Origin of the sequence: Flavobacterium sp. JLP (assembly GCF_015350755.1) — a bacterium.
Taxonomy (GTDB): domain Bacteria; phylum Bacteroidota; class Bacteroidia; order Flavobacteriales; family Flavobacteriaceae; genus Flavobacterium.
Window position 1 is genome coordinate 115,343 of record NZ_JADKPS010000009.1, and the last position, 46,557, is coordinate 161,899.

At 33.7% G+C, this 46,557-nt stretch carries 21 protein-coding genes (1 of these 21 running past the window's edge); 1 reads left to right on the top strand and 20 read right to left on the bottom strand.

The window, feature by feature from the left end:
* Together IRZ83_RS18545 and IRZ83_RS18550 are read right to left on the bottom strand one after the other, a co-directional pair.
* Positions 1-431, bottom strand: partial view of a glycoside hydrolase 43 family protein gene (locus IRZ83_RS18545; RefSeq protein WP_194570648.1) — the 5' portion only. 1,120 nt of this gene lie to the left of the window's left edge; 431 of the gene's 1,551 nt are visible here — the first part of the coding sequence; its start codon is at positions 429-431; its stop codon lies beyond the left edge, outside the window.
* A gap of 631 nt (positions 432-1,062) precedes the next feature.
* Positions 1,063-3,180: a thioredoxin domain-containing protein gene (locus IRZ83_RS18550; RefSeq protein ID WP_194570649.1), complete on the bottom strand. Its 2,118-nt coding sequence runs from the start codon at positions 3,178-3,180 to the stop codon at positions 1,063-1,065.
* A 254-nt stretch (positions 3,181-3,434) separates the two neighbouring features.
* Between IRZ83_RS18550 and IRZ83_RS18555 the strand changes: the two genes are divergently transcribed.
* Positions 3,435-4,937: an MFS transporter gene (locus IRZ83_RS18555; protein ID WP_194570650.1), complete on the top strand. Its 1,503-nt coding sequence runs from the start codon at positions 3,435-3,437 to the stop codon at positions 4,935-4,937.
* A gap of 124 nt (positions 4,938-5,061) precedes the next feature.
* Here IRZ83_RS18555 and IRZ83_RS18560 read toward each other — a convergent pair whose 3' ends face one another.
* The 18 genes from IRZ83_RS18560 to IRZ83_RS18645 form a co-directional block, all read right to left on the bottom strand.
* Positions 5,062-7,227: a beta-glucosidase family protein gene (locus tag IRZ83_RS18560; RefSeq protein ID WP_194570651.1), complete on the bottom strand. Its 2,166-nt coding sequence runs from the start codon at positions 7,225-7,227 to the stop codon at positions 5,062-5,064.
* Between the two features lie 253 nt (positions 7,228-7,480).
* Entirely contained in the window at positions 7,481-9,037 is a 1,557-nt protein-coding gene (locus IRZ83_RS18565; RefSeq protein WP_194570652.1) for a phosphatase PAP2 family protein, read from the bottom strand.
* Between the two features lies 1 nt (position 9,038).
* On the bottom strand, positions 9,039-9,950 hold the full coding sequence (locus IRZ83_RS18570; RefSeq protein WP_194570653.1) for a hypothetical protein: 912 nt from the start codon (positions 9,948-9,950) through the stop codon (positions 9,039-9,041).
* 138 nt (positions 9,951-10,088) lie between these two features.
* Positions 10,089-13,382 carry a VCBS repeat-containing protein gene (locus IRZ83_RS18575; RefSeq protein ID WP_194570654.1) on the bottom strand — a complete coding sequence of 1,098 codons (3,294 nt, stop codon included), beginning with the start codon at positions 13,380-13,382 and terminating at the stop codon, positions 10,089-10,091.
* 27 nt (positions 13,383-13,409) lie between these two features.
* Entirely contained in the window at positions 13,410-15,617 is a 2,208-nt protein-coding gene (locus IRZ83_RS18580) for an FG-GAP-like repeat-containing protein (protein WP_194570655.1), read from the bottom strand.
* Positions 15,618-15,668: 51 nt separating this feature from the next.
* A complete protein-coding gene (locus tag IRZ83_RS18585; protein WP_194570656.1) occupies positions 15,669-17,159 on the bottom strand; it encodes a vanadium-dependent haloperoxidase in 1,491 nt (496 codons plus the stop codon).
* Positions 17,160-17,302: 143 nt separating this feature from the next.
* Positions 17,303-17,845 carry a hypothetical protein gene (locus IRZ83_RS18590; protein ID WP_194570657.1) on the bottom strand — a complete coding sequence of 181 codons (543 nt, stop codon included), beginning with the start codon at positions 17,843-17,845 and terminating at the stop codon, positions 17,303-17,305.
* Between the two features lie 229 nt (positions 17,846-18,074).
* Positions 18,075-19,562: a RagB/SusD family nutrient uptake outer membrane protein gene (locus tag IRZ83_RS18595; RefSeq protein ID WP_228520732.1), complete on the bottom strand. Its 1,488-nt coding sequence runs from the start codon at positions 19,560-19,562 to the stop codon at positions 18,075-18,077.
* 11 nt (positions 19,563-19,573) lie between these two features.
* Positions 19,574-22,582 carry a SusC/RagA family TonB-linked outer membrane protein gene (locus tag IRZ83_RS18600; protein ID WP_029273703.1) on the bottom strand — a complete coding sequence of 1,003 codons (3,009 nt, stop codon included), beginning with the start codon at positions 22,580-22,582 and terminating at the stop codon, positions 19,574-19,576.
* Positions 22,583-23,228: 646 nt separating this feature from the next.
* Positions 23,229-27,350, bottom strand: a complete 4,122-nt coding sequence (locus IRZ83_RS18605) for a two-component regulator propeller domain-containing protein (protein ID WP_194570658.1) — start codon at positions 27,348-27,350, stop codon at positions 23,229-23,231.
* A 207-nt stretch (positions 27,351-27,557) separates the two neighbouring features.
* On the bottom strand, positions 27,558-29,501 hold the full coding sequence (locus tag IRZ83_RS18610) for a glycoside hydrolase family 97 protein (protein WP_194570659.1): 1,944 nt from the start codon (positions 29,499-29,501) through the stop codon (positions 27,558-27,560).
* A gap of 33 nt (positions 29,502-29,534) precedes the next feature.
* On the bottom strand, positions 29,535-32,129 hold the full coding sequence (gene xyl3A / locus IRZ83_RS18615; RefSeq protein WP_194570660.1) for a xylan 1,4-beta-xylosidase: 2,595 nt from the start codon (positions 32,127-32,129) through the stop codon (positions 29,535-29,537).
* A 41-nt stretch (positions 32,130-32,170) separates the two neighbouring features.
* Positions 32,171-34,888, bottom strand: a complete 2,718-nt coding sequence (locus IRZ83_RS18620; protein WP_194570661.1) for an alpha/beta hydrolase-fold protein — start codon at positions 34,886-34,888, stop codon at positions 32,171-32,173.
* A 28-nt stretch (positions 34,889-34,916) separates the two neighbouring features.
* Entirely contained in the window at positions 34,917-36,635 is a 1,719-nt protein-coding gene (locus IRZ83_RS18625; protein WP_194570662.1) for a glycoside hydrolase family 43 protein, read from the bottom strand.
* A gap of 568 nt (positions 36,636-37,203) precedes the next feature.
* Positions 37,204-37,845: a porin family protein gene (locus IRZ83_RS18630; RefSeq protein WP_194570663.1), complete on the bottom strand. Its 642-nt coding sequence runs from the start codon at positions 37,843-37,845 to the stop codon at positions 37,204-37,206.
* 64 nt (positions 37,846-37,909) lie between these two features.
* The gene (locus IRZ83_RS18635; protein WP_194570664.1) at positions 37,910-44,053 is read right to left on the bottom strand and encodes a M4 family metallopeptidase; all 6,144 of its coding nucleotides are present in this window, start codon (positions 44,051-44,053) and stop codon (positions 37,910-37,912) included.
* A gap of 97 nt (positions 44,054-44,150) precedes the next feature.
* A complete protein-coding gene (locus IRZ83_RS18640) occupies positions 44,151-44,288 on the bottom strand; it encodes a hypothetical protein (protein WP_157848508.1) in 138 nt (45 codons plus the stop codon).
* Between the two features lie 192 nt (positions 44,289-44,480).
* Positions 44,481-46,091 (bottom strand): tetratricopeptide repeat protein, encoded by a 1,611-nt coding sequence (locus IRZ83_RS18645; RefSeq protein ID WP_194570665.1) that lies wholly within the window; start codon positions 46,089-46,091, stop codon positions 44,481-44,483.
* Positions 46,092-46,557 lie beyond the last annotated feature (466 nt).

Genomic DNA, 46,557 nt, shown 5'->3' on the forward strand with positions numbered 1-46,557 from the left:
TAATCCGGTTTAAAAGAAACTCTTTGCCAGTTCCCTTTTTCTATATCTTTCGTTTTAAAAATGTAGGTCTCACCTGTAGTTTGTGCAAAAGTAGTCACATAATAAATTCCGTTATGAAAACGCAGACTACTTGCCCAGGAACCTCTACCATACGTGCTTTTTCCTTCTGTTAAATTTAATTCCGGCATATCTGCCAAAGTATCATAGGCATAATTGATGATTTTCCAATTGACAAGATCTGTCGATTTCATAATAGGCAAACCCGGACTCATGTGCATTGTAGTACTGCTCATATAATAATTTTCACCTACTCTGATTATGGACATATCAGGCACATCAGTAAAAAGTATTGGATTCTGGGCTTGCGCCAAAGTAACAGCATGAATAAGCAAAACAAAAAAGACGAAAATGAACTTAATACCTTTTTTCATGGCGTAAAGATTAAATTAAAAGAAACCTTTATCGAATTACATATCGTATAATTCCAGCGTAACGAAAAAGCCGAAAGTGTTTAAGCTTCCGGCTTTTAATTTAAAAACTAACTCTTAAACTTAGTTATAAACCAATTTGTAAAATAACACTTATAACCAACATTAATTTTTAAACCTAAAATCATAATCTTCAATTTTATAACAATTACATTATACTAAATTTAATAAGTGTATTTATCAAAAATATAAATAAAAACAATTAATACACAACCGGTTGCTTAAATATTTACAGTTAGAATCATTAAAAAAAACTATATAAAAAACATTATAAATATTTTTTATGTAAAAAAAATACACAATATCAGTTTAGATGATTATTTTAATTAAGAAGTTTGACAAATTAAAGGACTTACTGCATTTTCTATGAATAACTCGCAAAAGTTAAATCAAGAAACTTATTATCAATTAGTTGCAAATAATTACAATAAAAAATCTTACGCAATTACCATACAAAATGATTAAAACAATGAGGTGCCGTATAGAATAAAAAGATAATTTCGAATGATAATCGAAAAAAAAAGATTCTGCTAAAATTAAATTTATAAAAGACTTTTTAGTTTTAGGCATTCGTTCACTGCAAACCATTCTTTATTTTAGCCACTACCACATTTATGTCTTTTTCAGGCATTTTGCAGGCTTTGTTCACGCAGACATAAATGTAAGTTTGATTCTCGACAAAACGATTTTCTAAAATAGCAAGTTGACTTTCTTTAGTTGCTCCGGCAATAAGAATATTGGGCAAATAATAGCTTTGAAGTTGACTCGTTTTAATTAGAGCGTCTTTTCCGGAAATGGCAACTTCAAAATAATTGTCGGTATAATTCAGCATTAAATTTAGCCAATTATAATATTCGGTCGGTGCTTGTAAGGCATCTGCTTTAATATTATTCAGCATCTGTTTTGCAGTTTTGCTATAAGTATCATTAGAATAATAATGTCCTAATAAAAATAGATTATTCGCCAGAATCGAATTAGAACCTGAAATTACATTATCCTGAATTTCCATTTTTTTGGTTATTAAATCTGCTGAAGCGTTAGATGTAAAATAAAACAGGCTCGACTTTTTATCCAAAAAATGAGTTATCGTATAATCCGTTAATTGTTTCGCTTTATTGAGCCATTTTTCATCAAGTGTAATTTGATACACCTCAATAAAGGCATCTATCACCGTTGCATAATCTTCTGAAAAACCAGCGATACTGCTTTTACCTTCTTTATAACTATGGTATAAACTTCCGTCTTTCTGGAGTTGATTATTCAAAATAAAATTGGCATTTTTTAAGGCAACTTCTTTATAATGCGGATTTTTAAATGCACAATAAGCATTAACATAAGCCTTTATCATTAAAGCATTCCATGAGGTTAAGGTTTTATCGTCTAAATGAGGTTTTGCTCTTTTGTTTCTGGCTGTTAAAAGTATTTGCTTCCAATTTTTTACTTTAGAATCCAGTTCTGTAACCGTCATTTTGTTTTTGATTGCAAAGTCTTTATCAGATTGTGTTCTAAATAAAACATAATTGCCATTTTCCCATAAACCCTTTTCATTTATGTTGAAATATTCCTGAAAAAGTAGAAAATCAGATTTTAAAAGTGCCTGCAACTCCTCTTTTTTCCAAACATAATAAGCGCCTTCTTCTAGTTTATTTGATTTGTTTTTACTGTCTGCATCTAAAGACGAATAAAAAGCACCATTGGAAGCCATCAGTTCTTTTTCTATAAAATTCAATGTTTCAATCACTGTTTTTTTATACAAATCATCTTTTGTTATCAAATACGCATCAGTATACAAACTCACTAATTGTGCATTGTCGTAAAGCATTTTTTCAAAATGAGGAATATGCCATTTTGAATCTACCGAATATCTGCAAAAACCTCCTCCAATTGGATCGTAAATTCCGCCATTAGCCATTTTTACAAGTGTTGTATTTACATAGGCTTGCGTTGCTTTGTCATTATTTTGAATACTGTAACGAAGGAGGAAACTCAATGATCCTGGCATTGGAAATTTGGTATCGCTAACTAAGCCGCCTTCTTTATAGTCTAATTCTTTTTGCCATAATTTGACGGCTTCAGAAAGTTCTGAATTTTTAAAATCAGGCTGACTATTATTAGCTGTGATTAATTGTGATTTCTGAATACCTGCCACTAATTTATCTGCATATTCACTGGCTTTCTCTGGATTTTTTTTATACAAATCAGAAAGTTCTGTTAAGGCTTTTGTCCATTCTTCTTTGGTAAAATAAGTCCCTCCAAAAATAGGGCGTCCATCAGGAAGTGCAATACAATTTAGCGGCCATCCGCCTTTACCTGTCATTAGCTGAACGGCATTCATATAAATTTGGTCAATATCGGGACGCTCTTCCCTATCCACTTTTATACTGATAAAATTGTCATTCATCAATTTAGCTACTGCATCATTTTCAAAACTTTCTTCTTCCATAACATGACACCAGTGACAAGCAGAATATCCTACAGAAATAATAATAAGTTTATTCTCTGCTTTTGCTTTGTCCAATGTTTCCTGATTCCATGCTTTCCAATCAACAGGATTGTGCGCATGCTGCAAAAGATACGGACTTGTTTCATTAATTAAATCATTGGTATATTTGTGATATTCTTCAATATTCTGTTTTTTATTGCAACCAATAAAAAAGCAGGAAACGATCAATAAAAGATATAGAATACGCATATATGAAATGAAAAAAGTATGAATAATGATGTTGATTTTCAGTTGTTTTTAAAATCAAAAGCTAAAATAGCAATTTAAATTTAATAGATTTGCTATAACCAAAGAATGCTTCAAATCTGCTATTAAAGGCTTCAAAATTGACAATCTTATTTCAACTTTCAAGCTATTTTTACATTTAACATTTTATAAAAATGAAATGAAAACGAAGTACTATTTCAATGATATATCGCTCTAAAATATTTTTTAATCAACACATGGGGATAAGCAGAAAAAAGTCAACCACTACATTCATAAGCAATACATCGCAAAAGCTTTCTGTACTGGAAAAAATAGGTTACGGTTTAGGAGATTTTGCGGCGAACTTGATTTTTCAGACCTTACTTACCTTTTTAGCTTTCTTTTATACTGATGTCTATAAAATTCCTGCCGGAACCGCCAGTATTATTATTTTTATTGGAGGCTTTGTCGGCGCTTTTTTTAATATTATTATGGGCATTATAGCTGACCGTACCCACACGCGCTGGGGAAAATTCAGGCCTTGGATATTATGGACTGCTGTACCTTTTGGAATTGGTGCTGTTCTTTCTTTTTTGACTCCTAATTTTGGTGAAAACGGTAAGATAATTTACACCTTGCTGACTTATTTTTTTCTTGTTATAATCTATTCAGCAAATAATTTACCCTATGTTGCTTTAAGTGGTGTTTTAACAGGAGATATGAAAGAAAGAAATAGTCTTTCATCCTATCGTTTTGTTGCTGTAATGATTGCGCAATTTATAATTCAGTCGCTCCTATTGCCATTAGTTTTAATTTTTGGACATGGTGATAAAGCCGTTGGTTTTAAAAATACCATGATTCTATTTGCAGTTATAGGAATTATTTGTTTTCTAATTACTTTTTTTACCACCAAAGAAAGGATTATACCTGCAAGGCATCAAAAATCGTCAGTCAAACAGGATTTTGTCGATCTCACTAAAAATCGCCCGTGGCTGGTGATGTTACTGGTTACTATTTTGGTATTCATAACGTTGTCTTTAAAAGGTGGGATGTATGTTTTCTATTTCAAATATTATTTAGACCCTGTTGCGCAAACCGTATTTTTAAAAGATATTGGTTTTACGGCGTTTATTCATGATCTTAATAATTCATTAATAGCAATGGGATTAGTAGATTTTCAGTGGCCTGGAGATGTTCCTACATCTGCATTTAGTCTTTTTAATGCTGGCGGAATTCTTTTTATGATTTTAGGAATTTTATTTTCAAAATCGCTAGCAGACGCATTTGGCAAAAGAAATATTTACATTACTTTCATTTTTTTGTCCGCTGTAAGCTTATTGCTTTTTAATTTTTATAGCAGAACTGCTATTGCAATGGTTTTTCTGACGCAATTAGTTCATGGTTTTATTTACGGAGTAACAATTCCGTTATTATGGGCTATGATTGCTGATGTAGCCGATTACAGTGAATGGAAGAACAATCGAAGAGCGACTGCAACTGTTTTTTCAGCCATGCTTGTTGGATTGAAAATAGGAATCAGTATTGGCGGAGCGTTGGGTGCAGCATTTTTATCTAAATACGGATATGTAGCAGAAGAAGTCAATCAGGTTCCGGCAGCTGTAGAAGGAATTAAATTGTGCGTAAGCATCTATCCTGGATTTATATTCATTATAAGCGCCGTTATGTTGTGCTTTTACGTTATAGATAGAAATATGGAAATTGCCATTGAAAAAGAACTAAAGGAAAGAAGAGAAAACTAAACTACCATCTTCTAAAATGAGTCATTAGGAATAATAAAAAAACAGTAATATAGAGCTCCCCACAAACTATATTACTGCCAAAAAAATATCTAAAAACTTTTTTTGAGTGTTTAATAAAAAATATTTATTGCACCATAATAGCTAAACTATTCACAATATTTTCGGATGATGTACCCGTATAAAGTACAAATTCGCCGGGTTCAACTTTCCAGTCGTTACTTTTCTCGTCGTAGAAAGCCAAATCTTTTACTTTCATTTTTAAAGCAACTGTTTTTTCTTCTCCTGGTTTAAGGAAAATTTTATCGAATGCTTTTAATTCTTTTTTAGGCCTTAAAACTGATGCCATAGTTTGACCAGCGTACAATTGAACTACTTCTGCACCATTCGTTTTTCCAGTATTTTTGATAGTAAACTTCACTATTATTTCATCATTCACACCGTATACTTTTTTGTCAGAAGCAACATTAGAGATATCAAAGGTTGTATAAGACAGACCGTAACCAAAAGGATGTTGAGGTTTAATACCTTTGGTATCAAACCAGCGATATCCTACCAGAATATCTTCCTCGTAATTTACTTTCAAATCATGTCCCGGATAAGCCCCTAAAGCATGCGCCGGCGATTGGCTTAAAGTAACTGGTATCGTAAATGGTAATTTTCCTGAAGGAAATTCTTTGCCGCTCAACACATCAACAACTGCGTTACCCGCTTCCATTCCACCATACCAGCCCCAAACTACTGCAGGTACGCGAGATTCAATACCTGCCAGTTCAAGTGGAGAACCTGCAATGATCACCACAATCGTTTTAGGATTGGCTTTCGCTACTTCCTGAATTAAAGTTTCTTGTCCATAAGGCAAACGCATATGCAATCTGTCAAATGATTCTGAATCAAAATCATGGTTCAAACCTGCAAAAATAATTGCTACATCTGATTTTTTGGCCTGAGCTACTGCTTCTTCAATTAATTTCCAATCTACCTTGTCGGTGTTTAATTGACCATCACTGCTTCTCTCCACAACATGAGATTGTTTCTCGTAACCTTGTGCAAAATTAATTTGAATAGACTTTCCGAATTTAGCAGTCATAGCCTGAAATGGTGTTATTTCATATAAAGCTTTTATTTCTGAACTAAATCCGCCGCCGCAATGTGTACGGGTTGCATTATCACCTATAATCGCTACAGATTTTATAGCATTCATATTCAATGGCAAAATTTGCTTTTCGTTTTTCAGTAAAACAACTGCTTCTACTGCCGAGCGATAAGCCGCTTGTTGGTGTTCTTTTGTATTTATAGAACCTGTAATTCGTGTTTTTGGATCTAAAACTTTCGTTTTAATCATCACTCTCAGAATATTAGCCACTTTTTCATCTACTAGGCTTTCTTTTATTCGTCCTTCTTGTACTGCGTTAATCAAAGGATCTGCGAAATACCAGTCGTTATAATTTTCCTTTTCGGTTCCCATTTCTAAATCCAAACCTGCCAGTGCTGCTTTTTCGGTACTGTGAACAGCATCCCAGTCCGACATATAAACTCCTCTAAATTTAAATTCATCCCGCAAAAGCGTTCGTCCCAAATAATCATTTTCAGTACAATAAGACCCTCTGAATTTATTATAGGCTCCCATAAATCCCAACACTCCGGCATCAACAACAGAAGATTTGAAACCCGGCAAATAAATTTCGCGTAAAGCCCGTTCACTCATGGTGACATCGACAACAAAACGATTTTGCTCCTGATTATTAGCTACAAAATGCTTTACACAAGCCGCAACATCCTGCGTTTGCAAAGCTTTAATATAATTAATAGAAAGCTGTGAAATAAGAAACGGATCTTCGCTCAAATATTCAAAATTTCGTCCGCAAAGTGGAGAGCGAATAATGTTGATTCCAGGACCAAGCAAAACATCTTTTTTGCGAAAACGTGCTTCTTCGCCTAAAACTATACCACGCTGTTTAGCTAGTTCTAAATTCCAGCTTGCAGCCATAGCGGTACCAGGAGGAAAACAGGTCGAAGCATCATCAGTTTGCCCTGCATATTGCCAATTATGACGATTCATTTCTGCTCTGACTCCATGCGGACCGTCAGACAAAGCCCATTCCGGAATTCCGAGATGCTTTACTTCTTCAGTATAAAATTTAGAATTGCCATGCAGCATACCGACTTTTTCCTTTAAAGTCATTTTTTTAATTAACTTTTGAATTCTTTTTTCTGTCGTAGCATTTGTTTGCGAAAAAGAACTTTGAAAAAATACGGAAAACAAAGCCGCAGCTATAAATTTTAATTTCATTTTATCTTTTTTAGAGAACCTTTTGGGTTCATTAAATAATTTAGATTGAATGTTAAATGGAAAATTCGCCTAATTAACAAGCTCCCAAAAATAGCCGAATACAAAATATACGAATCCTACAAATCGAGCATTTTATATAAGAAATGAAGCAGAATTGCATGAAAAAATACATGAGCATATTATCTCTACAAAAAATTATAGTAAACATATAATCAGACCTGAAAATTCCATTCATTGAAACTATTGCCAGCTATTAGTCAGCACCGTCTGTTGTTGCCCTAGCAACTGCAAAAGCTGCCACTTTTTTACCTAAATCTAATCCTTTTTCACAATCACTTCTATAATGAATAGCTCCGTACATTCTTGAGTTTGATGCTTCTAAAGCCATTGCCTCATATTCCGTTTTTTTAGATGGAATAAAATGTGATAAAACAGTACAAGCAGCTGCACTAAAAGTAGAATGACCAGAAACATATGCTGGAAAATTAGGAACTCCTGTGGTTGTTTTAATCGAAGGATCCATTTGACACGGACGTGGATTGAAATAAGTGTACTTTGCATCCCAGCAGCTAATTGCAGCATCCATCATTGCGACATTTAATAAGGCTAAATTTCTTGCCCATCGAATTTCGCTGTACGATTGTTCTACAAAAGCTTCACAGGCAATGGCGTTCCAATGTCCGGGAGGTGTGTAAGTATTTACTCCGTCAGCCCAAAAACTGACAATTTCTAAGTGCTCACGAGAATTGTCCTGGCTGTATCTTTTAATCTCGGCTAATTCTTTTGCAAATACTTCAGATTTTGTTGAAGGAGGTGCAGGCGGGCGATTGGCTACCACATCTGCTTCTGTCATCAAAAATGATTTTACTTTTCCAAATAATGGTAACATCGGCGGTCTGGCTGGTATCTCTAATGATTTCCAAGGAACTTCGCCTGTTGCTGCGGTTTGAGATTCTAATGCAGCCCAGATCGCCGGTGTTCCACCAGCAACTCCAGCCCCATCATTCGAAGCCCGAGTTATAAATTTTGCAGCAATTTTTCTGCCCAAACTAATTCCGGCATCAACATCTGAGCGAACATTAGCGCCGCTGATAATACGGTATAATTTTTCTTCCTCAGCTTTTTCATTTATGTAAGCAATTTCAGTTGGAAATAATAATTTTAAAAGCTCAACAGTAACCCCCGTCACGACTGCATCTTCTGATGGATATGACGGCAAAGTATTTTTAGGAATTAATACTTGGAGACTGGGATCAATAATATATGGTGCTGATCTGTTGTACTGCTTTTTATAATGCCAAGCAGCAATCAGCGCGTCGTATTGAGCGGCACTCACATAAGCATAAGCCCTCGCTGCATAAGGAGGATTGGAAAATGGAAATTGAGGATACGCAAATGGATTTGCCGCCGAAGGAGCCGGATAAGTTCCATCCTCATTTTGATAAGGCGGACGATTATGCCTTGCTACCAATGTTCGCATAATTTCATTCCAGCGCAGTACGCAGCCAGCGCTCCAAAATTCTATTATGCTTTTTTGTTGATTGGTAATATTGACCTGAAAACTTTTAATTTCGTTAATTTCTCTCGTGTAAGCAGGTGTATTTGTGGCAACAGGTACATCTATTGAAAATTCATCCGGTGCAGTTAAAAGATAAGGCTTCCAGGTATCAGCTTCTAGGTCTGTATTTTTAGGGTTCAATTGTGGAAACTGTTCATTTCGTTGCGCAATATCATCATCACAGGAATACATTAATAAAACTATTAGAAGTATAAAGCCTTTAAAGACGATTTTTTGAATATTATTTTTCATCTCACTTGTTTTTATTTTTAAAATTTATCAGGTAAAAAACTCCTCCATATAATGAGCTTGCTTCTCCTACATTTCTGCCTTCCGTTACTACATTATAACCACCTACAATAGCTAATTCAGGAAGTTTTTTTAAAGTATATTTTCCATTCAAGCCCAATTTAAAAGCATTCATTGTATTACTTGGGAAAGGCATGTTATTTTTTGTAATGTCAAAACCACCAGATTGTGTAACCGAATTGTCAATAATAGCCTCGGCAATTAATCTTGATGAGCGATATCCTAATCTTAAATTAATGTTTATAGCATCTGGCATATTTACTTTATTGGTGTAATGAATTTCATCTGCCAAATAAGAATTTCGATCAATTGTAATATTCGCTTTTTTAATATAAGCAGCAGATAAAGTAGTAAAGAAACGATGATACTGCACATCCCCCATTAATCGTAAAGTTCCTGTTTTGCTGCCAAGGCCAATGCTTAATGGTAAATAATCTGCCACATAATCTGAGGCAGGCATTGAATAGCTTCCTAATGCAAATAAGGAATAAGTAAGAGCTCCAAAAGTTTTTTTAATTGGCATGTATTTCAATGTCAAGGATAAATCCTGAATTCCTTTCTGTCCTTTCATAGTTCCCGCCGTAGCCTTAGTTTCAAGATAAGGAACAGTAAATAAAAAATTTAGCTTATCAAATATGCCATAATTACACATAAGTGCGGGACCTTGAGCAGATACTGTTCCTAAATTAAGATTCTCTCTTTTAAAAGTACCTTCCCAGTACTCATTCCAACTGCTATATTCGTATACCGCTCCAAAGCAAAAATTATTTTTGTTCATCATAAGGGCATCGATTTCGGTTTGTGCGTTGATCAAAAGAGGAATTAAGAAGAGACAACACAAGTATAATTTCCTCATTATTTATTTTTTTTGGTTAATTAGAACTATATAAGTCAATAAATTAGCTCAAAACCAGAACAAGTTAATGTCCTGATTTTAGCAATTAAGTTCAACACGTTTTATTTTTGAAGAGGTAAAACAATTCAAAACAAAAGCTTAATTTATTTTAACACTTTGCAAAAAAGAGTTATTCTTAGTAACCAAGAGGTACGTTTTTCCTTTTACCTTAATTTTTTCCATGTTTTTAACATCGCCGGGAGTAAAAAATCCGCTGTCAATTGCTGACACTGATCTGAATTTTCCGTGACCATCTCCTTTTAAAAATAATCCGTGACCGGCATCGTTTCGAGGCGTTTCAACTTCTGAATTATACATGTTACCCGTTACTAAAACATCAAGTTTACCATCTTTATCGTAATCGTCAACCATTATTTGATTGATGCAGGTAAGCTGTGCTTCAACTGGCAGTTCGTGAAGGATGAACTTCCCATTTTTATTTTCTAAATAAACACTGGCAAATGATTTTACTTTATAATGCAGCGCTTCTTTAAGTGATTTTTCAGTATAAACATCAACCAAAGTGGCTTCTGAAAAACTTTCGTAATCTTTGAATTTCTTTTTGATATTTGGAATTTGCTGAGACGAACAACCGCGACCGCGCACCGGATATTGTTTACCATCATTGTAGTAACTCAACACAATGTCTTTGTGTTTATTATTGTCGAAATCTTTTACATAAATATCAAAGGTTTCACTAGGAGTTGCTTTGTATTTGTAGTTTAAACCATTGTTTCCAACAATATAATCCATATCGCCATCATGATCAAAATCGCCTTGCTGAATGCTCCACCACCAACCTGTTGTATCATCATTAAGTCCCATGTTTTTGGTAACTTCTTTGAAACCCGATACAGTATTTTGAAAAATACGGATTGGCATCCATTCGCCAACAATAATAATATCAGCTAATTTGTCATTATTAAAATCGGTAATTACAGCACTTGTCGCCATTCCTAAATTGGTAAATTCTCTAGGTGATTTTTTAGAAACTTCAAATTTTGGCTGTGTTGGTGAACTTATATTGTGCAATAAATAAGTTGTTGCAGGAGAAGGATATTGCCCCGGAACCTGTCTTCCTAATACTAAAAGATCTTGTTTTCCATCTTTATCATAATCAATAGGATATACTTTTGAACCACTTGTCAGCATCGTTGGCAATACACTTTTTGGAGCTTTTGTAAAATCGCCTTTTCCGTTATTAAGATATAGTCTGTCTTGTAATTTTGGGTCGTTAACCAAAAATTCGTAACCACCGCTCACTACATACAAATCATTATCTCCATCATTATCAGCATCGAAAATAATGGCTCCTGTATCTTCACTGGCTTTATCGTCTTCAAGAGCCTGACTGTTTTTTTCTACAAAACCATTTTTAGTCTGCATAAATAATTTTCCTGAATAGGTTGCAGATCCTCCAATAAAATAGTCATCCAAACCATCTTTATTTAAATCACCCACAGCAATAGCAGGACCAAAAGTCGACATTTTATGAGGCAATAAAACTTGATCTTTAAAATCATCGTACTTATTTTCTTCGTGTTTATAAACAGGAAAAACGTTGTTTCCAGTCGCGAATAAATGCGTTTTTGGAGTTGCTTTTACAGCTGGTTCTTCTTTGGCATCTTGCTCCTTAAAGCTTAAAGTCTGATTTACTTTTACATTTGCTAATTTTTGCACTTTGCCGTTTGACCAGACTACTTTAACCTCATCGATCGTTTTGTCTTTCCCAACACCAAAATGCAATTCAGGCGCTACAGAAGATTGAAACCCTCTGGTTAGCGTTAGCTCCTGCATCTGGGTTCCTTTTTTCGTTTTTACATAAACACGGTTTCCTAAGCCAAAAGTGTTTTTAGTATTTCCTTTGAAGTTTACTTTGATGTAATTATTGCGTTTAGAACTTGAATTTTCAAAAACAGAAGCGTAATCGTCTATATTATTGACAACCAAATCTAAATCACCATCGTTATCTAAATCGACATAAGCAACGCCATTTGAAAAACCTTTATACTCAATTCCCCATTTTTTATTGGCTTGCTCAAAATTTAAATTTCCTTTGTTTTGAAACATAAAATTGTCAATTTTCTCAGAAGGAATTTCCTGAGATTTCTTAAGTAAATCTTTTGGTTTTAGATTAAGCGCTTCTAAACTATGAAAGAAATCATTGTTATTAATTTCTCTTCTTGTTCCGTTCGTTACAAACAAATCCTTATTTCCGTCATTATCAAAATCGGCAAATAAAGGTCCCCAGCTCCAATCTGTAGACGAAGTTCCGGTAATACGGGATACATTGCCAAAATGTGGAATACCGTTTTCATTAACTCCTGTATTTAACTGCATGCAATTGTGCATATATTGGTAGTTAAAACCAGCATCAACTACATCCCAAAAAAGTTTCGGATTCATGCTGGACATGTTTGCTTTCTTACGACGATTATCCTTAGCGTCCATATCAACCTGAAAAACATCTAAATTTCCATCGTTATTAAAGTCTGAAATATCCACACCCATTCCATAAAAAGAATTATGCGCCATTGCCTCTTTTACTACTTCCTTAAAAGTACCATCCTGATTGTTGATGTACATAAAATCTGGAGAGTTGAAATCATTAGACACATAGATATCAGGCCAGCTGTCATTATTTAAATCGCCAATTGTGGCGCTTAATGATAAACCATAGTTTTTTACACCGGCTTGTTCGGTAACATTGGCAAAATGATTTCCGTCATTTCTATATAAATGTCCCGATTCATTATCCTTTACATGAAGCATCATTTGTACATAATCGCCTGTTGCCGAATTGAATTTTGTTGGCGGATAATTCGCTACAAATAGATCTAAATCGCCATCTTTATCATAATCAAAAAAAGTTCCCTGAACACTGTTTCCTATATCATCAATGCCATATTCTTTGGCTTTTTCTGTAAAAGTCCCGTTATGATTATTTATATATAGTTCATTGTTTTTAGGTCCGAATTTCCCTCCTACACTACAATAAATATCCAAAAAACCATCACCGTTTACATCGGCCATTGTAACTCCGGTATACCAACGGCTATCACCGCCAACACCTGCTTTTTTTGTAATATCCTCAAATTTTAGTTTTCCTTTGTTCAGGTACAATTTATTGGATACCTGATTTCCTGTAAAGAAAATATCTACCAGTCCATCATTGTTAATGTCGCCGGTAGCAACTCCTCCACCCAAATAAATATAATTGTAGGTGAAGTAATTCAGGGAATCATTTTCTTTCAGATTATTGCTAAAATCAATTCCGGTGTCTGAACGGTCTAAAGTGGTAAAGATTTTCTCATCTGATTCTTTTGAACAACCAGCAAGCAATACCAAACCTACAAGGCTAAAAGAAATTACTATTGTTTTTATATTTTTCATATTATGGATTCTAATAAATTTATTTTTTTAAATACAAATCGGAGAATGTGCTTCGACGGTTGAAAAAAGGATTCTTTTAATATTTATTTTGGAGAAATTATCTTCGCCTTCAATAATTTTAATGTATTGATTTGGTTTTACATTTTTAAAGACTTTTTTCTTTTGGTCTTTCGGCCAGGTAATTTCGATTTGGTCTATCGTTGTTGCTTTTCCAATTCCGATTTCCATTCTTAAAGCCGACGCTCCAAAGCTGCCACCTGAGTTTAAGATCCTGTAAACAGATCGGGAAACTCCATTTTCTTTGAAAGTGACTTTTACTTTTGTTCCAATAGCAGAACGATTACTTTCTGTTCCTTCTAACTTCAATTTTATCCAACGGTTGTTGTTTTGACCCGAATTTAGGTATAAAGAATTACTGAAAGAATCCCCTAAATAAGCACCTCCGACTTCTATAAAAATATCGTTGTCTCCATCATTATCCAGATCATTAATAGCTACACCATGCCCTTTTTGCAAATTTCCTACTCTGCTGGAAACAGTGACGTCAGCAAATTTTCCATTGCCCATATTTCTAAATAATCTATTTGGTGCCAGTGATCTATAGTCGGGATTTCCTGTTCCGAGGTACATATCCAGAAAACCATCATTATCAATATCTCCGAAATTTGAACCCATAGCAAAGACAGTTTTGCTTAATCCAGATATTTCAGAAACATCAGAGAAAGTGCCATCATGATTGTTATGGTACAAATACATTTTACTGCTTTCATTTGGAATATTTAGGGCTTCCATTGCAATTTCTCCAGCAATAGAGCCATTATACTGATAACCACAAACAAATATATCCTGCCATCCATCGTTATCATAATCCCAAAACCAGGTTGGAAAAGTCATTACATTAATGCCCGCCAAGCCTGCCTGATCTGTAACATCTTTAAATTGCGGAATACCCTTTTTGAGTCCAGTATTTTTTAATAATGTTTTTCTTTTATTCATTCCGGAGAGGAACAAATCAATATCGCCATCATTATCATAATCAGCTGACGTTACACCTTTTATATAAGCAATAACATCACATTTTGCTGCTTTGGCAACATTGGTAAAGGTTCCGTCCTGATTATTTAAGTACAATTCTGAAGGATAGGATTCATTATCTGATGATTCATTTCCAATAAACAAATCGAGATAACCGTCATTATTAAAATCATTCCACGTACCGGCTTGGGTAGGGAATTCAGAATATAAACCACTCTTTAGGGTTACATCAGTAAAAGTTCCGTCTCCGTTGTTGCGTAACAGCGAGTTTGGTTGTCTTCCGTATTTACGCATCCACGCACCTCTCAAAACAAAAATATCAATATCGCCGTCATTGTCATAATCAGCTTGTATCATGTTTAATCCTCCTTTGAAACGGCCTATTTCTGAAACTTTAGAATAATCGAGATATTTTCCTTTTTTATCATTTTCATAATAATGCATCACGCCATCCAGACTCCAGTCAGAAGTTACAATATCCAGATAGTTATCGTTATTAAAATCATCAACAATAACTCCACCTGACATATTTCTGCCTATTATGCCTGCGTTTGCGGCTACATCCAGAAAAGGTTTTATGCTGTATCCTGAATCTTTATTCAGGTTAGGTATGAGCCATTGTTTGGGAACTTCTAAAGGGTAACCGCCGAGCGTCATATAAGCAATATTGAGAAGCCATCTTGATTCATAATCATTAGGGTCAATCGATAATAATTTCTTATAAATTTCAATTGCTTTTTGAGACCCCTGTCGTATCGTATGAATTCCATTTTTTTGGATAGGCATAGTACAGGATTCGGGATTATGATAATTCACACAATTTTGTTTTTCGCCTAATCTCATGTACGCAATGGCTAAAAATTTTAACGATTGAATATCTTCTTTTCCGTCTATTTTCTTCTTTCTATTTATGGCATTTTCTATAGTTGCTACAGACTCTGCCTCTTTTCCAAGTTTTAATAATGCATTTCCTTTATTTATTTCATTAAATAATTTAAAAAAACCTTCATCTGAACTTTTAATAATAGAGTCGTAATATGCTACTTCTGCTTTTGCTGCAAAAGGATTGTCTTTCACGTTATACATCTTATTTCTTGCTTCCAAAATCTTAACCATCTTGTCATTTGGATTCGAAAAATAATCACAGGACTGGGTTAAAATAAATAGGCTAAATAGCGATACTAACTGTTTGATTTTCATAATTAAGGCATTTGTAGATTAGACCAGTTTCTTTGATATTATGAAATGCACTCAATTCTCCGCTATCGTTTCGGGAGTTTTATTTCCGATATGGATATTATAAAACTTCCATTCCTGATGTGCTACATTTCTGCCCAGCTTTAGTCCTTCAACATTATCAGACTGAATATGGTAACCGCCCATTACTCTTGAGATTCCGGCCATATTTGCCGTTTCGGTTAAAGTGTTGAACTTCAAAACAACTTTCTTTCCTAAATTATCCGGTTCTGTCATAGCTCCTGATACCAATTCTGCAGATTGACCAAATGCATCGCTGCCTGTCCATAATCTTAAAGCTTCTGCACAACCACCACTTATCGTACTGTGACCTGAAACATAACTCGGAAAAGGCGGACATACAAAGGTGTCTGGAGAATAAGGTCTCCATTCTTCTCCCTGCATGGTAATCATTCCCTTTCCTGGACCTCCCCAAGCAGTAATCGTTTTACCGCCGTAATAGAAATGTACTAAGGCATTTGGTCTGGATGAATCATAAAACATTTTGGTATCCCAACAGGCAATAAAACAGTCCATCGCTGTTATCTGATTTAAAAAATACATTTTAACGTCCTGATCTAAAGTGTGATTGTCTCTTCTTGAAATATCCTGCGCAAATCTTAACCAGTGTCCGGCTTGCTGAACAGATTTTGGTCCGTCTCGCATAAATTCAACCAGTGCTTTGTCTTCATCCGTTAATTTGGCCTGTAAAGCAATAACTTCATCCACTTCATTTTTAAGTTTTTCTGAACCAAATAATGGTGGCGCAACAGCACGGAATTGGTCTCCTGATTTCAATCCGACTGGTTTTACTCTATTCCAAAAAGGAGTTAAACAAGCGGGGGCAAATTTTCCACCTTTTCCATCAGAAAAATATTTAGGCTGCCAGTGATTAATATCATTTAGTTGATCAACTGTATTTACGGGCGAATATTTAGTGTAATCAAAAAATGGTTTTCCGTTAGAACCTTCTTCTTCCGCATATTGATTCGAACCGTCTCCTCTTCTTGCCTCGATTACCGCTTTGGCCGCCAGATTACCAATTCCTTCTGGCGTTTTTGGATCTAAGGAAGTATTTGTTGGATCATAGCCTAATTCTTTCATGTAAGAAGCAAATAACGCTTTATCACTATAATAATATTCGCATAGTGCTCCATACGCTGCGTAACTTATCGCAATTTCTTTATTTTTTAAATTTTGCTCTTTTTTAGGTCTTCTTTTAATATCCGTTAGATATACCGGAATTGCTTTTTCGTCATAACGGCTCCATGCATCAAAAATAGCTACGAAAGTCAATCCCAAAAAGCGGGAAGTTACAGTGGGTCTTGGTCTAAATCTGTCTGTATCATTTGCAGTCGCTTGAACTGCCATTTCTCCCCATTTATAGGCTAAATTATTTTTTCCTGTTGGTTCGGCAATTTGATTTTTGTCTTTAACTTGTGCAAACGTATTTACGCTTAAAGCACTAAAAAGTAGCACTTTAAACAAAAATTTATAAATTTTCATTTTTGGTTGGTTTATATGGTTGTTAAATAGCTTTCTTTTCAATTAGAATTAATTGAAGTTGTATGTTAAATTGTAAAATAAAGCGATTAACCCTCAGTAAAACTAAAGATAAACGTATCTACAATTTAGCATTCAATGAAATGCTATACCATATCTGGAGGTGGATAATTTGTAGTAAAATATCCTGAAAGAAGATTTTTTTGTGGAGAATATGAATTTAAGGCAACAGTTGAAACTAATTTTACAGAAGTACTTATTAATAATACTGTGTTACTTTGAATGTAGTCCTGAAGGAAGGATTTTAATAACTTTTTGCCTGGATTTTCTTTATTTGAATTGTCATCAAATAACTGACTGTCAACAATCTTTTTTAATTTTTTATTTAAAGCTTCATTATGAGAACTTTTTAAGCAATATAATTTTAAAACATTGTTTTGAATTCTTTTCTTAAAGACATGATAGGTTTTATTGTTGATTAAGAAGTCTTCGTTGGTATCTTCAATACCAGAATCAACAACATAAGCATAAGGGTTGATTTTAACTTCAATTATTTCAAAATTTGCGTTGTCAGTTTTCTCCATAGCATTCACCCACACTTGCTCTTGTTGTTCAGCAAACGTGATATAAAATCCTAGAACATTATAAAACAATGTTACGATTAAAAAAAGTGAAGCAATCCTTTTCATTTGAATAAAATTTTGCCTGCTTAAAAATTGAAATAGTGAAAATTTAAAATCTTAGTAATGGTATTTTGTTTTTAAAAAAATGCATTATTAGCTGAAGAAGAAGTAAAAAAATTACATAAATTATAATTTCTTAAACAACATAATGTATTGATAAACAGCGCACGTTAATGCGCTGTTTGCCAAATACTAACTTAACTAACTCAAACTAACAAACTTCAATAATCCTCACCTAGTAGCCAGGATTGTTATCACTAGGTTTTATATTTGGATTAGAAGATGTTTCTCTATTAGGGATAGGCCATAATTCGCTTCTACCTACTTTAAAACCAGTACCTGCAAGCTCAGTACTAGCTATACCCCATCTTATTATATCATCAAAACGAACTTGCTCACCAGCTAATTCTACTTTGCGTTCATGAATAAGAGCTGTAAACACCTGATCTTTTGTAAGTGTTAATGCCAATAATGGCACGCCTGCTCTAAGACGAACCTGATTAATGTAGCCAATAGCGGTTGCTTGTACGCCTCCGGGTCTCATGCTTTCGCATTCTGCCATCATAAGCAATACATCTGAATAGCGCATTACTTTGAAGTTGATGCTTGAATCCAGATTTTCATCAGTACGTTTATAGTAATTTTGATATTTTTTCCAGCCTGCTCTTCTTAGACCTTCAGATGAAGAGAAATTAGCAGCTGTCATTGTATTAGCTCCATTGTTATATTTAGATCCTGGTACGTAGAAAGTATCTCCAAAACGTTTGTCACCCACCTCGTATGAATCTAATAAATTATCAGACGGATACACATTGTACCAGCCTAAATTACCATACTCCTGACCTCTAAGTGTAGATTCAGCCACACCGTCTCCTGCAGTATCACTACCCCATTTATCAGCTACTCCTAATTTTTCATCATATTCAATCTCAAAAATTGATTCCGGACCATGCTCGGTTTCATCCATGAAATTGTTATAAAAATTAGTTTCTAAACTAAATCCAGTAACTTTATTAAAAGCAACCAAAGCTTCGTCATATTTCTTTTGATACAAAAGTGCTTTTCCTAAATAAGCAAAAGCAGCTTCTTTAGTCGCTCTACCCTTATCTTCTACATTTTTGCTCAATAAATTTTTAGACGCAAAATCAAAATCATCAGTGATTAATTTATAGATTTCTGCCTTAGGACTTCTTGGTGCACCCACAATAGTTTGTTTGGTATAAATAGGCAAATCACCAAAACGAGGTACTAAAAGAAAGTAATAGTAGGCTCGTAAAAAATGAGCTTCACCTAAAAATTTATTCTTTTTCTCTTGTGTCAAAACTGAATTAGGCAAAGCCTGAATCTTCTCTTCGTTATCTAAGACAAAATTAGCTTTGGAAATTCCTAAAAAACAGGTTTCCCAATAAAACTGAATAATATCGCTACTTGCATCAAAAGAAAAATCAAGGAAAGGTTTTTTGTTCCCTTCTAACTGTGGGTTTCCTTTGTTTTCCTGAGCCATATTGTCTAAAGCAAAGAAAATATGTCTGGCATAGAGTCCTCTTGTTTGCAGATTTGCGTAGGCTGCATTTACTGAAGATTGTACCTGTGCTTCCGATTTAAAGAAAGTTTCAGGTGATAACTGATTTGGATTTGTTAATTCCAGATCATTATCGTTACATGAATTTATTGTTAAGATCCCTAACAATACTACAACTATATATTTTATTTTTCTCATCATCTTTTTATAAATTAAAATGTAACATCAAGTCCAAAAATTACTGATTTTGGTTGTGGATATCTGCCTATATCAATTCCGGCAGAATTTGCATTAGTATCTACACGTGCAACTTCAGGATCTAAACCAGAATAATTTGTAATTGTAACAAGATTTTGCGCACTTACATAGAATCTTATATGTGAAAAATAGCTGTTAAAGGCTTCTCCTGAAAAGGTATATCCTATAGTAACATTTTTTAATCTTGTGTAAGAACCATCTTCAACATATCGTTGGCTTGCAGAAGACCAGTTTTGGCCTGCCCCAAGCGCTCTTGGTAATGTAGCCGATGAATTAGTAACTACTCCATTTTGAACAATTGATCGATCTAAAACATCTGTACTGGCATTAAACAAACGTGACATAGCTTCTAGGTCAAACTTATTTGCATTAAAAACATCATTCCCCTGAACTCCTGTTATAAAGCAGTTAAAATCGAACTTTTTATATGCAGCTGTAAGGTTTAAGCCATATGTAAAATCAGGATATGGATTTCCTATATTAGTTTTATCATCAGAGTTAATTACTTTGTCTCCATTGCGATCTACAAACCTAATATCACCAGGTTGTATAGTAGTTTGGCCAGCCCCTAAAGCAGCATCTACTTCTGCCTGATTTTGATAAATCCCGTTAGTCTGATACCCATAAAAATAGAATAATGGCTGACCAACTTCCAATCTTGAGAAATTCTCTAGACCTGCTCTTACTGCCGGACCAGCTAAGACACTAGTTACACCAGGGGCTAAACCTGTTACTTCGTTTTTACTTGTTCCCAAATTTGCTATAGCAGACCAGGTAAAATCGCCTTTTCTGTCATTGTATCCAAGTGACAGTTCAAATCCGTGCACTTTTACATCGGCAACATTTTGAATTTGAGTTCCTCCACCAGCTGAACCTACAGAAGCAGGAAGCGGTACTGCGAAAAGAATATCGCTGCTTTTATTATTAAAATATTCGACAGATCCTGTGAATTTTTCATCAAACAATCCAAAGTCCAAACCTATGTTTCTGTCATTTTTAGACTCCCATTTCAAATCCGGATTTGCAGCTCTTCCTGCAGTAACACCAGCTCCTGCAGCTCCGTTAAACGGATATGTATAATTTGCTGCCAACGATGAACTGTATTGATAATCGTCTATTCTGTCGTTACCTGTTGTACCTGTACTCGCTCTAAGTTTCAATGTGCTAAAAACAGAATCGGTCATAAAACTTTCTTTTGCAATATTCCAACCTAAAGCAACAGAGTAGAAATTACCATAGCGGTTATTAGATCCAAAACGAGAAGAAGCATCTCGGCGACCTGAAACTGCAAGCAGGTATCTCTCATCGTAATCATAATTAATACGGGCTATGTAACCTAAATTATTAGCCTCAATATTACTAGAACTCAAATTGGCATCTTGTAGTCGCAACTGGTCTATTTCATTTGAAATATAATAACGGCTGCTAGCTATTAAATTCTGGCTCTTATTCTCAATTTTAGTTATAACCCCTAATACTTCTAAATTATGTTTAGAAGCAAAAGTAGTTTTGTATGTTAAACTGTTATCAAAAACAATGGTTTGTCCCTGAGAATTTGTTTCAGCAGTAGACGAATACGCCTGTTTATGTGCTGAACCATCTTCGTAACCTGGAATAAAAGTGTGATCTTGACTTGTATAATAATCTAAGGAAACCTGTGATCTGAATTTTAATCCTTTAAAAATTTGCAATTCAGCATAAATGTTTCCTATTATAGATAATCCCTTAATTGTTTGGTATCCTAAATTTGCTACACGTACAGGGTTTTCTGCATCCTGTCCATCAGCTGTAGATGGGCCTTGGTAACCTCCTACATTATCTGCATTATAAACTGGCAAATACGGCGCCATTTTAATAGCATGTTCTAATAATGTTCTACCTCCTGAAGCACGTTCTGGATTAGTTTTGCTGAATGACAATCCAATATTACTGCCAACAGTTAATTTACCTATATTTTGTGTATTATTGGCTCTGAAAGAGTAACGTTCAAAACCTGTACTGATAACAGCTCCGTCTTGTTTTAGATATTCTGCAGAATAACGACTTGTAGCATTCTCGGTACCATTTGAGAAACTTAAATTATAATCCTGCATTATGCCACTCTGAAAGATTTCGTCCTGCCAGTCTGTATTTATATTCCCAAATTGAGCAGCTCTTGCACTTACATCGCTCCCTAAATCTTTAGCATATTGTAAATATTGTTGTGTATTTAAAACATCGTATCTTTTAGTAATAGTTTGAAAACCTGTGTAAGTATTAAAATTTAGTTGCCCAGGACCTTTTTTCCCTTTTTTGGTAGTTACCATAATGACCCCGTTAAAAGCTTTAGAACCGTATAAAGCTGTTGTTGAGGCATCTTTTAAAACCGACATCGATTCAATATCATTAGGACTCAAGCCAGATAAATTACCTGTCAAAACTCCATCGATAACATATAAAGGAGCACTATTTCCCATTGTGGCCAAACCACGAATAGTAACTGTAGGGCTTGATCCAGGCGCGCCATTTACAACGGTAACACCAGCTGCTCTACCCTGTAAAGCCGACTCTGCGTTTGTAATAGGAACTGCTGTAATATCTTTTGAACTTACTGTCGAAATTGCTCCTGTTACTTTAGTTCTCTTTTGAGCACCATACGCTACTACAACTTCTTGTAAGTTTTGTGCAGATTCTACTAATGTAACATTAATTGTTGTACGAGTCCCCACTGTAATAGTCTGTGTAACCAAGCCAACAAAAGAAAACGTTATTCTATCAGTAGGATTCACTCCATTTAAAGAGTATTTGCCATCAAAATCTGTAGAAGCGCTAATTTTGGAACCTTCTACAATTACACTGGCACCAGGCAAAGGAAACCCTGAGGGATCGATAACCACACCCTGTATGGTCTTTGATTGTGCCATCACATTCTGATAGCTTATCATTAGCAATGCGATTATTGCAAATTTTAATTTTAACATCATATTAATTGGTTTTTTGTTTAGTTTAAATAATTATTTGGTTGTAAAGTTTTTGCTATTTATGCACTGAGACAATTTATTTTTTACGCTATTTTTCTGCCCTTTAAATTTTTGAAAATAAGAATACGATTTTCATTGATTTTATATTTTCCCAAATCCTAAAGTGTTGGTTTTAAAATTTGATTGCGAAAAAAATGGACTGTTCAATACACAAAAATTGGTTTCATTTCATGTTTTTAATTGGTTTAAAATTGTTAGTAATGTTTTCATGGTTATTGATGTTTAGTTAACTCAAAAATATAACGTTAACATAAATTTCACATACTACATATGATGCAAAAACTATCAAATTTGTAGCACAAGAGTTAAAAAAACGAACAAAATCAACATTTAGCTTTTATTTACTAAACAAAATAAAATTCCTATTTTGGTAATTATGAAGCATTATTTTTCATGCATTCATAAATTAAACAAGAATTAATCTTTATTTAATAATCACCCAAAAAGTATAGAATCGCATAAAACTTAATTATTTATACTTTACATTTATTTCTATTCCTATAATTTTCCTTTTTATTTTTCATTTTGCCTGTCTGTAAAAAACAAAAAGACGGCATAAAAGCCGTCTTGGAATAATTTAAAAAATGTATTATTTTTTGTTGTGAGTGGGCAGATAACCGTATTTATCTTTATAACATTTTGTAAAATACGAAGGAGAACTAAACCCAACTTTATAACTAATTTCGGTTATATTGTCATTGCCAAATTCTATTAATTCTTTAGCTTTTTCTAAACGCACATTTCGAATAAATTCATTTACTGATACACCTGTTAGTGTCTTAATTTTTCGATACAATTGGCTTCTGCTCAAAAACACTTTCGAAGCTAAATCTTCAACACTTAATTCCGTCTCGTTAATATTTCCATTTATATAATGCAATACATTTTTTATAAAATCATTATCTAGAGTAGTTGTTTTTTCTTTTGCTTTTGGTGTAATTCCGTTATAGAATTTATTAAACATAATTTGCCTGCTATTAATCAATTGCACCAGACTCGATCTTAAAATATCCATATCAAAAGGTTTGCTTAAGTACATATCTGCACCCGAATCAATACCTTCTAATCGATCTTTTACCAATGCTTTTGCAGACAACATCATTAACGGAATATGACTGGTTTTTAAATCGGCCTTAATACTTTTACACAATTCTAAACCATTCATAACAGGCATAATTACATCTGTTAAAATTAAGTCAGGCAATTTCTGCAAAGCTAATTCTAAACCAACCTGACCATTCTCTGCTACTAAAACCTTATACTCTTTTTTGAGTTCATTTTTTAAATAATTTCTAAGTTCGACATTATCTTCAACTATTAAGATAGTGTAAATTCGATCTTGTTTTTCTTCATTTTCCTCTGATTGGGTTTCCGCTTTTTCTACAACAGGCGTGAAACTCATTTTTTTCTCCTTTTTAAAATCCTCAAGTAATATTTCACTTTCATTAAAAAACTCTTTTCCAATGGGAAATAATAATTTAAAAGTAGTACCAACTCCCAATTCACTTTCTACTTCGATCATTCCTTTATGCAATTCTACAAAACCGCGTACTACTTCCAAACCTATGCCGGTACTTCCATAATAAGCTTTATTTAAATTGTTAACCTGATAGAAACGGTCAAAAATTCTCTTGATATCTTTTTTCTCTAATCCAGAACCAGTGTCTTCCACAATAACCTCAAATGAAGGATAAGAAGTTGCGGGATCTATCAAAGGAAAATGAATCAATTCGTTGTTGACCACTATTTTTACAGTTATTCTTCCCTTATCTGGCGTAACCTTAAAGGCATTTGAAATTACATTAAAAATAATTTTTTCAAACATTTTTGGATCAATCCAATCTTTTAAAGCTGTTTTATTAGATTCAAATTCCAAATGAATTCCACGACCCAATGATTCTTCATCAAAATAACTGACAATTTCTTTTGTAAAGCTTACTACCTCAATTAGTTGTAATTGCAATGTCATTTTATTGAACTGCAATTGGTTAAAATCCATTAACTCATTAATTAATCGTGAAAGTCTGTCAGAGCTTTTTTGAATTGTCTGCAATTTTTTCAATACACTGTCTGGCAAATCTGAGGAATAATTTCTGAGAATATCGCCTAACGGATTTAAAATTAGAGTCAATGGTGTTCGAAACTCATGCGAGATATTGGTAAAGAATTGCAATTTTTTATTATTTAATTTTTCAATCTGAACCGCTTTTGTCTTTTCAAATTCTATCATTTGGTTTTGTTTAAAACGATTCTGATAATATTGATTGCCAAAATAAATAGCGGCTAACAACAAGAGCGTATAAAATAAATAAGCAAAAGATGTTTTCCACCAAGGTGGTAGAATTTCAATTCTTAATTCTAATGGTTTTTGACTCCAAACTCCATTTTTTTCTGATGCTTTAACTTTAAAAATATAATTGCCTGGCGCTAAGTTTGTATAAGTTGCCGAGCGTTTATTGCCAACATAGTTCCACGAATCTTCAAAACCTTCTAAATAGTAAGCAAATTCATTTCGTGCCGGATATGAATAATTTACAGCAATAAAATCGATGGTAAATACAGACTGATCGTGTCTGAGGATTATTTTTTTTGTTTGGGAAATTACTTTTATTAAGGGTGAGTTTTTTTCTAATGGCCCAACTGATTTATTAAAAAGTTTTAGATCTGTAAAATAAATTGGAAGCTGTTTTTTACTCTTAACTAAATTCGTTGGATTAAAGTAATTTAAGCCTTCATAGCTTCCAAAATACAATACTCCGTTTTCATCTTTTAGAACCGAATTGTTATTAAAATCATTTCCTAATAACCCATCATAGATCGAATAATTAAAGGTAGTTTTGTTTTTTAAATTTAGTCTTGTAATTCCTTTCTTGCCACTCAACCAAATACCTCCATCATTAGATTCAACTATAGATGAAATTGACTTTTCATGAAGTCCTTTGAAATTAATATACCATTTAAGGCTATCTTTTTTTTTATTGTAACTGAATAAGCCTGCACCATCGGTACCAATCCAAATTTCTTTATTTTCAGCCTCATATAAAGTATTAATGGTGTGTGTACTTTTATGATTTTTTAGCTTTTCAGACATTTTATCTCGAAAAGAAACTACTGAAAAGGTAACAAAATCATTTGTCATAACCTTGTATAAACCTGTTGTTGAGCCTACCCAAACAGCATCATCTGAATCGACCATCACATTTCTGATGTCTAAATTCATTAGATTATAAAATGGTTTTGAATTACAATGATGAAATTGACGATCTGAAGGAGTATAATAGTGCAAGCCTTTTGCAAATGTACCAATCCAAATTACACCTCTTGAATCTTCCGCAATACTCATAATGTTATCTGAAGCCAGATTAGGAGTGTTTTTTGTATTATAATTAATAAAATTTCTGCTTCCTTTCTTTAAAAGAAAAATCCCTTCGTTCCAGCTTGACAACCAAATATTCTGTTTTTTATCAATAAATACTTTTGTAATATTATCATTGGTTAATCCAGAATAAAAGCTGGCATCAGATTTCGTAATATGTTTAAACTTTTTAGTTCTTAGATTATATACGTCGACTCCTCCTCCTTCCATAGAAATCCACAACTGCCCTTCATTGTCTTTTACAATACCGGTAACACAATTTGTTTGTAAGGATTGTGAATTTCCAGGCAAACTTTCGATAATATTTACCTTGCTGTTTATTTTATCGAAAATACCCAATCCCTTATTATAATAACCAAGCCAAATTCTACGCTCCTTATCAAGAAATAAAGACCAGACTGAATTTGAACTTAAACTACGTTCATTGAATTTGCTGTTCACATATTTTTCCTGAACAACACCTTGATCATTTACAATGATTAATCCATCATTTTCAGTTGCGCATAGTATTGTTTTAGGATCTGTTGCCAATATTGACATAATTCTTTTTTTCGTAATAGGATAAGAAAAAGCCTGATTAGAATTTAGATTTACTTTAACCAGACCTTTATATCCGTTGCCAATCCACAAATTTTGTCTGCTGTCTAAAAACATAGATACTATATTTCCTGATAAAATTTGATTATCGTTGCCTGCAATTATTTTTTGAACTTCGTTTTTTGCCTTATTGAGTACTTTCAAGCCAAAATTAGTTCCTAGGTAAATGGTTCCTTTTTTATCCTTTACTAAGCTGTTAATAAGATAATTTTCAGGATTAGAAACATCTAGCTTTATTGAAGTAATTTCTCTAGTTTTAACATTTAGTTTCAGTAAACCGCCATTAAAAGTTCCTAAAAATAAATTACCATTATTATCTTCAATAATGCTTTTAACAGAAATTACATTCTCTTTTTTTATCTTTTTTTTAATATCAATACTTTCAAAAGTATTTAAATCTCTGTTATAAAGACACAAACCTTCATCAGTTCCAACCCACAACCGGTTGTTTGTATCTACGTAAGTTGCGTAAATCAGATTACTATTTATTGAATTACTAGCGTTGGAATTTTGTTCATATGAAATATAATTTACTCCATCAAATTTAAATAGACCTGCACCATTTGTGCCCATCCACATAATCCCAAATTGATCTTGCGCAATGCTATAAATACCGCTTTTTGAAGTCTCTTTGTTGACTAAACGAAATTGGTAGTTTTCAAAAGTATTTTGAGAAAGCACATTATTTACTATAAAAAATAAGATAACAATAATGCTAAAACATTTTTTTTTTGACATATTACGATTAGTTAAATAATTATATAGTTTTTTTACTCAGAAACTTATTTGACGTCTTAATCATACAATTTTTATTATTTTAAGGCTAGGAAAGGAAAATTACAGATACAAATTTCAACTTCCATTCGCATTGCCTCATGCTGGTTTTTAAAGTGGCAAACTAAAAGGATAATTCATTTTAATTTGCTAATTAAATTTTAAAAAAAATTAATTCAACAACACTATTCCACCGTTAGAAGGAATTTCAATTTCAATCTCTTGATTATTTTTCAGCTTTATAGGTTTGACATTTCCATTTAACCTTTCATCATCGAAATAGTATTTTAATGCTGTTCCCGAAGCCATCATGGAAAGTTTTAATTTAATTTTCAGCGTTTCTTTTTGTGCATTAACTCCTGCTATATACCATCTTGCACCTTTTCTTCGGGCAAGCACAGCGTATTTACCAGGATATCCATTCAAAAACCTTAATTCATCCCAAGTTATTGGAACTTCTTTCATGAAATCGATAGCCCAAGATGGGGCATCGTATAAATTATTTGGCGCCAATGCAAAATGTTGCACACTGCTTTGAAAAAGTACTGCAGTGGCTAAGGCAAACACGTCAGAAGTAATTCGTTTAGAACCTTTATTTGGAATATTATCACTATTATAGAATTTATTTAATGCACTTCCCCCAAAATCCATACTTCCAACCGCGTTTCGAATGAAGGTATGTATTGAAGCATTTTTGGCTTCATTATCACAGCTGGCTTGTCCAAAATGCAGATTTTCGCTAGCTAACACGGCCTCGCTAGCGGCATAATTCGGATACATACGCTCCCAGCCTCTTGGCAGTGTACAACCGTGAAAAATAACCATAAGTCCAAAATCATTGGCATCTGTCAGGATATCTTCATACAATTTCATAGTGATTTGTTTGTCTCCACCAAAAAAATCTACCTTAATTCCTTTTATACCGATATTTTTCATCCAGGCCATTTCCTTACGGCGAATTATAGAATTGTCCATCATTCCTCTAGGACCTTGTGGTGCATCATTCCAATAGCCGTTAGAGTTATACCACAAATACAAACCAACACCTTTTTCTGCGCCGTATTCTGCCAGTTCAGCAATTTTATTTTTTCCTATCTGAGTATCCCAAAGTGCATCAATTAAAATAGTCTCATATCCCATTGCGGCACTAAAATCTATATATTGTTTTTGTACGGGAAAAGTAGTATTCCCATCCATTTTGATGATCCAGCTCCAGGAACCTTTGGTATATTTGTATTCTTTGAAAGCTTTATATTTTGGCTTAACCAAATCAAAAGGAATTGTTGTTTCTACAATTGGAGCAAGCGTTTCTCCAATAGTGATAGTTCTCCAGGGAGTTTCGCCACTGAGTGACATTCCCGGTGCTGGCGTTCCATTACCGTTATTTTCTCCCATCATAGGAAATCCCATAGTGTATAATCCTTTATCATGTCCAATTAATCGGCTGCCGCAATATCCACTGTCTACACCAGTTTCAGAGATTAAAAGCCAGCCATTATTTTTTACTTTAAAAAGACAGGGAAATGTATAACCTTCGCCTATACCGTTTTTTCCCATTTCGGCATCTAATGTATATGATGTTTCATAACTCGGGGCACTTCTTGCATATCCAGTCATTGGTTTGCTTTGCGGACAAAGAAAAGTTGTAGCTCCTTCGGGCAACATAAAGCCAGAAGCCTCTTCCTGAACAATGCAAGAAAGCACATCCTTTTGAGGATATATTTTATATTTAAAAGCTACATTGTTATTGCTTACCCTAAATATTACATCAATCGCTAGTTTATTCTCTTTGGTAAAAGAAAATACGGCTTCATTAGCTTCATAATGCACATTGCGCTGCTTGATAGTAAGCAGTTCATATTTTTCATCAATTTTATTCTGATTTACGTCTGTATTTAAAACTAATCCTGTTGAAAAATCACCAACACTGGTTTTCAAACCCAGAGGAGAATTTTCTAAGAACGTTTTTTCATTGTATGTAACACTATACAAAGGCAATCCATTAGAAACAGAAAGAAAAACTTTAAGTTTTCCATCAGGACTCTTTACAACTGATTGTGCATTTATGTTTAAAAAACTAAACAGACAAAAACATATAAAATATTTAAAACTCATAGCACTTTATTTTTTTGCAATAGAACAGCTATTTTATTGAATAGCTATTTTAATCATTTTCAAATCTTTAGCTTGTGAACTCGTACCATAATAAACTTCATACTCACCAGAAGTCACATTCATTCCCTTAATTTTTGAATCATAAAATTCAAATGATGAAGCAGGTAAACTGACCGTTGCATTTTGACTTGCACCAGCTTTTAAATCAATTCGTTGAAAAGCTTTTAATGTTTTTAAAGGACCATCAGTATCATTTACTTTTCGAACATAAACCTGAACTATCTCTGTTCCATCTTTTTTGCTGATGTTTTTTATTGAAAAGTTTAATTGTGTATTTTCATTAGACTTTATGTTTGTCTTAGTCAGATTTGCTGTAGTGATATTGAATTTTGAATAACTTAAACCAAAACCAAACGGAAACAAAACATCTGTTGTATATCTATATGTACGACCTTTCATCGAATAATCTTCAAAGTCTCTTAAGATGTCTGAATTTTTATAAAATGAAACCGGCAGTTTTCCTGAAGGATTATAATCTCCAAAAAGTACATCGGCTACAGCCTGACCTCCGGATTCTCCCGGATACCACGCTTGTAAAATAGCATCACAGCTTGCCGTTTCCGGCGTTAAAGCAATTGCAGAACCAGAACAGTTTACAAAAACCACTTTTTTACCTGCTGCCTTAAGCGCTTGCAGACATTTTCTTTGAACGGAAGGAAGTTCAATATTAGTACGGTCACCACCTTTAAAGCCAGGATAAGAAACTGGCATTTCTTCTCCTTCAAGCAAAGTTGAAAGTCCGCCAACAAAAATTACAGTATCAATTCCTTTTAATTTTTGAATAAGTGCTGCGAAATCAATATTATGTTCTTTTCCAAAATCGAACTCAAGATTGGCCTGCCAATTGTTTGACTGAGCATACAAAATTTCGATTTTATATTTTTGACCTCCATGAACCGGAAATGCAATTTTACCCGGAAGTGTACGCCAGTTGGTATATTTTGCTATTGATTTACCATCAACTAACAATTCAAAAGCTCCGGTAGCTCCGGTTTTAAAAACAAGAGTATCATTTACTTTAGCCATAAAATCTGCTTCAAATTTTGCTGAAAACCCTTCTAATTTTACTCCAGAAGCAAATTCGTGCTGACCTGCAGTGGTCATTTTTATGGGATTTAAAATATGCTGTGTTGCCACACTATTTCCTGCTCTGTCTGGATTATTCCAATAAGTAGCTTTGATACCTTTTTTTCCTTCAAAAGAAAGCTGGTCAAAATAAGTTTCATTTACTTTATCCTCCACTAAATCACAGGCTTTATCATAAACGATTTTGCTTGCGGTAACTTTTGATTCTATTCCTTTTATAACAGTAATTGTTTTTACTGGTGTTCCATTATAATTGCCCCATAACATTGGTTCATTATCAGCATTCGGACCTATAACTGCCACTTTGCTTAAGGTTTTATTTAAAGGAAGTATGTTGTTCTTATTTTGCAAAAGTGTCATTGACTTTTGAGCCATTTCGAGAGCTAACTGTTGATGTTCTTTACTATTAAGAACAGATGCCGGAATTTGAGCCCACGGTACAATTGATTCGTCATCCATTTCGCCTAAATCAAAACGCCCAATTAAAACACGAAGCAGGCTTTTATTAATATCTGATTCTTTAATTAAATCTTTCTCAACTGCTTCCGGTAAATTTTTAAAAGGATATTTTTCCCAAACACATTCTACATCCGTTCCTCCAAGTACCGCTTTTGAGGCTGCATGCGTTGCATCTGACGAAACTTTATGCGTCGTATAAAAATCAGTAACAGCTCCGCAATCTGAAACTACCATGTATTTATAACCCCACTCATCACGCAAAATACGTTGTAATAAACGTGTATTACTGCAGCAAGGTTCGTCATCCAAACGCTGATAAGCACACATAACCTGACGCACATCGGCATCTTGTACCAATGCTTTAAAGGCCGGCAAATAGGTTTCGTAAAGTTCACGAGGATCGACATTATTTAAATTCAATTCGTGTCTGCTCCATTCCGGGCCCGAATGAACAGCAAAATGTTTGGCACAGGCTAAAAGTTTACGGTATTTAGCATTTGCCGGACCTTGAAGTCCTTTAACAACTGAGATTCCCATACGAGAAGTCAAATAGGGATCTTCTCCATAAGTTTCCTGCCCTCTGCCCCAGCGTGGATCTCGAAAAATGTTAACATTTGGAGTCCAAACTGAAAGACTCAAAAAGCGTTTATTTTCATTCCCGTTTTGAATCCATTGGTTGTATTTAGCACGAGCTTCATCAGAAACCGCATTAAAAACATTATAAACTAACTGATCATCAAAAGAAGCTGCCATACCTATCGGTTCAGGAAAAACAGTAACATTATCGTTATTTGCGTAGCCATGCAATGCTTCACTCCACCAATTGAATTTTTTAATTCCGAGTCTAGGAATGGCATCACTTTGATCACACATTAATGCTGCCTTTTCTTCAAGGGTTAATCTTGAAATTAAATCTTCTGCACGTTCTTTTGAACTAAGAGATGCATCTTTAAACCGATATTGCTGTGCATTTACACTAAAAATGCATAGTAAAGTTAGGAGATATAGATAATTAACTTTCATGATTTTGGATTGGAATTAATGTATGTTTTTATTTGCAATAATTAATTAAATAACAACGGAGCAAACATAAATAAATCATGTCTCCATACAGGCCAGCTGTGACCACCAGGATATTCGCTGTATTTATATTTAATACCCATTTGATCAAACTTGCCCATCATTATTTTGCAATTTTCAAAAGCTATATCTTCCTTACCGCCCATTGAAATCCAAAAGTTTTTTATATTTGAATTAATAGCTGTGGCGTTGTTTTTCATAAACTCATATTGCGGTTCTGATAAAGCTGTATTATTGGCCCACCAGCCCGAGCTAAAAATTCCTATGCTGGAAAACAGATCTGAATTTTTTACACCCGCATAAAGTGTTTGCAGACCGCCCATAGACAAACCGGCTAAAGCTCTGTTTTTAGCGTCTGTCGCTACTTTAAAATTACTTTCTACAAAAGGGATTCCAGCAATTTTTAATTCATTTTCAAAAGCTTTTAATGCATTTTCATTAAAACCGGCTACTCCTCCGGTATTTCCCATATTTCCGTCAAGCATCACAATTACCATTGGTTTTGCTTTCTTTTCCGCTATTAAATTATCTAAAATTAAATTGGCTTTACCCTGAGTTGCCCATCCGGTTTGGTCTTCACCTCCTCCATGCAACAGATACAAAACCGGATATTTTTCGGTGGAATTTTCATAACCCGGTGGTGTGTAAACATACATTTCCCGCCAGGAATTAGTAAACTTCGAAAAGTATTTCTTAATTCTGATATCACCATGGGGCACCATTTTTAAAGTATAAAAATCCCCTTCTTTATTCGGAATTTCAATACCGCTGGCCATGCGTCCCATGCCATAGAACGTTTCACTAGACTGATCTGCTACAGCCACACCATCAATAAGCAACGAGTAATAATTGAATCCTCTATTGATTACATCAGTAGTAACAGTCCATAATCCTTCAGAATCTCGTGCTAAGTCGTACTTTTTGCCTAAATCAATTTGTACTTTTAAAGCTTCCGGAGCATTCATTTTAAAAACTACCCGATTGTCTGGTAATATTTGTGGATACTTGGCGTTACGGATATTAGTTTGTGCAGGATCTCCTAAAATAGTGTACAATGGAAAAACAGACGGATCAACAGGCTTAAATAAAAACTGTGAAAACATATACAAACCGTTTTTCCAAACTTTAAAGTCATGAACTCCAGGTTCGATGTAATAAATATGCGGCACATTGTTTTTATATAAATAATCATGAGTTCTTCTGCTATTTTCGATAAGCCAGTCGTTATCGCCACAGGAAATCCATAGTAGTTTTATTTTCTTTTTTGCTTCTTCTGGATTTGGAAGTAATTCTTCAGGTTTTTTAGTATTTGGAGCCGCTGAGAAAGCACCTACCCAGGCAAATTTATCAAGATTTCCTAATCCGAAATTCAATGACTGTCCTCCTCCCATAGACAAGCCTGCAATAGCACGATGTTCGCTGTCTTTGTAAGCAGGATATTTTTTTTCGATAAAAGGAATTAAATCGTTTAGTAAATCTTTTTCAAATACAGCAAATGCCTGTACTTTATCAGGAGCCATTATATTTCCGGCAGCACTGTCGTCTTTCATCGCTCTGCCATTTGGCATTACAACAATCATTGGTTCTATTTTTCCTTCAGCATAAAGATTATCTAATATAACCTTTGGATTTGCTCCGTTTATCCATTCTTTTTCATCCCCGCCTATTCCGTGCAAAAGATACAGAACGGGATATTTTTTCTTTTTATTGAATCCCGGAGGAGTATAAACCGCTGCCTTCCTTACCGAACCTACAGTTTTAGATTCGTAACTGAGAATTTCTATATTTCCGGATGAAATATTAGAATTTAATTGATCAAAACCTACAGGTGCCTGCACTCTTAAAGGCATTTTAGCTCCTGATAATTTATAACCCAATAGATAAAGCATTTTATCGGCATAACGTCTTCCTAGTTCTCTGTAACCTGCTGCATTAAAATGCAAAAAATCAGGTTCAGCAGTACAACCTTTAGATGAAATAACATAAGAATTTGCTATTGTCTTTGGCAGTGTTGCAATAATTTTATTCATGCTGCCACATTTGCCATTCTGGTCTTCATTTACGGTTTCTCCTGAGAGCAATGGCACTTTTTTTGGATCCAGATCTAAATCCTTAATCAAATTATCGTACACAATTTTTACCTTTTGCGGCCAAAGTGTATCATTTGTATTCGATTCGCCCTGATGCAGTAAAATACCTTTAATGACTCCTTTCTTCTGTGCAATTTTAGCCATCTCCAAAAGTCGCGCGTAAGGATTATCATCATATTCTTTAAGAATTCCTTTCATCCATTCAGGTGCAGTTGCAATATATTCTGCTGTCTTATCTTTATCAAAAAGTTCAATTTTGCAACCTCCAACGGCTATATTTATAATCCCTACTTTTATATTTTTAGGCAAATTAGCAACCATGTTTCTCCCAAAATAATCAACAGGTGTTAATCCTGTATTACAACGGCATAATGGCGGTATTGCAGTATACCAATTTCCTTTTGTACGATTAATATCAGGACAATTTATGACTTGTAAAACCTGAAAACGATCATCAACACCAACTTTATCCTGCGGTTCTATTTTAGCATATCCTTCCATATTAGATTGGCCAAAGCTCAAATAAACATGAAAATTCGGATCTTGTGAATATCCTTTTTGTCCTATTGAAAAAAGAACTGCAAATGCAAAAAATTTAATTATTGATTTCATTATATAAATGTTTTAATGTCAATATTTTCTATTTTATCTGAGCATCATTTGAAGCCGTAGCATATAATCCTACTAATGCTCCTGTAAAACCTCCAGCCACATTTGTGGAAAGAATATCACCTGAAACACTTCCTCCTAAATTTTGAAAATTAATACCATTTAAGGCATAACTAAATTCATAATTGTCTCCTGTTGCTTTTACCTGTAAACGAATATTTTTCTTGATCTCGATTTTAGTACTTGCAATAATTTTCGAATCTCCTTTTTCGGTTCTTTCCAGCAAAATAAAAGTATCTTTTCCTTTTTTCGTTATTCCAAAAACATAATTAAACCGCTCATTCTGAAGACAAACAATTCCTGCCAGGTCTTTTTCAGATGCCGGTTTATACTCTAATGTTGTGGCAAAAGAAAAAGTATTATGCTGCTGTCTGTAAAATAGTGTAGAAGTTGGCTTCAATTCTTTAATATTTACTTCAAAAGGTTTAATCTCAAGTCCTTTTTTAGTTAGCAAAATAAAATTTTCGCGAGGCCCTCTTAAACCTATCCATCTGTAATCTAATTTTGCAGAAGTGAAATTTTCAGTAAACGTAAAATTTCCATTAGGGACAAATCCGTCTTTTCCTGTTTTGTTTTTAGTAACCCCTTTAGGCATTTTTATTTTTGGCTCTAGAGGCACTAATCCATTCTCGAACAGCGGAAAAACTCCAGACCAGTCTACAGGCAGCATAAAAGTTTCCCGTCCTGTATTTACACGGTTTTTATCATTCGGACGGATACCAAGAAAAACCCCATAATATTTATTATCCGGTCCCTGAACTAAATCTGCATGGCCAGCCCAGTCAACTTTTTCAGGCCTATCTTGAGAAAAATATCTTTGTGTAAGAATTGGATTGTTTGATGCCGGCTTAAAAGGCCCTTTTGGACTATCGCTAATAAAAATAACTTCACTATGATTATCACCTGTTCCCCCCTCGGCACACATTAAATAATAATGATTGTCTTTTTTATACAAATGAGGTGCTTCAATCCAGATTGGTTTTTTAGAAAGATTTACACCGCCGTCTACTATCACTTTATCTGTGCCTGGAATTACTTTATCATTTGCAACATCGTATTCCCACACTTTAATTACACGATGACCTTGGTAAAGTTCTTTTCCTTTATCAGGAGCATCATTATGAACTATATATCCTTTGCCATCATCATCAAAAAATATACAAGGATCGATTCCGTTAAAATCTAATTTTATCGGACTTCCCCAACCTTTCTTTGGATCTTTTGTTTTTACTATAATATTTCCCATATTACCTGTAAAGGCCGTGACAATCATATAAAATGTATCGTTGTGAGGGTTATACGTTATTCCGGGAGCATATACTCCCTGACTGATACCCGTATCGTGAGGATTAAATTCGGAAACATTATTTAATACCCCTCCCAAATCTGTCCAATTCACTAAATCTTTAGAATGGAAAATCGGAACACCGGGAAACATGGCAAATGAAGAACAGACCATATAATAATCATCTCCTTTTCTCGTAATAGCCGGATCAGGATAACATCCTTGTAAAATAGGCGAATAAAACTCATCTTGGTTTAATGGATTATTTTTATAAATATAATCGTCGCCTCTATAGACAACATTAGAAAAGAAAGGATGATTAGAAAGATTACTTTCGAAGTTTTTTCTATTAAATGAAAAAATAAATAATAATGATAATAATAAAAATATTTGTCGCTGTTTCATTTTAATCGTTCTTATAATAATATATACTAGAAAATATCTGCGTTTTACAAAAAACTTATTAAGTAACAATAAGTGTGCTTATCACAAATATAAAAATATTTTAACACACAACCGGTTGCTTTAATATATTTTTTACTAAAAATATAAAAATAACACCAATTAAAAATATTTTAAACAATAAAGAAGTAAAAACAAAATATTTAGTACATCTTAATTTTAGCCGTTAATATGATTTTTCGGATTATTTACTCAAAAAAGTAAGTACATTATGACGTAAAAAATGCAATTAAAAATCAATAGACTGATAGCTTGTTTTCCAAAAAATTAAAGGCCGTTTTTTCGAATTTTCATTTTGTAAGAATGGAATGTTTTTTATGTTATTAGATTTGGGGCAGAATCATGGCAAATGCGTTACCACATTTGATAAAGAGAGTCACGTTCTATGATAACTTACACTTAATATTCAGAGATGTTGGACATAATTCTGTGACTACACAAAAAAGCCCGTAAACATAGGTCTACAGGCTTTTTTTATGCACTTAATTAAATAGCTTTAGACTAATTCACTCTATTTAAAAAAGTACCCAATAGTTATTTGAAAAACTCTATTTTTCATATCGTTATTGATAACATAATTGACATCGCTTTCTTTAAAAACATTAGAATATGATAGATTATATCGTAGGTCTGTGTAGAACTTATCTTTATATTGATAACCCAATCCAAAGTTTACAGAAGTATCAATACCTGTTGAGTATTTTTTCAAATCTAAATTTTCATGATTGTCGTAACCTAAAAAATTATCGTGATATTCATTATTAGCTTTTAAAAGTATTCCTATTTGAGGTCCGGCCTGCACACTTAATCCTTTTAGCACATAATATTTTAGCATTACTGGAATGTTTAAATAGTTTAAATCTATTGTGCTTTTATAATTGGAATTGGTTACATCCCGATCAGAAAAGGAAATTTTTGTTCCCTGCTGGCTGTACAATAATTCTGGTTGAATTGAAAAGTTTTTCGCCACTGGAATTTCGACCATTAACCCCGCAGTAAATCCAGTTTTGCTTGATGAATCCAATTCGCTTTCATCAAAAGTAAGGTTCGCCAAATTTAAACCCGCTTTTACGCCAAGCTTGATTTTTTCAGTTTGAGCCATAACAGTCACACCTAAAAAGAGTATGCATATAAGCAATATTGATTTTTTCATAGATAATATTTGTTTAAGAACAGCAGCTCAAAAAAAGAGCTGCCGTATTTCTATCTTTAATTTGTTATTTTTTAATAACCTTAGCTGTATATTTCTTGCCTTGTACATCGCATTCTAAGATGTAAACTCCAGGAATTAATTCGCTAAGATTTACATTTGATGGAAAACTTGCATACGTTTTATTCCATACAGCCTTACCATCCATTCCGTACATTTTGATTTCAGCCTGTCCTTCAATTTTTTCCGCTAAAAATAGGTTTACATTATCAACAGCCGGATTAGGGAATACTCTAAAAGGATTTGTTATTTTGCCAACAAGCATACCTTTTGAATCAAATGGCGCTGAAATACTATTACATCCATTATTATTCGTCACTTGAAGGCTGTAATTTCCTTCCCAAATTGTAATTATAGTTTTTTCAGTTGCGTTTGGTATCGGTCTTTCGTTCAAAAACCATTGATAAGATGTTCCCTCAACTGAAGTTGTTAATTTCTTATCTCCCACAACCTGAATTTCTGGTACAATATTGTTTTCCAGAATTGAAATCGTAGTGCTAAAAGTTTTACCGATTCCGTTTTCATTATAAACAGTTACAAAATAATCACCGCTTTCTTTTGTCTCGTAAGTTGGTTTTGTTGAACCATCAAACCATTCGTATGCTTTATAATTTCCAGGATTTAAAACAACTTCTGGACCGCAGACAGCTCCGCTTGCTAAGTCAGATTCGAAAGTATCAAATGTTGCCGTAATCTTTTCTGTAAGCGTACATCCGTTTTTGGTTGTTACTGTTACAGAATAATCTCCCGCTTTATTGATTTCGATAGCATTAGTAATTTCACCTGTACTCCATTTGTATGAAGCAACTTTTAATTTATCTGAATTAAAATTAGTTTGGGCATCAATATATAAGCTTTTGCCTGCATATCCATGAATTACTGGATTATCAAATATTTTAAAATCTGATGTTGTACCTTGATAAAGATAATTTTCGACTTTATTGTTTTGTGCAATACCGTCATTTTCCAATTTGGCAGTAACAGTAAATACATGAGAATCTCCGCTGTTATCAAGTTTAGGCTGTTTCTTTAAAATATATTCTACGCTTTCGCCAACTGGAATTCCTGATTCAATAGCTTCTGAAATAGTTTCATTTGTGTTGATATATTCTAAATCTAACTGAATACTATTTGCAGGAATTGCAATTTGTCCTTCATTTGTCAGCTTTACTTTAAATTCATTTCCTCCACATATATCTTTTGGTGATAATATTTGTACTGCTACATCTAAAACAGGTTCGCTGATTATTTTTAAATCATCTAAAACCATATAAGAGTATCCGCCTTCTTTAGCATGTCTAAGTCGAAGCATTACAGATTTTCCTGCATATTTAGTTAGGTTTACCGCTCCCCTTTTCCATTCAGTATCTGAATAAGTTCCTTGTTTAGCGTCTTTCCATATTTCAGTCCATTCACCTCCATGAGTTTTAATGTCTATGCTGAATGAATTCCTATAATTACATTGCATTGCATAGTAAAATTCTAAAGAAGTTGCATTTTCAGATAACTTATACATTGGCGAAACCATTTCTCCATTTATTGCATAATATTCAAGCTGATTGTAAAGCATTGTTCCTAAAGCATCTCCTGTATGATCTTTTTTAGGCAATGTCAGATTTGTATTATCTGGCTTTGGAACAGCTCTCCACGGATAATTATCATCACTTTGATTTGAAGTGTAACCATTTGTTCCAAATATTGAACCCTGAGCTATACTTGAAAAAGTTTCAATATCTAGAGTCGGTGCCTTAGCCACAACCTGAAAAGATTTTGTAAGAGTTGCCGCTTCAGCTTTGGGCTGGCCGTTTGTAATTACTTTTACATTGATTTCGTAATTTCCTGGTTCTAACTTAGGAAGACCATCTAATGTGTAAACAATTGTTTGATACTGTAGGATCTGATCATTTCGTTCTAAAACAATTGGCTCACCCACAGCTTTACCATTTTGGGTAATTTGATATTCTATCGAAGCTTTTTCTACTTTTTTATAAAATACATTTCTTGCCCCTATAAAAAATTGGTGAGAAGGTGCATCTTCGTAGACAATTTCAGGTACACTTAAATTAGATAACTGTACATATTCTGATTTCTCTGTAATCTTAATGTTATCTACTGCAAAACCATTAGCAAATAAACCATTATCATCGTGCTGAAATGCTACAATAACACAAGGTTTTCCTGCATACGGAGTTAAATCTACGTGGTATTCTATCCAGTTATCAATGTAATACATTTTAAATACCTGTTCCCAGGTTTTACCACCATCCGTACTTACTTTTACATATCCGTCAGAAAGTCCTGTTCCGTCTCCAAAGGCGTCAAATGTCAAGTGTGCTTCTTTGTAATTGCTCAAATCCAGCACAGGAGAAGTTAACATATCATTTGCAGCGTCGCAATTACAAATATCATCGTTACTTGCCATAAATTTTGTATGCTCTGTTAGGTAAAAACTTGGAGACCTTAAATCTAAATCTGTTCCGAGTTTCCAGCCTGCAGCACCTTTGTTTTCAAAAGTTCTCCATCCTTTATATCCAGATGCATCTTCAAAATCTATTGTATAAGGCAGTACCGCTATTTTCTCATCTTCATTATTCCAATTATCGTAATCAAAAGTGTAAGTATTATTTTCTGGCTTGATATCCTGAGTCATATCATCAGGAAACACAGAAACTGTAATGGTATTATTACCGATAGTCTTTAAATCAATATTCGGAATAGTGTACGTTATAGTATCTTTAAACTTAGTAAACGCTAATGACGCTTTTTCTGTTTTCGAATAAACTTCATTTTGTAAATTATCCAGAATTTTTACGGCAACATTAACCTGCTCTGCTTTTGTCGCAAAATTATTGATGATTTTAACCGTTATTTTTGTATTTGAATTATCAATTTTACAACTTCCAGCATCTATTTTAGCATCTAAAAGCACTAAATCATAAGGTGCATTGTCTACATGAATATTGTCTATAAAGGCTCCTAAGAATCCGTCATTATAATCATCTGTTGCAACGCGAAAACGAATCGCTCCTTTTTTACCTGCTAATTCATTTAAACGAATACCAATTGGCTTTTTACTAAAATCATTATTAATTCCAGTAAACCATGGGCCTGACAATACACCATCGTCATAAATATGTAAAGTTGAAGGATAATCGATACCTGTAACTTTTTTCCAGTTTTGATTGTCTTCAGAATATTCTACAACTAATCCGTCATATCCGTTATGAAACAATGAAATGATATCAAACTCAACATACGGAAACGCTACATTACTAAAATCAAATATTGGCGATTGTAAGGTAAAATCAGCATTTAGAGCCATTCTTTCAGAAGCATTTGCAAGGTTTTCAGTAGCCCACAAATATTTCGATTTTGTATCTCTAAATGAATAAGAAGATGCCTGCCATACAAATTTTTGATTGGTAGCCAATGATTTTGAATACCAGCCTCCCGGTGTTCTTTCAAAATCTTGATTGTAAGGAAACTGTGTTATTATACCACTATACGAAGCACCAATACCACTATTATTAGCTGCTACAGGATCTTGGCTGTAAGATACAAAAGCTTCGTAAGTATGCAGACCTGTTGCTGATAAATCAATTGTGCCATCAAAAGCAATTGTCATTTCTGTATTCCCTTTAAATGCAGTGCTTAATGTAATATCTTTCCAGATGGTTTGATTTCCAGAAGCTGTATCTGCATATCCTACTTTTAACTGGGATCCTGCAGGTATATCTTTACAGCCTACATTATAGATCGTTGCCGTTAATGCATGATTTGCTGGAAGTGCTGTACCTGTATATTCTGGCAGATTTAATCGTAAAACCTTAAGATCAAAATCTTTTTGCTGAGGAACTACCATAAAACTTGTGGTAAAAGAAATTCCGTTTTTTGCGCCAAATTCTGTAACAGGGGCAAAATCAAATTTAACTTCTACATAGTTTAACTTAGTTGTGCTTATTAAGTAAGGAAGTTTTTCCTGAATTTTTACAATTGTTTCTTCGCCTAATGCCAAATCTTTATCAAAATTAATAACGCCATTACTGCCGTAAATTTCATTCAATCTGCCGCCAAAACCTGGTGCCATTAATCTCAACTTATAATTTAAAACCTCATTTGCTTTAATTACAGTTGAGCCTGTATTTTTAAATTTAATATAAAAAGGCTCATCTCCTTTTAAAGAACCGCAAGATGCCACAGGATTTTCAACAGAAACAAGTGCTATTTGTTTATCTGCATAAGCAGTTCCAATACCAATTGCATACCAGGCATTACTAACTTGTTTATATTCTTCAGAACCTATTCCGTATAAATCTTCTGTAACCATTAAGGTTGCCTGACGCATATCGCTAAAGTTTGAAGAAGGCGATAAATACTCTGTTAGTGTTATGTAGGCAATTTTTTCTGCTTTAGTCAGACCAATAGCTTTAACATCATAACTATTATTAAGGTCATTTACACCTTGACCACCTTCGCTTAAAAGGTAAAACCAATAATTCGTGATACCGCTGTTAATGTGCACGCCGCCATTATCGTAACTAACATTTGTTGGACTTATCCAATTTATTCCTCCATAAGTATCAGGCTGACCCTGCGCTTTTGGGTTACCCATATTTCTCATACTGCCATGAGTGTACAACTCACTTCCAAGCATCCAAATATCTTCTTTTTTGTCTTTTCCAACATAAAATTCAACACACGTACCAAAGATATCACTGAAAGATTCATTCATCGCTCCTGATTCTCCCTGATAAATTAAGTCGGCAGTTAAACCTGTTACCCCGTGAGTTAATTCGTGGGCTGTAATTCCTAAACCAACATACGGTGTACCATAACCATCTCCAAATTGTGCCCATCCGCCAGTCCATGAAGCATTTTCGACATTAGTGCCTAAATGCGCAAGACCAATAATTGTCATTCCTTTATCATCGATACTATTTCGATTAAACCTTTCACCATAATATTCTATGGTTTTCTGCATACCCCAATGAATATCCATAGCAACTTCATCATGATCTTTGTTATGCAGTTCATTCCAAATATTATCTTCATCAACAAATTCTGTGATTACCTCATCTGCAGCATGCTCGGCATGGTTCATATTCCAGGTAACCATTGGTACTTTGTATTTACCTTGCAGACCTTCTAGTCTGTATCCGTCAGCATATTGTTTCGTATTAAAAACTACTTCTCCAGCATATCTTGATTTACCTTTTCCTAAACTCTGATCTCCAAAAGCAGCATCACGGCTTAAATCAAGGTTTAAAACTATTTTTCCTGTATTTGCATCTACATAAATGGTATGACTTGATTGCGGATTTGTCGCATAAATATTAAATTTCCAAGCCAGGTAATATTCTTTTAATTCAGAAGAAAAATTAGGTCCAACATAAACCAGCTCCCCCTGTGGTTTTGTGCTAATGTTTTTATTAACTAAATAACCTAATTTTTTACTCTCCCAAATATATTGCTGTGCATTTACGGCTTTAAGCGCATTGTCTAAAGCTGTCGCTGCATTTATTTTATAATTGCTGCTTACCGTTAATTTCTTAGCCGTAGCCCCAAATGCATCAATTTTAGTTTTATTTTCTCTAACCTTATAAATTGCTCCTTCAACAGGAACAGAATTATGGAATTGCTGATACGTAACTACTGTTCTCCCATGAGTATCAGAAACCGATTTTAATTGCATTTTATCAGACGCAGCTAAATCAAACTCTCCTTTTTTAACTTCAAATATGTTTTTAGCTGTTACGTTTGCAGTTTTTGCAAAAGATTTAACCTTTGTACTTACTGAATCCTGCGGATTTGTTTTCTCGATAGTATTGGCTACATTTTGTTCAAATAATTTTTGACTTGCCTGCTGCTGCTTTTTTACTGACTCAGTTTCCTGAGCAGAAAGTTCTGTCCCACTTATTTTTTCTTCTTTTTGAGTAAGAAGATTTTCAGCATCATTATTCTGACTTGAATATGGATCACTGGCTTTTTTAGAAACTGGATCTTTTTTCTGGCTCACAGTCGGCGATCCCAGTGCCGTTGTCACACTGCCTTTTAGTTTGTTTGGAAAAAGTGACTGAGCCATTCCTACGGAACAGACAAAGAAACCTAACAAAACAAACAAATACTTGGTTTTAAAGTAAATTTGGTTCATTCGTTTTAAATTTAAAAATTAATAATATAGTATGCTTGGTTAATAAATATTGCGCTTCGATGGCTCATAGCAAAACCATAAAAGCAGTTTCTAAAAATCAATTCGGAGTTTGATCTTTAGGATTTTCTTTTGTTATTTTTTCTAGAATTTTTAAAAGGGTTTTCTTTTTTGTTTCTGTTTCTTCTAAGAGTTGTTCTAAACTTTTAGGAGGGATATCTTTTTTCTTCCTATTCATTCTAACTTATTTACTTCGACCTGCTCGCTAATCGATTTGGTAAATGTAGAAGGGAGATTATGTGTTTATGCAAAAAAAGACTATTGAAAAAACACTCTGAGGCAGAAAAGTTCCACCCAGAAAGCACTCAAAAAAAAATAAACCAAACTAAATCAGATTATTAGCTTGGTTTATTTTATGATATTAAATATGTTAAATTGTATTGAGATAAGTGGAGAGATTTACTTTTTCGTTAGTTAAATCAAACTTTTTACGCAATCTCGTTCGGGCATTTTCTATAGATTTAAAAGATTGTCCTGTAATTTGAGAGATTTCTTTTGTGGTTAAATCCAAATATAAAAGTGCACATAATCTTCGATCTTTTGGAGTAAGAGAAGGATAATCCTCCGTTAATTTGTCGAAAAAAGATTTATGAACCTGCTCAAAACTTATTTCAAATTCTTTCCAAATATCTGTATTCAAATTCTTTTCAAGACGCTTTAAAACTATATCAATAGCCTGCTGCATTTCTTTATTAACAGTTTTGAGTTTTATCTGTTTAAGATCTGTCAGGATTTCGTTAATGCTGTCTGTACGATGTATTTCTGCCATTGCCTTTCCTATGAGAACCTTCTTTTTGGCTTCGAGGCTTTCGTTTAAGACTTGCATTTTTGTTTTTAATTTTTCCTTTTCGAGCTGATTTTTAATATTCTTGTTGCGGTATTTTATCAGTAAAATAATCAAAATCAATATTCCAATAACTAATATTAAACCTACTACATAATATTTAAATCTCTTTTTTTGTTCAATTAGTGTTTTTATCTGGGTTCGGGCTTTATAATCTTGTTCCAGCTTTATTCTTTCAATGTTTACTGTCTTTTCTTCAATATTTATACTGTCTTTAATAGCATTATATTTCTGAAAATAATAAACAGCATTTTTATAATTTTTTTTAATTACATAAACTTCATAAAGCATTTTATTGAGGTCTAAACCAGAAGAACTATATACATTTTCGCTGCACAATTCTAAACCTTTCTTTGCATTTACAAGTACAGTATCATAGTTTTTTTCTTTTAAATTATATTCAGCAAAAGACTGATATACAAAAGCCTGCAGTAAATTATCAACACGATTGCTCAATAAGGAAAAAGCTTTGTCAAAATACTCTTCAGCTTTTATTTTATCTTTTTTCAAAACATATGCTCGAGCCAGATTAGTGTAAACGTAAACCTTTAGATCATCATTTTTTAAGCTTTTATTTAGTGCTTCGGCTTTATGAAAATAATACAATGAAGAATCTAAATTTCTGCTGAGATATAAAGTCCCTATATTGTTTAAAATTTTTACCAGCTTTACAGCATCATTTTTTGACTTTTGAAAACGATATACGTTTAAGAAACATTGCAGTGCTTTTTCTTTATTTTTCCCTTGTGCATAAATAATCGCAAGATTGTTTTCTAATTTGGATGCTTCTTCAAGATTGCCGTTTTTTTTGTAGATCTCATAGGCTTTCAAATAATATTGAAGGGCAACATCTAAAACCTCTCTGGCAGAATACATTTTTCCTGATGTGATATAAACACCAGCTAAAGTAAGTTCAGATTCTTTTGTTTTTTTAGCTTCTGCCTCAGCCAGTTCAATGTATTTTATAGCTCTGTCCCAATCTGTTTTCTGCAATCTTAATGCAATCTTACGAGAGAGTTCTACTTTTTTCTGATGATTGTTAGTAGTATTTACACCATCTATCAGTTCTTGTGTTGATTGTGAGTAAATACTAAAAGAAAGCAGAAAAAGCCATAAAAAAAATAATCGTGGTATCATTTTAAAAATTCTAATGTAATTTCAAATTTAAACAAATAAACACGAGTGATAAAAGCAAATCCTAAATAAAACAAGCAAATTCTCTTTAAATTTCAACTTACGCAGCTTGATACAGTAGCTCAAAATAAGAATAAATGCAAAAAAAATTGGTCCGAATTTTAGGGTTTCAATCCTGCTCTACATAGTAATAGGATAAAAGAAACAAAAAGGCTATTTTGGGGTTAGCATTTTTTAAAGCGCCCACAAAGGAAGTAAAATTAAAGAAGTTTATTTGGCTAACTGTAGATCGAATCTACAATCAAACATCAACAAAAAGAAAAATAGGCTCAGAAATATTTTTTCTCAGCATTCCGTCTTATTGAAAAAATAAAGGACGTTTAGAGATTCTAAAAAGCTTGCAATAAATGAAATTTTCTTCTTTCAAAACATTTTTCACTTCAGCAGATCCTGCCGGAGTATTTCTCAG

Excerpts from the sequence above, each read along its gene's own strand:
- IRZ83_RS18550 (WP_194570649.1), bottom strand. The coding sequence starts at position 3,180 with ATGCGTATTCTATATCTTTTATTGATCGTTTCCTGCTTTTTTATTGGT.
- IRZ83_RS18555 (WP_194570650.1), top strand. The coding sequence starts at position 3,435 with ATGGGGATAAGCAGAAAAAAGTCAACCACTACATTCATAAGCAATACA.
- IRZ83_RS18560 (WP_194570651.1), bottom strand. The coding sequence starts at position 7,227 with ATGAAATTAAAATTTATAGCTGCGGCTTTGTTTTCCGTATTTTTTCAA.
- IRZ83_RS18565 (WP_194570652.1), bottom strand. The coding sequence starts at position 9,037 with ATGAAAAATAATATTCAAAAAATCGTCTTTAAAGGCTTTATACTTCTA.
- IRZ83_RS18570 (WP_194570653.1), bottom strand. The coding sequence starts at position 9,950 with ATGAGGAAATTATACTTGTGTTGTCTCTTCTTAATTCCTCTTTTGATC.
- IRZ83_RS18575 (WP_194570654.1), bottom strand. The coding sequence starts at position 13,382 with ATGAAAAATATAAAAACAATAGTAATTTCTTTTAGCCTTGTAGGTTTG.
- IRZ83_RS18580 (WP_194570655.1), bottom strand. The coding sequence starts at position 15,617 with ATGAAAATCAAACAGTTAGTATCGCTATTTAGCCTATTTATTTTAACC.
- IRZ83_RS18585 (WP_194570656.1), bottom strand. The coding sequence starts at position 17,159 with ATGAAAATTTATAAATTTTTGTTTAAAGTGCTACTTTTTAGTGCTTTA.
- IRZ83_RS18590 (WP_194570657.1), bottom strand. The coding sequence starts at position 17,845 with ATGAAAAGGATTGCTTCACTTTTTTTAATCGTAACATTGTTTTATAAT.
- IRZ83_RS18595 (WP_228520732.1), bottom strand. The coding sequence starts at position 19,562 with ATGATGAGAAAAATAAAATATATAGTTGTAGTATTGTTAGGGATCTTA.
- IRZ83_RS18600 (WP_029273703.1), bottom strand. The coding sequence starts at position 22,582 with ATGATGTTAAAATTAAAATTTGCAATAATCGCATTGCTAATGATAAGC.
- IRZ83_RS18605 (WP_194570658.1), bottom strand. The coding sequence starts at position 27,350 with ATGTCAAAAAAAAAATGTTTTAGCATTATTGTTATCTTATTTTTTATA.
- IRZ83_RS18610 (WP_194570659.1), bottom strand. The coding sequence starts at position 29,501 with ATGAGTTTTAAATATTTTATATGTTTTTGTCTGTTTAGTTTTTTAAAC.
- xyl3A (WP_194570660.1), bottom strand. The coding sequence starts at position 32,129 with ATGAAAGTTAATTATCTATATCTCCTAACTTTACTATGCATTTTTAGT.
- IRZ83_RS18620 (WP_194570661.1), bottom strand. The coding sequence starts at position 34,888 with ATGAAATCAATAATTAAATTTTTTGCATTTGCAGTTCTTTTTTCAATA.
- IRZ83_RS18625 (WP_194570662.1), bottom strand. The coding sequence starts at position 36,635 with ATGAAACAGCGACAAATATTTTTATTATTATCATTATTATTTATTTTT.
- IRZ83_RS18630 (WP_194570663.1), bottom strand. The coding sequence starts at position 37,845 with ATGAAAAAATCAATATTGCTTATATGCATACTCTTTTTAGGTGTGACT.
- IRZ83_RS18635 (WP_194570664.1), bottom strand. The coding sequence starts at position 44,053 with ATGAACCAAATTTACTTTAAAACCAAGTATTTGTTTGTTTTGTTAGGT.
- IRZ83_RS18640 (WP_157848508.1), bottom strand. The coding sequence starts at position 44,288 with ATGAATAGGAAGAAAAAAGATATCCCTCCTAAAAGTTTAGAACAACTC.
- IRZ83_RS18645 (WP_194570665.1), bottom strand. The coding sequence starts at position 46,091 with ATGATACCACGATTATTTTTTTTATGGCTTTTTCTGCTTTCTTTTAGT.